Source organism: Burkholderia sp. Bp9143, from assembly GCF_003853645.1.
GTDB lineage: Bacteria > Pseudomonadota > Gammaproteobacteria > Burkholderiales > Burkholderiaceae > Burkholderia.
Genome location: NZ_QTPO01000046.1, coordinates 1 through 57,671 on the forward strand (window position 1 = coordinate 1; position 57,671 = coordinate 57,671).

Sequence of the window (57,671 nt, forward strand, 5' to 3'; positions counted from 1 at the left end):
ATACGAGATCGCGGAGTTGCCGAATCCGTGCGGGTCGAAGAGTTTCATGCGGCACCCAGCTGTTTCTGCACGAGCTGGTAATACATGCCCTTGAGGGCGACCAGCTCGTCGTGCGAGCCCTGTTCGACGATCGCGCCTTCGTACAGGACCAGGATCTTGTTCGCGCGCATGATCGTGCTGAGCCGGTGCGCGATGATCACCGCGGTGCGCCCTTGCAGGATTTCATGCATGTTCGCGAGGATGTTGCTCTCCGACTGCGTGTCGAGCGACGAGGTCGCCTCGTCGAACACGAGCAGGCGCGGGTCGTGATAGAGCGCGCGGGCGATGCAGAGCCGCTGGATCTGGCCGCCCGACAGGCCGACGCCGCGCTCGCCCACCACCTGCTCGTAGCCGAGCGGCAATTTGCTGATGAATGCGTGCGCGTCTGCCATCCGTGCGACCTCCTCCATGCGGCGCCAGTCGGGGCTCGCGTCGCCGCATGCGATGTTCTCGGCAATCGATCCGGAAAAGACCAGATTGGACTGCATCACGTAACCGATCTGCGCCCGGTAGTAAGCCTTGTCGATCGCGCTCATGTCGTAGCCGTCGACCACGATCTTGCCGTCCGTGGGCGCATAGAATCCGACGAGCAGCTTCGCCAGCGTGGTTTTCCCCGAACCGCTGCGCCCGACGATGGCCACCATCTCGCCGCGCTTGATCGTGCAGTTGATGTTCTCGAGCACGTAAGGCGTTTCGTTGCCGCCATAGCGGAAATACACGCTGTCGAAGCTGATGTCGCCCTGCAGGTCGGGCAGCAGCACGCGTGAGGCCAGTTCGGACGGCTGCTGCTCGGGCTCGATGTCGAGGACGTCGCCGAGCCGCTCCATCGCCACCGCCGCGTCGTTCATCAGGCTCCACATGCCGACGAGTCCCATCAGCGGCGCCAGCACGCTGCCCATGAACGCATTGAAGGCGATCAATTGCCCGATGCTGAGTTCATGCGCGAGCACGAGGTTCGCACCGACCCACAGGATCACGATGGTGGTTGCCGCATTCAGCAGCTGGCTGCACAGCGCCACGAGGATATTGAATGCCTGCGCACGGTACTGGACGTCGAGCGCCTTCGCATACTTGCGCTCCCACTTCAGTCGTACCGACCGCTCGATCCCCATGCCCTTCACGGTCTCGACGCCGCCGAGCGTCTCCATCAGCAGCGACTTCGCATCGGTGGACGCGGCAAACACCTCGCGCGCATAGCCTTTCAGCTTCGGGGTCGCGAGCGCCGTGAGCGCCATGATCGGGATCACGAACGCGATCAGCACCAGCGTCATCTTCACGTTGTAGAGAAACATGATCGTGAAGTAGATGAAGATCATCAGGAGATTGAGCGCGGTGGTCACGGTGGACTCCGTCAGGAACGCCCGGATCGTCTGGTTCTCCTGGAAGCGCGCGAACACGTCCCCGCTCTTGCGGCGCGCGAAGAACGAATACGGCAGCGACATCGTATGTTTATAGAACTGCGACATCATCGCGAAGTCGAGACTGCGCACCATGAAGTTGGAAAGGTGAGCGCGGATCGTCGTCATCAGCTGGGTAAACACGTGCGAAATGACGAGCCCGGCAATCAGCAGGTGCAGCAGGTTGACGTTCTGGTGCACGATCACCCCGTCCAGGATGCTCTGGATGATGATCGGCGGTACGACGCCCAGCACCTGGATCACGAATGTCGCCAGGAACAGATGCGCGAGAATCTTCTTGTAAGGGCGCAGATAGCCGATGAAGCGCACCCACGGCGAACGTGTCTCGGCCGGCGCCGCGGCCGGCCCGCTCGCGGTGAACAGCAGGCAGGTGCCGCTCCAGCCGCGCTCGAACGCCTCGACGCTCAGCTTCCTGAAGCCGAGCGCCGGATCGGCGATACGCACCCACGACTTCGACACACCGTATACGACGACGTAGTGGTAGCCCTCCCAGTGCACGATGAACGGCAGGTCGAACCCGAGCAGCGCCTCGTAGGTGCACTGCACGCCGCGCGTCGCGAAGCCGACCGCCTCGCCGGTGCGCGCGAGACTGTCGAGCGTCGCGCCCTGCGTCGTCACGTTCGCCAGATCGCGCAGCTTGCCGAGCGTCATCGCGACGCCGTAGTGACGGCAGATCATGGCAAGGCACGCTGCCCCGCAATCCATTTCCTCGGCCTGCTCGACCAGCACGAAGCGCTTGATCATGCGCTCGCCGAACGCGGCGTCGGCGCCGATATCGATCTGCAGCGGATGGCGGCGCCGTTCGGCGAGCTTCTTCTGCCGCTTCAGCTCCTGATCGACGAAGCGGATGCGCTCCTCGAGCACCTCGCGCAATTTCGGGTTGCGCTCGAGCATGAAGTGCACGGTCTTTTCCGGAATGACGAGCAGGCGCGTATCGGTGACGGCGGTGACGGTCGCCGCCTGCTCCTGCCGCAGCAGGCACGCGCGCTCGCCGAAGATCTCGCCCGCGCCGAGCGTCGCGAGCGGATAGTCGTTGCCGTCCTCGTGGCACGAGACGCTCACCTCGCCCTGGCGCACGACATACAGCCGGAGGTCGCCGCCCGGCCCCTGCCGGACGATCTCCTTGCCGGCCGCCACGCGCTTCACGCCGACGCTCGACACATACTCCTCGAGCTCGGCGCGCGTCAGCTTGCCGCGCAGGTCGAACAGCCGCGTCACGAACCCGCCGGCCGAGCTGATCGCGACATAGCTCGTCACGAACGACTGCGCGGCGGGATTGTCGCGCAGGATCGGCTCGATCGCGCTGCGCGGGATGCACAGTACCTCGGTCTTCGTCGACGCGCGCACCGACACCTCGTGCCAGTAGTCGCGCAGCATCGCCATTTCACCGAACACCTCGCGTTCCTTGCGCACGCCGACGCTGGTTTCCTTGCCGCGCTCGTCGGCGATCAGGCGCACGGACCCGAAGCGCAGCACATACAGGCCCTCGGCCGGTTCACCGCGATTGCAGACGGTGTCGCCGAACGCGTAGGTGCGCACCTGCGCCTGCGCGGCCATGCGCTCGAGTTCGTCGGGCGAGAAGAGCGACAGCGGCTCCACCGACGCGAGAAACGCCGCGAGCGACGGGGTGCTGCTGGCCGGGGCGGGGGCTTGTGCGTCCATCGCGGCGGTTCTCCGTGATCAGCGTGCGTCGATGACGTGTTCCTGCGCGCGCTCGGCGAGCCACTCCTCGCGCAGCAGGCGACGCACCTCCGACGCGACGTCGGCGTCGAGCGCGGCCGGGTGTTTCGCGGTCACCGAGAAGATCTCGAAGAACGCGCCGTCCGGCGCCGCGAACGGCCCGAGCAGGTCGCCCACCCGCGCGTTGAACACCTTGGCCTCGATATCCGTCTTCAACGAGCCGCGCAGCACCTTGCCGATCACGCCGCCACGCTCGCTCGTGTCGGCGATCGAATGCTCGCGCGCCATGTCGCCGAAGCAGCCCGGGTCGTCCTCCAGGATCGCCATCATTTCGCGCGCCTTGCCTTCCGAATCCAGCACGATGTGACTGACCTCGATGCTGTCGAACTTCGGCGAATTGAGCTTGAAGTACGCTTCGATGGCCGCATCGCTGCACACCGTGTCGAGCGTCTTTTCCTGGTACAGCGTGTCGGTGATGAATCGCTCGAACTCGTCGAGACTGACGCCGAACACGTCCAGGTAGCGGTTCATGTCCGCGGCGCGATGCAGGCCGCGCACGCGGCGAAACTGGTCGGCACGCTCCTGGATTTCCGCCGGGCTCACCTGCATGCCCATCTTCCGCGCCGCGATCACCGTCAGCCGGTCGCGAACCTGCTGCTCGACGAGGCCCTCGAACTGCCCGCTGAGCTTCAGCACGCGGATGAAGTCGTCGGTGCCGATCACCTCGTCGTCGATACGCACTATTGCCGTCATTTCGTTCCCCTTGATCCTGTACGCGGCGATTCGCCCTGATTCGCCGCCGGTGCCTCGCATCACCGCCTGCCCGGCGCCACTGCGCCGTGGCAGTCTCCGTCAACCCGCGATCTGCCTGAACGGGTCCAGCGCGAACCCGATCAGGCGGCGCTCGCGCACCACGATTTCCGCCGTGGCCGTCATCCCGTAGCGCAGCGGGTAGGTCGTGCCGGCAATCGTGTACGCGTTGCGCACTAGCGCCACGCGGCCTTCGTAGACGGGTTCCTTCGTCTGCGCCTGCGGCTTCGTCGCCGGCGAGATGTATTCGAGCGTGCCGTCGATCACGCCGTAGCGCTGATACGGAAACGCATTGAACTTGAGCTTCACGGGCAAGCCCTCGTGCAGGAACGCGCGGTCCTGCTCCGCGATCGCGACCTTCACCACCGGCCGCGCATCGGACGGCGCGATGCTGCCGAGCGGTGTGTTCGCGAGTATCTTGTCGCCGGGCTGCGTCGTGGTCACGTCGGTGATCACGCCGGAGACGGGCGCCAGCACGAGCAGGAAATTGTCCTTGTCGATGTTCTCGAAGCGGATCCGCGCGGCGGCATCCGCGGCGAGGCGCGCCGTCTGCACCTGCAGACGCAGCTTCTCTTCGGTGTTCGCGATGTCGCGCGCGGTCGCGTCGTACTGGATGCGCAGCCCGGTCAGCGTCTCGCCACTGCCCTCGAGTTGCGCCTTCGCCTGCGCGAACTCATGGCTCTGCTGCGCCTCGAGCTGCGAGAGCCGCGCCTGCGCGACGCGGTAACTGTCCTGGGCCTGCAGGTACGCGCTGCGCTTCTGTTCCACCTGGCTCTGCGACACGCCGCCGCCGCCCGGCAGCGCGAACAGGCGCGCGTACTTGTCCTGTTCGTCCTTCGCGAGATCGAGTGCGTGGCGCGCGTTGTCGATATTGCTGCGCGCTTCGTCGATCTGCGCGCGCTGCGATTGCGCGAGCTTGCTGGTGCCTTCGGCAATGCGGTTCTGGTGCAGGTGCTCCTCGACCTCGATCTGTTGCTTCAGTGCGTCGGCCTTGCGCTCCATCAGCTGCTTCTTGTCCGGAAACTGCTTCCATTCGCGCTCCGCGTCGTCGAGCTTGAGGCGTGCATCGAGCGCGTTGGTCGCCGCCTCGATCGCGCCGCGCGCGTTGATCCGGCCGATCACGTCGTTCTTTTCGACCGGCTGACCTTCGGCGATATAGATGTCCACCAGCTCGCCGTCGACGGGCGCGTAGATGCGGCGCACCTCGGACTCCGGCGCGAGCGCGCCCTGCGCGGTCACGATCACGTCGGCGCGGCCGACGAACGACCACAGCAGCGCACACACGACGAGCCCGACCATCGCGATGATGGTCGCCTGCGTGAGCCGCCACGGCCGCGCCGTCAGGATCGCGATGCCTTCGACGCTGTGATCCTCCAGCGCCTCGCCCAGCGAGCGCGGCGGCTCCGGCGGCGTTGCCTGCCGCGCGCGCTTAAGGAGACTGTCGAGCTTCACCGCGCCCTCCCGAAGAAGCGAGCCGTTCCAGCGTCGGGACATGTGCGGCGAATTGCGGCGTCGCGAAGCGGAACTGCTTGAGGCGATCCAGTACGGCCGGCCCGTGCCCGGCCCGCGCGTCGCTCTCGAACTGCAGGTACTGCTGCAGATCGGCCCGCACGGCGTCGAGGCCGCCGAGGCGCGGATAGCGCTGCTCGTCATCGGCGAGCAGCGCCGGCAGCGCGTCGAGCCGGTCGTCGTCGAGCGCCGACGCGATCGCGTGCTGCAACCGCTCGAGTGCGGCCACATAGACGGAGTTGTCGCTTTGCAGCTTGCGCAACTGACTGAGCGCGTCGGCATACAGCGCGCCGAACGCGGGAACGTATGACGAAATCCGGTCGAGCAGCCGCTGATGCGCACCCGGGTCGTCGTTCCAGCGGCCGGTCAATGCCTTGATCGGCGCTTCGTCGCGGTAGATGCGGATCGGTGCTTCCGCCCCGCCGCGACCGGCAACGAACGCCTGCAGCTCGCCGATCCACGCCACTTCGTCGACGAGCGGCCGTGCGTCGGCGTTATGGCGGGCAAGCGCGCGCATCTCCTGCACGACGGCGCGGGCGCGGTCGAACGCGCGCGCATTCATCGCGGCGATCCAGTCCGGTACTTTCGACCGAAGGAGTGCCTCGGTACCGAGCGCGAGGAACGCCGGGTCGTCCGGATCGCTCGCGAGATGGCGGTCGGCGAGTTGCGCCGCCTGCGCAGTGTCGCCGCGCGCCAGCAACGCGTGCATCTCGCGCAGCGGCGCATCGCGGAAATACAGCGTCGCGAACAGCAGGACGACCGCCGCGAGCAACCCGCCGCTCCACCAGCCGAGCCGGTGCAGGTTAACGCGCCCGCTACCGCCGAACGCCTCGCTCAGCTCCGACAGGAAGACTTCGACCCTGCCGCGCCGGTGGCGCGCGTCAGGCGCGGTTTCGGCGGCGCCATGCGCGGCGTGCGGGTTGACCTCGTCGTCCTGCTGAACGGCCGGCACCGTGCAGAAGATGTCGAGGAACGAATGCGCGGTATCGACGAAGGTTGTCCGGTCGGGGTCCGCGGCGACCGCATTCGCGGCGGCGCCGGGCACCGACGTGCCCGTCACGGTCGAGTCCGGCCCCGGCTCGCGCTGCACCGCGACGCGATAGACGAAATGATCGCCGCCGAACGCGAGCATCGCGCCGTCGCCGAGCGGCGCCGCATGCTCGTCGAGGCGCCGGCCGTCGACGAACGTGCCGTTCGTGCTGCCGAGGTCTTCCACGAAGACGTCGCCGTCCTGCACGTAGATGTGCGCATGACGTCGCGACAGATAGTTGACCTGATGCGGATACGCGTTCCGGTAGCAGGCAAACGTGTCGTCGGTCTTGCTCACGAGGAACGGGAAGGCGGTAATGATGACCGGTTGCAGGCCGAGATCGCCGCGCTCCGGCGACAGCGTGACGACGGCCGGCCGCGCCGGCTGATGCGTCGCGCGCGGCACGAACGCGACGCGATACGCCAGCGCGCCGGCGAAGCGCAGTTCGTCGCCGTCGCGCAGCAGGTGCGGCTTGTCGCCGACATCGACACCGTTGACGGCCGTACCGTTCTTGCTGCCGAGATCGGCGACATAGGCCGCGCTACCTTCAAAGAAAATGCGCGCATGCCGGCGCGACAGGTCGGCCACCAGCTCGGGCCGCGCGGACGCGAACGGCGTGTTGGTCCGCCCGACTGCGAACAGCGCCTTGTCGATCCGGATCTCGCTCAACTCCGGATGGGAAACCGGCTTGAGCACAATGTCGAACTGCCGGTCGAGCGCGGCTTGTTTCTCGGCAATCGAAGCGGCGTCTGGAACCATGATTCGGCCAACGATCGACATGCGCCCGCCAATGGGCATGCGGCGCAGGAAACGCGACGCGCTTTCGAACCACCCGTGTGAAGCCGCGCCGCCAAGGCACGTGGCGGCACGATCGTGAAAAAAGTTTAGGCGACGGATGGCGGTAGTCAATCGGCTGGCACCGATCGCGCGGCTGCGCAAGGCTGGCGTGTTCATTGCATCGCTTGCCGAACCGGCTCGCTGCTTGCATTCGAGACTTCGACCGCGCGCCAGCCGCCGCCGATTGCCTTGTAGAGCGTGACCGTGTCGCTCAGAATCTGCTGATGATTCGCGAGCAGCGCGAGTTCCGCGGATGCCACCGCGCGTTCCGATTCGAGCACCTCGAGCTGCGACACGAGCCCTTCCTTGAGCTGCGCCTCGACCTGCGCGGCGACGGTGCGCAGACGCGCACTCTGCTGCTGCAGCTGCTCGCGCTGCTGCTTGTGCGCGTCGAGATCGACGAGCGCGTTTTCCACTTCCTTGAACGCGGTGAACACGGTCTGCCGGTACTGTTGCTCGGCCACCCGGGTCTGCGCCTCGGTCGTCTTGATGTGCGCGTGCACGCTCGGGTCGAACATCGGCAGGTTGATGCTCGGCAGGAAGCTGAACGTGAATGCCTTGAAGAGATCCGAGAGCGCAAACGCCGCCGTGCCGCCGCGCCCCGTCAGGCTGATCGACGGCAATTGCGCCAGCTTCGCCGCACCCACTTCGTCATACGATTCGAGCACGCGATACTGCGCGGCCACGACATCCGGCCGGCGCGCGAGCAGTTGCGCGGGCAGTCCCATCGGCACGTCCGGCAGCTTGACGCGCTGCCGGAGATGACCGGCAGGCATCCTGAACTCGCCGGCCGGGACGCCCAGCAGCGTCGCGAGCGCGTTCTCGGCCGTGTCGCGCGATCGATGCAGTTCGATCAGCTGGTTCGCCAACCCGTTGATCTCCGCGCTCTGCCGCAGCACTTCCGTTTGCGGCGCGACGCCGTTCGCAAACATCGACTGGTAGATCGCGAGGATCTGCCGGTTCTTGTCGAGCGTGCGCTGTTCCTGCTCGATCTGGTCGTCGAACCGAAGGATCTCGAAATAGGTGCTCGACACGTCGGCGACGAGCGTCAGGTAGCCCGCGCGCCAGTCGGCCTCGGTCGCATGGTATTCGGCCTTCTGCGCCTGCACGCCTTTCTCGACCTTGCCCCAGATGTCGATCTCCCAGTTCACCTGGCCGCCGAGGTTGTAGGTCCTCGACGGCGCTTGATGCGTGTTCTTCTCGAAGTCCACGCCCGCGCCGAGATCGACACTCGGCAGCGCGCCCGCCTGGACTTCGCCGACCTGTGCACCGGCCACGCCGATGCGCGCCGCCAGCACCTTGATGTCGACGTTGCCCGCGATGGCCTTGTCGATGAGCGCGTCGAGCGTCGGATCGTCGAAGCGCTTCCACCATTCGGCATTGATCGCGTCCGATGCGGATACCGGCCCGTGCGCATGCGCCCACGTGGTCTTTGCCGGCATCTCCGGGCGCTGGTAGACGGGCATGTTCAGGTCCATGCAGCCGGACAGCAACGCCGCGCATGCGCCGGCGGAACCGGCGATGCGGGCCAGCGACCGCATGAAACCGAGGCGGTTGCGCGTGGCAGTCGGCGACAGGTGGATGTTCACGATCGACTCCTTGGGAGGAACGCGGCGACGATGCGGGATCGGGTGGATGTGTTGGTGTTGGTGCTGCAGCGTGGCACGCTCGCGTCTCATACCGCATGGGGCGTGCCAGCCGCTCGCGGGATCAGCGGGAATCTTGCCGGGCGGCTTGCCGGCGCGGGTCCGGGCGGCGAAGACGGGGGTGGAGCGACGTGTGCGTGGCGCTCGGATCAAGGATGCATGACGGGTCGTCGCCGACAGTTCCTGCGCATGATGTCGGGAATGCACAGACACCTGTGTCCGTGCGATGGGCGGCAGCGTTGCCGTCCGGAGCGCGCCCGCTCGCGCACGCGCACACCACGCGACCGTGGCTCGGCGTGCGCGACGTCACTTCACGTTGATCGTGATTTTCTTCGAGTAGATGGGGGGATTTTGCGGCACGTGGTTGGCGTCGCCCATCAGGAGCTGCAGCGTGTGCTTGCCCGGAGGAAGCTCCAGCGTGGTTTCGGTTTCGCCCGCGCCGAAATGCAGGTGATTCCGGTCGGACGGAATCGGCTGGTCCATCGGCGGCAGGTCCGTATCGACCAGCAGGTGATGGTGGCCCGTGTTCGGGAACTGTACATGCGACGGCGCGACACCCATGTCGCGCAAGCCGAACCACACCCGGAACGGACGTCCGGCCGGCAGTACCTGGCCATCGTTGGGCCATCCGATGTAGACGATGGCCTTCGGGGGATGCGTGCTGGTCTCCGCGGTCGTCGCCCCTGTCCATAGCAGCGTCAAGGCAACGGCGAAGAGGATGAGCTTGTTCATGGCGGCAATTCCCGGTTCGTGCGGCAGGCGCGGCATGGCGCGCTACTTGACCGTGATCGTGATCTTCTTCGAGTACACCGGCGGATCGTGCGGCACGTGGTCGTGGTCGCCCATCAGCAGTTGCAGCGTGTGCTTGCCGGGTGGAAGCTCGATGCGCGCCTCGGTTTGACCGGCGCCGTAATGGAGATGATTCCGGTCCGACGGTATCGGCTGGTCCAGCGGCGGGAGATCGGTATCGATGAGCAGATGATGATGGCCCACGTTGGGCCGCTCGATGCCTTTCGGGCAGATGCCCATGTTGCGCAGGCCCATGCGCACCCAGAACTTGCCGCCCGTGATCGTCGCTCCGTCCGACGGCCAGATGATGTATGCCTCGGCGCCGGGCGGCGAAGACGTACGCCCGGCGGCAAACGCGATCCTCGGCGCCAGGACGGTGGCGGCCAAAGCCAACAACGTAGCCCTTCTTCGCATCGTATTGCTCCTCGCGTTGGTGGCGGCGCGCGGCGTCGGACAGTGGAGCGTGTCTAACAGCTTAGGACGTAATCGACAGGAAGACACATAACGATGTCCCGGGGTGATGGGCCGACCGCGATGCGTGTACGCGTATGTCTGTTTTTTGCAAAACACGCGGGTGGATCCGGAGATCGCCGCTGAACGCACGTGCTATCTTGAATGTGTCCTGCCCGTGCCCGCCGCACGTCGGCATTGCGCTCGCCGCGACAGGACACCCGGCAACGGCTGTGCTCCGCCTTCGGCTCCTCGTCCGACGGCGCACCCTGGGGGGCCGAATATGTGGCGAATACTCTTGCCCGCATGCCTGTTTGCGTCGATCTCGGTGGCCTCGGGCCCCTGCTCCGGCGAGGACATGCATCCTTTTGCAGTACCGCCGGCAGCTTCCGCGCGCGCACCGTCAGTTGAACCGCATCGCGTCGCGCTCGTGATCGGCAACAGCGCATATCGCGACCATCCGCTCGCCAATCCCGTCCGTGACGCCGATGCGATGCGCGATGCGCTGCAGGCGCTCGGCTTCGACGTCATCACGTTGCGCAACGCGACCCGGCAGCAAATGCTCGACGGGCTTGCCACCTTCGAGCGCCGCATCGCGGCCAGCGGCACCGGGCTGGTCTATTTCGCGGGCCACGGCGCCAGCGCGGGCGGAACGACCTGGCTCGCGCCGGTCGACGCCGACGTCGGTTCTCCGGCCGGCCTGTCGCGAACGGGTATCGACCTGCAGACCGTGTTCGATGCGACGTCGCGGCCGCGCGGCGACCGCATTGATCTGATCATTCTGGATTCCTGCCTGATTGCGCCTCCCGGTGCCGGCAACGTGGCGGCCCGAAAGCCACCGCCACATACGCTCGTCGCCTATGCGGCAGCGCCTGGCGAAGGCGCGGCCGACGGTGCAACGCATGGCATCTATACGGCGGCGCTGCTGCAGGCGCTCGCGTTGCCGGGACTCGGTATCGAACAGGTCCTTGACCGTGCCGGCGCGATGGTCGCAAGCGCCACCGGGCATCGGCAGATGCCCTGGATCGCGTCGTCCCTTTCCGATACGGCAGCGACGTTTGCGTTCACCGGATCGCGCCGTGCAGGAACCGGCGTGTTGCATGCCGGCGGCGGCACGGCGCAACGATCCGACGTGTTGGCCGACGTCGGCGTCGTCACGCTCGATAGCCGGGGCGTGATGCCCAAAGACAGCTCCGAACAGTACGAAATTACGTTCTGGGAGTCGATCAAGGACAGCAAGGAGGCCGGCGATTACGAGGCGTATCTGAAGACTTACCCGAACGGTCGCTTCGCACAATTGGCGCAGGCTCGTCTCGCACGACTGCGTGCGGCCGCGCCCAAGGCGCCCGCGCAGACGGCGAGCCCCACGCCGGCCCCCACCCCTGTTCCGGCGCCGGCGCCAGCATCGACGGCGGCGCAGCCTGCGCACACGCCTGGCTCACCGCCGAAAGCACCGCCTCCCGCTGCAGTGGCGGCTCCATCGGCACCACCGCAGAAAAGTGGCGCGACAGCCGCCAATGAAATCCGGGATTGCCCCGCATGCCCCGCGATGCTGGCGGTCAGTCCAGGGACGTTCGCAATGGGTAGCAATTCTGGCGATCCGTCGGAAAAACCTGCGCATCGCGTGACGCTCGATCATTCCTTCGCGCTGGCGAAGTATGTGGTGACGGTCGCGCAATGGAACGCGTGCCGTGATGCGGGGGCCTGTCCGCGCCTGCCCAGCGACAGCAATACGGTAGCGAACGCGCCTGCGCGGGACCTGAGTTGGGACGATGCGCAACAGTACGTGAAATGGCTGTCGAAAATAAGCGGCAAGTCTTACCGGCTGCCGACCGAGGCCGAATGGGAATTCGCGGCCCGCGGCGGCACCGCGACGCGCTACTGGTGGGGCAACGAGATGCGCACGGGCAACGCAAACTGCAAGGACTGCGGTCCACCGTGGCGTGCCGATGCACCCGATAACGTCGGCACGTTCGCGGCCAATCCGCTCGGCTTCTACGACATGGCCGGCGGCGTGTGGGAATGGGTCAGCGATTGCTGGCACACCTCGTACAAGAATGCGCCTGCCGACGGCCGCTCGTGGGACGAGCCGAATTGCCAGGTACGCGTCATCCGCGGCGGCTCGTGGCGGGATGGTGCGGCCTACATGCCCGTCTCGACACGCTTCAAATACGACAGCAGCGTACGTTTTTCGGCAAACGGGTTTCGCGTGGCCCGGGACGTGAAGTAGGTCGATATTCGACCGCCCTCCCGAATGGAACCTACGCTGCGCCCTACGCGTCGACACGTGATTGCGGGCTTCGACCCCACCACATCTCGCTCCGTCCCCAAGGCCTGGTGCATGCTTGACACTTGTATGCAGGAATTAAGAGTCCTTAAACCCAAGGCGACTAAAATGCAGTCATGGTTGCGTTCCTCAAGGAGGCTGCCATGACTCAGTCGATGATTGGTTGGATAGTGGGCTTTATTGCGGTTGCAGTCGTTGCGGTGTCGTTGGCGCGCCGTTACCGGAGCGAACATCCGGGCATGGGAATGATTCAGTGGCTGGATTCCCATCACATGGGGTGGATGCATCGCAAACATTGAGCGCTGCGCGTAGTCGGAGAAAGCACCGCCTTGCCAGAATTTGCTGCAGGCGAATCTCGCAGGGATGGGAAGGCTTGCGCGGTCGATTGTGGAAAGTCCCACCCCGGGTCTTTGCAAGGAAAGTATTGTGGACGACGAAGTATGTAAAACTCTCACGCACGTGGCACGCCTTCGAGTGATGAAGACCATGTCCGGGCGCTTTCGCGGAATCGTCCACCTGCACCGCATCGGGGAAGAGCCAGGCACCTACGAGAAACACCATACGGAAAGGGATTTCGCAACGGACATCGAGGCACGCTACGCCGCTCGAGCACTCGCGCGCAAATTGTTTGCAGCGCAGACCCCAGACCACGAAAAGGCGTAAGGAGTCGATTGAATCTGCTTTGGCGGCTGGATCATGACGCATCGCCGATCGGCAAGAGGATTTCTGCGGACGAATCACCGTTTACTGTCGAATGGCTGGAATGGCCCAATCGTATGCGTCGCTCGTCTGCCAGGCTCCGGATGTAAAGCAGTCAATCCAATGGGGGTATCCCGCTTTCCAAACAGCGGTTCATGTCCGCCCGTTGCCTGTCGGTACCACCCGTTCGATCCAACGCAAAAAGCGCAGCGATTACGGTTCTCGTGTTCGCAATGGCGAGTACACTGAAAGCTCGGTAGAAGCAGGAGAATGTGATGAGTGACACTGGCCCCCAAAGCACTTTCCGAGGGCTGCCGCTGACCGTGGAGCAGGATGCGGAAGTGAGACACTACATAAAGGACCGAACCCGGCGTGGGCTGCCATGGGACACGCCGGAGTTGAGCGCGATGCTCAATGACATGCTGAATCCCCCGGGTGATGGTGACGGTGATGGTGACGATGACGGTGACGTCACATCCCCGCCGGACGAAACCAGAGCCGCCGCCGAGCGTGCAACGGCGTCGATTGACGAAGCGATGGACCCCATCGAGGCAAATGAGGAGTGGAATGCGGCCATGGAGTCGGAAGGCATGAAAGGACCCAGACGATAACCTGCCGACGTCACTCTAATGATGCAGCAGTACCTGCGCCCCATCTGGTAATGGCTCGGTGCGAAAACCGACGCCACGCCCTACGCTCACCCTTTTCCGGATTGGCAGTTATCGCCCCTCAACGGCCCTTCGAGTCAGTCCGAAGTCAACGACGGATTCCCAATTGACAGCGACCGTTCGCCCAGGTATGCCGAATGACGAGTCATCGGGTTCCATCACCGTCATTCACAAAAAGCGGTAGCCCCGACCCACTAGTCGAAGGTGAGGCTGGGGGACTCTCCAGCGGTTCTAGACGCGCTTGAAGGTGCGCATCCGACGAGGAAGCGTCTACAATTCGATTGCCGAACGTCGTGGCCGCTGATCATCACCGTTGGGGCTCATTTTTCGCCGCACTTTGATTGACCAGCGATCTTTTCGAGTCTCTCCCACCCAGTTTTGCTACCCACCTGAAGGAGAAGAGATGAAATCCATGAAGACCTGTGTTGCCGCAACGATCGCCGTCAGCGCCATTGTTGCGATCGTGCCCGTTGTTAATGCACAAGAGACGAATGCGGCAACTTCAGCAACAGTTCCCTCTCGTTCGTCGACTAGAGCGGCAAATAGGGAGTTGGCGAAACGAGTTCAGACGACGTTGTACAAGCAAAAGAGCTTGGAGTCGACTGATATTCACGCCGTCGCTCGTAGTGGCAAGATTACGCTTGTAGGAGTGGTTCCTGATCAGGCGCAGATAGATCTCGCAGGGAAAGTTGCCGAGGGTGTTCCTGGAGTTACGTCGGTCAAGAACAATTTGACGGTAGACGAAGTAGGACATTAATGGTTCAGTCCAACCGCATCCTTTGACTATACCGGCGCGCCTTGAGAACACGAATGTCATGTTCTCAACGGCGACGCCTTTGCCGGGGAAGTCACTTGAACGGCTGAGTGAAGACCGTGCTCTGCTCGATATTGACGCGGCATCGAATCGCGTGCAAACGGGCGGGCTCAATGACAAGCGGGTTGAATATACGCGATACCACCACGCGGAACGAAGCTATGGTAATGGCCGCTTCGTGATGCCGAACCGCCGCTCGAACGGCGACATCGCCGACGCAGCCAACGACAGCAACTGGTGGTGGATTCAACCGGTCGAGGACATCCGCGTCGGTCCCCCGCGCTGCCCATCTCAGCCGGGCTGAAGGTGCTGGCACTCCGTTTGGAACCAATAGTCGACCAGGCGCTGTGCCGCTTGTAGATCATCCGGGTAGTATGGATCGTCATACCACGGTGACGGGTCGTAGCCCGCTTTCCTCAGGGCAGAGAGTTCGCTATGGTGTTGCGCCATCGTAGGGGGTGCGTTTGTCCTGAGCGCCGCCAGGTCGCGGCACTCTATTGGAGTGAGGTGCGGCCCGGCATACGGCATGCCACCAGCGGCGCAGCCGGCAAGCAAGATCACCAGAGCGGGAAGTACTGACCGTGTTCCAGGCGGCTTGCTCATAGTACGTGTCCTTCTCTGCGACCACGCCAGCACGACCAGTGGCGTGCCGCCGCGGGCCAGCATCTCGTCGTCAAGTCATTGTCCGTCGCGTGAAGACGCCGTCTTCTTGCCGGTTTATACCTATTTGTCGCCGCCGCCTAGTTCGCTGTGCTTGTACGAGTGCGTCGCGTCGTGAACCAACTCGTTGCGCACCCTTGCCACTGCGCGTGGGCGGAAAATGCTCGCCGTCGATATACATCACGTCGAAGTCGAAGCCGTAGCCGCCCTAGCCTTCTTTCACCACCTTGCAGATGCCAGATGTCTGAACCTTCTCGCCAAGTTTGTGCTGTTCGGCCGCGTACGGCAAGTATTGTTCCGGCCCGGCTATGGCAACGGCAGGTCAGCGAAGCGCGCCGCGAATGGATCACGCGAGGTCCGCACCAGCGTGTCTCGGTCCTCGAAAGTCTCTCTTCGCTCCGAAGCGGCCGCCGGATCAAGCGCCATATCAATGACGGCTTCCAAGGTACAACGGCCATCCGAGCCTTCGTGCCGCGGTCTGCCCTGGACGCGTCAGGCGACGGCAATAGATTGCCCATCACGTGTGCTGGAGGACGGGATTGCGGTTGGCGGCACGGAGCATCATTTGGACGGCGCACGGCATCGCCCGGACAGAAACCACGTGTGTAGCATTCCTATACCTTTTGCATCGATGTCGCCGCGCTCTTCAAACTGGAACGGCTCACCCAGCCGGCGCCGTGTCGCATCCGTCACCTGCACCCGTCCCGCCACGCCGTGAGACTCCATCCGGCTTGCGGTGTTGACCGCATCGCCCCACAAGTCGTAGATGAACTTGTGCTTGCCGATGACGCCGGCCACTACGGCACCGCTGTTTACGCCGATGCGCATTTGCAGGTTGTAGCCGGTGCGCTGATTGAAGCGCACCAGCGCGTCTATCATGTCCAGCGCCATATGCGCGGCGCGCACCGCGTGATCCGCCGTCGGCTCCGGTAGCCCCGCGGCCGCCATGTAAGCATCGCCGATGGTCTTGATCTTCTCGAGGCCACGCTGCTCGGCAATGGTGTCGAATTCGGTGAAGATTTCATTGAGCACGCCCACCAGTCGCTCGGGGCTCAGGCCCGCCGAAAATCGGGTGAATGCCACGATATCCGCGAACAGTACCGTCGCTTCCGGAAAGCTGTCGGCGATGACCTCCGGAATGCTGTCGGCAATCCCTTCCGGACGTGCCTTCAGCCGCTCGGCGATCGGAGAGGGCAGCAGGTTGAGCAGCAGCCGCTCCGACACTTTCTGCTCCGCGACAAGCTTATCGTAGAGACCCTGGAGCTCGTCGCGCTGGCGACGGATCAGTTCCCGGCTTGCCTGCAATTCCTCGTTCTTCCGCGCAATCTCGGCCTCGGCACGCTTCTTTTCAGTGATATTGCGGCCTTCCGGCAGCAGAAATACGACCTTGCCATTCTGATCCTTGATAGGCAGAAGCGAGAAGTCGACGGTGATCGTCTCCTCGCCCGTTGCGTGGCCATAGATTTCGAAGTCGCAGCGGACGAACTCGCCGTGACCTGCGCGTCGGATCAGCTCTCGCAATAATGTCTGCGTTTGCGGTGAGACGAGCCACCAACGGGTCTCCCAGAACGGTTTCCCCTGAACGTCATCCATCCGGAGCCCAACCGCCTCGAGCGCTGCCCGGTTGGCCTCGAGGATCATGCCGTCCGGATCCAGCAGGCCCGCGAACTGGTACATCTCGTCCACAATGACGCGTGCGAACTTATCCCGCAGGGTCTGGATGTCATCCGTCGCGGAGAGCGTGACATCGCGCACACGAAGCATCGGAGCATCCGAAAACGGCTGGCGATTGATGATCGGCATGGTTCACCTCACGCATGAGCAGCATTGTCCGCCGGACCGTCTGGTCGACCTTCCTTGCGACATACAGATCTTGCACCAAGCCACGCAATTCCGGGCGATCAAGGTCGATCGAGCGGAGGAAACGGTCACCCATGTGCCGGCGAACGTCCGATCTGGTCGAACGCGAGTTCGAGGCGCGCGGGGAGAAGTCTCGGGAGGGTCGCGATACGGATCATTTCTTGGCAAACGAATTCGACCACTCGATCTTGCCATCCCTCAACCGCCGTTCGCTTCATCGCTTCTGGAGACATCGGTGATGCCGTTCGATTCGGCTACCATCCCGCGGCGTCGCCCACGCTATTCCGGCATTACGCGGCGGTGCGCATTTACCTGAACGTGAAACCGCACTACGGCACCGACGCAAATGCGATCGCCACGCCGGTGGCACACGACGACGACGCGTGCACCACTTTCGTCAGGTCTTGACGCGCGACGCCAGTTGCGTCAACAAGCGCGCGACCTCGTCCGGTTTCGGGAAATCGGCCGTGCGCAGCACCAGTCGCGCCTGCTCGTCGAAGAAAAACACCTGCCCCGTGTGGCGATCGGGACCGGCGGCCCGGCCGTTCAGAAAATCGAGCCATGGATCCAGCCGCGCAGCCTCGGGAATCGCGCCGGTCCAGACCGGGCCCGCGCCGAACTTCGCGAGCCACGCCTGCATCGCGCGAGGCGTGTCGCCGAGCGGGTCGATGCTCGCGGACACCAGCTGCAGCGGCAATCGCGACGTGTGCGCAAGCGCGGCCTGCACCTGCGCGAAGAGTGCGCCCTGAATCGGGCAGGTTGCACTGCAGCCGGTGAACATCAGTTGCAGCGCCGTCGCGCGGCCGGACAACAGCGCGCGCATCGTCGTCCGACGCGCGGACTGCGTGACCAGTTTCATGTCGGGCGCGCCGCGCGGCGGCGTCACCGCGCCGGCCTGATTGTGCGCGGCCGCGAGCCTGCCGACGCCCGCCAGCGTCATCCAGCAGGCCGCGCGCAGGGCCGCCCTGCGGGTCGGAGAATGGGTCATGCGGTCCCTCGGGGAAAGGCGGCATGCATCGGCCGGCGACGCCTGCCACGGTTGTCGGTGGTTGCTCGATGCCGGCAGCGCACCGCGGTCGTCATGGCGCGCGCGTCAGATAGCGCCACAGGTCCGCGCATTGATCCGACGCGAACGCATAACGCGGCATCGTCTCGTTGATCATCACGTCGCCGGGATCGATGCCGTCGCGCAGCACCCGGCAAAACGACGCTGCGTCATAGACGCTCACGGGCCCGCCGCGCCGCACGTGCGACGCTTGCAGGCGCGCGGCCGTCAACGCCGGTGCGAAGCTGTCCTGTCCCGTACTGCCGCGGCCGGCATGGCAGTTCACACAACGCGTCGCCACCGGCGGCAACGCGTCGTCGTGGCCCGCGAGCCTGGCCGCCGCCGGCGTTGCGCCGTCGAACAGGCGCCTGCCTTGCTCGAATGGCGCGTCCTGCGCCGGATTGCCGGAGCGCGCGCCATGCCACGCATACCCCATCGCGCCGAGTCCGGCGGCCAGCAGGATGGCCGGCGCCCAGCGTCGCGCCCGCCGGCGCATGTCGAGCCAAGCCGCTGCACACGCCCCCATCAGCGACCGTAGATCACGCCGATCGCGTTCAGATACGTGCCGCTCGCACCGGCGAATCCGTAGATCCGGTTGCCGGCCGGCACCGTGTAATCGAACGCGGTGATCGTTGTCTGCCCGGAGGCGCTGCCGTACGGGCCATAGGTCTGGCCCGTGTTCGAAACGAAACTGATCTTCCCGATCGTCTTGTCGCCGGCCACACCGTAGACGCGCACCAGGTATTGCCCCGCCGGCAGCCTGAAGCTGGCGGCGTTCCCGCCGCTGCCGCCGTGCAACGGCAACGCGCCCGCCGCGGTCACGCCCTGGATGCTGTCCAGCCACCAGCCGCCGCGTAGATTGACGCCGACGAGCGGCTGCCCCGGTTGCACGACGTCCAAGAACGCGGTGCCGGCCGACGGTACGCCGAAGATCGGGCCGGTCGTGAACGAACCCGGCGCATATGGCTCGTCGCCGCCGATCTGCAGCACGTATGCGCTGACGGACGCCAGATCCGCGGCGCTCAGGCTCAGGTTCGTATGCGCGGCGATCGCGGCGTTGACGGTCGGCGCCGAGCCGTCGTGCAGATACGGCGCGGTGGCCCACACGTCCCGCAGGGTCGGCGTATCGAAGCCCGGCAGCGGGCCGCCCAGCCGGTTGCCGCTGCCGGGATACAGCGTGCCGACGTCGTGCAGATCCGCGGTCGACGTGCCGGCGAACGTATAGCTGTCAGTGAAGTTCACGCCGCCATGGCAACTGGCGCAATTCGCCGCGAACACCGTCTTGCCGGCCAGGGCGGCACTCGTCAGCGTGCCGTCCTGATTCCGGAACGGGCTCGGCGCGAACACGTTGAGCGACGTCACGTATGCGGCGAGCGCATCCAGGTCCGCGCTCACGCCGGCCTTCGTGTCGCCGAGCGGCTGGCTGCGCGTGCCGGTGTTGAACTGCGCGTTGGTCATCAGCCCGGTGCCCTGCGAGAACGACCGGATCTGGCCTTCGAAGTCCTGGATCTCGTCGAAATTCGCGCTCCAGTGCTTGTTGCCGTGGCCGCCCGCGCGACCGAGCAGGCTGATCGTGTTGCGCAGCCCTTCGCCGAGGCTCGTGAAATCCCAGACGCGGCCATCGTCGGCGCCTTCGTTGTGACAGCTCGCGCAGCTCATCCAGCGGTCGCGCGCGAGGCGCGGGTCCTGCGCGTCGTAGAAAAACTGCTTGCCGAGCAACACATCGGCCGGCAGCTTCTCGACAGCGATGGCGCTCACCGTCGCGAGCTGCGGCAGGCGCAGGCTGCCGAACTGCAGCAGCGGGTTCAGGTCGTAGACCGACACGCTGCGGTCCATGAAGTTGCTCACGTACAGCTTCATGCCGTCCGACGACAGCGCGAGCCCGTCCGGCGCACGCCCCGCCGCGACGCGCAACAGTTCGCGCCGCCCCGCCGCGTCGAGCACGGCGATCTCGCGCGAGGTTTCGAGCGCGACGAACAGATACGCGCCGTTCGGATGGTAAGCGGCGGCGGTCGTGAATCCGCTGTTCAGATGGAACACTCGGCCGGGCAGATCCTCGAGATTCGTCGTCAGATCCAGATGCGACGTGATGGCGCGCACCGTCGTTTCGAAATCGAGCGGCTTGCCGTCGCGATACGCGCCGCGCTGGATGTTGTCCTGCTTCGACGGCACCCACGCCTGCGCGCCGTCCGGCGAAATGGCCGGCGCCCCGAGGTAGTTCGGTACGCCGCGCCCCGACACCACCGTATCGGGCAGCGTACTGAACTGCAGCACGATCTGACGCACCTTCGCGAGCGACGCGGGATCGAGCTCGGTCACCGCGCCGCCGGCTGGCTGGCCGTTGACGCTCGTCAGGACCGTTTTCGTGCTCTCGCCCGACTGCGGCGCGGTGATGAAGCGGCTCGCGAACAGGCGCGAACCGTCCGCGCTCATCGCGAGATGGCGCACGCCCGGCACGGCGGCGCTCGCGCTCCGCGCGAAACTCCCGTCGAGCTTGAGCACCTGCCCCGTCGCATCGAGGCCGACGTAGGCGCTGCCGTCCGGCCCGACGAGCACGCCGTACGGCTGCGACCCGCGCGGGAGCGCGACGGTATTCAGGACGGCCAGCGTATCGGTGCTGACGATGCTCAGGCTGGCGGCCCCCTTGTTCGTCACGATCGCGGTCGTGCCGCGGATCGCGACCGTGCGCGGCTGCAGCCCGACCGGAATTTCACGGACCAGCGTGTTGCCGGCCGTATCGATCACCGACACGCTGCCGTTGTCCGGATTGACGACCCACAGGCGGTCGCTCGCGCCCTTGCGCTTCTCCACCGCGATGTCGGACGAACGGGCCGCACTCGCGCCGGTATTGGCGCCGCTCGTCACCGCCTGCACGAAATTGCGCGTGACGACCGTGCCGCCGGAATTGATCGCGCTCACCGTCACGGTGTAGACGCCCGGCGTCGCATACGTATAGCTCGCCGTGTTGGCGGTGCTCGGCGGGGACGTCGGGCTGCCGTCGCCGAAATTCCACGTGTAGGTGAAGTTGCCGGCCCCGGCGTCGACGGTGTAGTTCGCGGTGCCGCCGCTGACGACCGGCGCGGCGCTCACCGGCTGAATCACCGGGATCGGCGGCTGAATGGTCCAGTCGAAGCGGGTGCTGGCCGTGCCGCCGCTGCCGTCGCTGACTGTCGCGCTCACGGTATACGTGCCGGCCGCGGTCGGGAATCCGCCGATCACGCCGGTCGACGCGTTGATCAGCAGGCCAGGCGGCAAGCCCGTCGCCGAATAGGTCAGCGCGCCGGCGCCCGGCTCGCTGGCCGACAGTGTGACCGACGTCTCGACGCCCACATAGGACGTGGGCGGCACCGGCGCCACGATGACCGGCGCCACCGGCGCGGCCACCACCGGCGCATACAGCACGCCGAGTGCGTTCAGATACTGGCCGGCGTTGCCGGTAAAGCCGACGATCTGCATGCCGGCCGGCACCGAGTAGTCGAACGGCGTGTTGCGCGTCTGCCCCTGGTTCTGCCCGTACGGCCCGAAGGTCTGCCCCGTGTTGGTGACGAAGCTGATCTTCGTGATCGTCGAATCGCCGGCCACGCCGAACATGCGCACCAGATACTGCCCGGCCGGCACCGTGAAACCGGCGGCGGTGCCGCCCGAGCCGCCGTGCTGCGCAAGCGCGCCGGACGCACGGATGCCCTGGATGCTGTCGAGCCACCAGCCGCCGCGCACGTTGACGCCCGTCAGCGCGCCGCCGCCGGCGTCGGTAAACGCCGTGCCCGCGCCCGGGGTGCCGTAGACGGGGCCCGCGGCCGGCGCGGCGGTCGCGGAATTGACGTCCCACTGCAGATACGAGCTGACGCGGCTGCCGCCGTTCGACGCGACGATCGTCGGATAGTACGTGCCTTGCGTCGTCGGCGTGCCCGAGACGACGCCCGTCGCCGCGTCGATAGCGAGCCCGGGCGGCAGGCCGGTCGCGGAATAGGAAACGGCCTGTCCGCCGTTCGCGCCCGCCTGCACGCCGAACGACACCGGATAGCCGACGAAGCTCGCCTGCGAATCGGGCGCCACGAGCGCGGGCGCGCCGTTGCCGCCGATCGTGATCATCTTCGCGATCGACGGCGTGCCGTTCGCATTCATCGCGAACAGCATGTACGTGCCCGGCACCGCCCAGCCCGGATTGCTCGGCACGTCGATCCGGTAGCTGTTCGCGCCGTTGCTGCCGAAGGTGAGCGGCAGGCGGCGCTGATCGTTATTCACCGTGTGCGTGGTGGCTGCGAGACGGACCAGCGAAAAACCGGTGACGGCCGAATCCGTCGACACGTTGATCGTGCTGCCGTAGCTCGCGTAGCCCGGCGCGCTCGTGATCGCGGGGCGCGGGGCGGGCGTGCCGTCGGCGTTGAGCAGATAGTTCGGCGTGAGGATCTGCAGATCCGGATGGTTCGCCGCGCAGCCGGCGCCGCACAGCCCACCGCCGGCGACGAGCACGCGCGCGTCCGCGAGCAGCACGGCCACGCTGTGATAGTTGCGCGGGACCGCCATCGGCGGCAACGCCGTGAACGTCTCGGTCACGGGATCGAAGACCTCCGGCCGCATGATCGAGTTGCTGTCGGTGAACTGGCCGCCGACGGTCATCCCGCCGAGAATCATCACCTGCCCGTTCGGCAGCACGACCGCATTCTGGTACGAGCGTGCGTAGTTCATCGGGTTGATCTTGCGCACGTTGACGCCGGCGTTCAGGTTGATCACGTAAGCCGCCGCGCTCGACGGCGCGTTCATGTTCTGCGGCGAGCCACCGACCTTCAGCACTTTCCCGGTGTCGTACATCACCGTATTGCCGTGAAACGCGAACGCGTCGTCGCCGCGCATGCCCGCACTCGTCACGCTGCCGTTGCCGCGCGTATCGATCCAGTGCATCGCCTCGCCCGGGCCCGCATGAAAGACCTTGCCGTTGCCGGCCGGAATCAGCCACAGGTGGCTGTCCGCCACATAAGGCTCGGCCCCTTGCCCGGGCTCCAGGAACGGCGCGACGGGCACACCGCCCAGCAGGCTCCAGGCGCCGGTCGACGGCGACCACAGTTCCGCGTTCTTCGGCGCCGTCCCGCCGAGCCAGGAGCCGCCCAGCGTCAGCACGGTGCCGTCGGCCAGCGTCGTGTTCGAGTTGTAGGCGCGCGGGATGTTCAGTTGTCCCGACGCGGACCAGACGTTCAGCGCGGGATCGTAGATGCTCGTCTTCGCATCGTCGCCGCCGGCCGCGATCAGCAGCCGGCCATCCGCCAGATTGCTCGTGCCGGAACAGAACATCTCGTGGCCGGTATTGCTGACGAGCATGTCCGACGACGTGTTGGTGCCCGGATCGTAGAGCGTCGAATACGTCATGCCGCCCGGGCCGACCGTGAAGCTGAACCGCGAATCGGCGGAGAACAGCAGCACCTTGCCGCTGGGCAGCGTGGCGGCGAACGACGGCACCAGCGACAGCGTCGTGATGCCCGACCATTGCGACTGCGATGGTACAGCCGTCGCCATGAGCCGGCTGCGCTGGCTCGCGAGTGCGGACACGAAGTCGTCACCATCGACGGCATTCTTCGATCCGCCACTGCATGCGCCCAGTACGCCGGCAGCGATCAGCATCAACGGGGCAAGGGATCGGTAGGCGACGCGTTTCATGTGCGATTCTTGTCGGTATTCTTGTCGGTATGTCAGGTATGGCCAAGCAGCACGTCACCGGTACGCCGGACGCGCGATGCAAGGGTCATTTTTTGTGTTCCGGTGAAAAGCCCATGCGTCGAAGTCTTTCTTTTTATTTGCAATGCCTATATCCAGCATGTGAGAGCGCAAGCGGATATCCCGATCGACCACTTGAACCGCGCAGATCGCTCGGCGTGCTCGAGCTGGCGCGATCGACTCTGTCAATCGCCACCGTCATACTGGACAAGCAGTGCGTTCGTCACGGATGAAGCGCTACCGACATCCGCATACACAGGACAATTGCTACTTCGCCGAGCATCGCCCTAGAGTAATGCGATCAGGGCACTTCGTTTTGTGGGTCTGATTACACAACGCGACAATCCTCGGCCAATGGTTTCCGGCCGGACGGCGAGTCAGCACAAGGAAGAGGTACCGTTTCCCATTTGGCAAGTGAGCTCTCTTTTATCCTAGAGACAAGGAGAACTCGATGAAGAAGCGATTTACCGACGAGCAGATCATCCGGATCTTGCGCGAGGCCGAGAGCCAGAGCGCACCGTAAAGGATCTGTGCAAGCGCCACGACATCCCGGAACAGACGTTCTATCGTTGGCGCAACAAGTTCGGGGGCATGGAGGTGGCCGATGCCCGTCCGCTCAAGGACCTGGAATCGGAGAACGAGCGGCTCAAGCGCTTGGTCGCCGAGCAACTGCTCGTCATCGACGGCCTGAAGGAATCGAGGTCGGTGCCAGCCTGCGTTCGCAGGATGTGTCCTGACGCTGTCGCGAATGATGCGGCTGTACGGCAAGCCAGCGTTCATTCGGTCCGACAACGGTGCCGAATTTACCGCTGCGTTACAGCAACGACAATTGGCCCGACATGCTTGCGCGACCGACTTGATCGCCCTCCTCGTCAGATCGGCCCGGCCGGACTGCGGACTGTGCATTCCCGGTTGGCGAAACATTCCCGCCGTCCGGCCGGTACTTTCGCATCCACGCGATGCCAAGCACGTCGGATGAGAACACGACACCCGGCGCAATCTGAACAAGTTCGCTCATCTGCGGTGCTTCCTAGGCGGATTGAACGTCGAAGTGCGCCGCGGCATAGCGCGCACTGCAATTCCACACTTCAACGCCATGACGGGTGAAGGTGGCCCATCCATCCACTACGGTCAATTCGGCGTCCGGAAATACCTCGCCGTGTCCCATTGCCTTGGCAGCAAAGATCGTCCGCTCACGACACGTCGCGTGGTATTTCCCATCGGGTAGCGTTGACGGCATCGGACTCAACCGTCGACTCCTTTCACTGCTCGATCAAAAACCGATTACGGTTCTTCGCGCCTGCAATCCATTGCGGGGCCCTGCCGCGCCCGCTCCACGTCGCACCCGTTTTCGGATCGCGATACTTCGGTGCGACCGGCGCGGCGGCGCTGCCCGATGGAGCGGAGCGGCGTCGCCCAAACAGTTGATCGGGCGTGATGTCATATTCGGCAATCTGTTCACGCATCGTCGCGATGATGCTTTCCAGTTCGGCGAGCCGCGCTTTTTCCGCTTGCTGCACCAGCGCTTCTGCCTGCGCTTTAAGTTCGAGGTAGGTAGCCATGGATATGAAAGGATTCCTTGAAAATGGGAAAATGGCCGAACAGCCGCGTATGTCGACGCGCAAGGCCGTCGACTACGCCATCGACATTATATGCGCGAAGGTGATGACAATCGATAGCGGCAGCTATGCGCATGCCGACCAGGAATGCGGCTCATCAGGTTTTGGCTTCCGTACTGCCGCGTGGATGGCATCTGCTGTTTCATCAATCGATGTCGGCAGCATGCGTTACCGTCTTTACATCGATCCAATTGTCGAATCTTTAAAGTGCAGTGGCCAGACAGAGATATCCGCTTTCGAGTCGATACCGTTGTCCGACGAACGCGAAGCCGCGCCAGGCTCGAGTAGAAAGCGGCTAATGCGCCGCTTCTCGACGTGCTAAACAGAATGGGCCTGCGCGTAGGATTAACCCTTAGAAATTGCGCGCCACGCCGACCATGAACATGTCCTGGTCCTTGTCGTTGCCGGTTGCGACTCGATTGAAGCGCAAGCTTGCCGCCCAATCGTTCGTGACCTGATAGGTCACCTGCGCGCTGAGCAACGCATTGAGTCTCGTGTTGCTGGAGGGCTCGTTCCGATCACGCGAGAGATACGGACCGACACCTGCCGAAAGCATCCATTTGCTCCTGATCGGCGCGACGTACCAGAGTTGCGCTGCCACACCTCTTCGGCCGGCGACGCCATTGTTGCCTTCGTAGATGAAACTCGCCGAATAAGCCCACGCATTGCCGAGCGGCCGCTTGACTTCGACCATATATCCCTTTTCGATCGGCACTTGAGGACGGTTCGTCTGCGACGTCCCTGCCCAAACGCCAACCTGCGTCTTGCCGTCCGAAAACGCCGGGCCAGGATCGCCGCCAAAATCCGAGCCGATGCCGAAAAGCACCGCGTCGGAATTGAATCCGCCAATCATCTGGACGTGGTTGTACTGCACCTTGAGGTAGAAGCGGTTGGGAACGACGTAATACCGCACCGCTGCCGAGGCACGCACACCCCATCGCTTTTCATTGCGCACCTGGTTGTCGACATGGGTCGTGTCCATGCTGAAATACGGTCCCGCCGACAATTCGAGCGCCAGGCGATTGCCGACCGGCCAACGAAACGAACCCAGGGCGGCGAAGCCATCACGGTGGTGATCCGCGGGATGCCCCTCGTTCACATACGCGAGGTAGACCGAGAGATAGTCATTCAAGACGTCGCCGAAGCCGACTTCGTACGCACGCCAATGCATATCGCCACCCTCGGTCGCGCGTCCGTCGCCATACACCGCATAGACGTCGATCGTTCTTTCCGATGGCTTGAACCCGGGCGTTACGCTCGAAGGGCTGTCCTCGGCGTGCGCGAGGCCTGGGCCGGCCAGCATTGCCAGACCGGCGATCGAGGTTGTGAGGACGAAGCGCGAATAGATGCGACGGCACTGCCCCATTTGGACACCCCCTCATCTTGGTAACCACGATTTTTCGGACAAGCTGACAGCGATTATAGGCGGCCTCGGACAATAGGGACCATAGGGATCAGCCCACTCGCTTCTCCGGCTGCCGCCTCCGCGAGAGGGCTCTCCCGATCAACCTGTCTCCATGTTTCATTGGCGCCGCTATTTGGCTTCTTGTGCCTCATTCTTGATCGCCTGGCCGCCCTTGGAAATATCCTGACCTGCGCCCGCCACCGTGTTGCAGCCGGCGAGACCGGCGATGCCGGCAATCAATATCCACGCAATTAATCGCTTCATTTTCCTTTCCCTCCTTCAAGTCACATGACCCATTCAATGTCAGGCGCTCTGCCGAGCGCTACAGAACCCGACCGACCGCCGATCGACGCCGGATGGAGATGCCCGAAGGCTATCTGAAAGAAACCTGCGCTCATCCATGCCCCGCTACCCGACGGGAGCGGGCGTTCATGACCACTACTTGTGTTCGGCACCAGCCGGCGCGGGAGCTGCGGAAGTTGCCGAAGCCGCAGAAGCACCCGACAGCGCGTTCATGTACGCCGGCGCAGCCTTCGTCTTCTGCCGGATTCCCGGTGGTGGCGCCGTCGGACGCTTCTCCATGTCGGTCAGCATCTGCTGGCACGGCAACGGGCGATTACGGCCCGGCTGCACCAGCGCGAGCAGACTTGCAACGGGATTCAGCAAGCCCAGCCCGATCGCGGCCCCGCCACGTGCGATCAGTGCGCCGGCCTTGACTCCAACGTGCGGTTGCTTGAAGGATCCGGTGACATACAGTGGCGAGCGCAACGATATCACCCGGAATCCCTTGGTATGAGGATGGATCGTGAGATTCATGGTCTCGTCTCGCAGGTTCACGTTACCGTCCATGCCGATCACCGCGTCATCGGTATCGAGCGCGAATACGCGCGAGTCGAGCACGCCATTGGTGACCACGAAATCGGCCACGCCGCAGTTGATCTTGACGTCCCGTGTGCCGAACAATTTCTCGTACACCACGTTTGCAACGTTCAGCCCGGCGGCTTCCATCAGCAAGAGACTCACCGTGCCGTCGGTGACCAATGTCTTCACTTCGCCGTTGGAAGTCGCGGCGAGTGCCGCCGGCGAATTGCCGGTGGCCGATAGCGCGGCATCGCCGTTGACCTCGCCGAGCGCTGTTTGCATCACCGTGAATGTCGGGAACAGTTGCTTGAGTTTCAGATGTCGCGCCTGCAGCGTGAACCGCCCTTTGAGCGGGACGCCGCTACCGTCCAGATGGATGTTCGACGCAAGCGTACCGCCCGCGACGCCAAAGTTCAGCGGATTGAGCGTCAGCACGCCGTCTTGCATGACGACATGGGTCGACAGGTCGGTGATCGGCAGGCTCGAGGTCTTGACGATGCGCCGCCCGGTAAACCGAACGTCGGCGTCGATCTTCTTCCAGCGGTCCGTGCGGAATGGCTCGACCGGCAACGCCTTGTTCGCGGGCTGCGCGACGGCGGCGCCCCGCCGCGCCTTGCTGGCATTCGTGTCGGCACCGATGAGCGGGGCAAGGTCGGAGAACTGCAGCAGCCTTGACAGCAACGTACCGGACAAGAGCGGCCTCGGTTCGCGCGAAACGTACACCAACGTGCCGTTGAGATCGCTGCCGCCGACGCGTCCCGTGAAGTCCTCGTACTTGAAGACGTTGCCGGACGCCCGGAGTTGGCCGACCAGACGGCCGTCGGTCGCATAAGGAGAGGTTTCGGGCAGTGTTATGCCCGTGACTTCATACAGGTGGGCCATGCTGGTGCCCGCGAGCCACAGTCGGAGATCGACCGCTGCCAGATGAGACGGATCCGTCACCGTGCCGACGAGCGCCAGGTGCGTATCGCCAAAGCGCAAATCGGCCTGAACCGGAAATGGGCGTTGCGTGCCCTGCACGTCCAGCAAATTGCCGATCTTGCCATTGCCGACAACCTCCCCCTTCTTGTAGGACCCCTTGACGGTCCAGCCGATCGTGTAAGTGCCGACGGTGGCAGATGCCGCGGGCGCCGCGCCCGCCGATGCGCTCGTTGTCGCCGAGGCCGTTGCACCCGGTGCGGCAGCTTTGGGTGCGCTCGACGCCGCCGGAGCCGGGGCTATCGTGTTGCTGGATTTCGTCGCCGCGGCATGCGAAGCGGCGACCACCGCTTGCGAGGCCGCTGCCGATGCGCGGGACGCCGCGTCGGCACCCGACGCGGGAACCACCGGCTGCGTCGCACCGGAGTGCGCCTGGGCCGCGAGCTTTTTTTGACCTGCCGGCCCGACGGCCTGTGCCGATTCCTGGTGCGCCAGCGCCTCCTGCTGCTTCACCACCGCGTCGAACGGAATCGGCCGGCCAAGCGTGTCGATCACGGCACTCAGGTCGAATTGCTTTTGCTGGTCGTAGTAGCCGAGATTGCCTTGGGCAAACGCGATCTCATGAAGGTCGAGCGTCCATCCGCCCCGATGCGCGGGCTCCTTGAGCTTGAACGTCCAGTTGACTCGCCCGTCCTTGAGGCGTTCGAGGTCGACGGACGGATTGACCAGATCGATGGCCGGAATCACGATGCGGCGTGCCGTCAGCGGCAGCGCCTCGACTTCGAAGCTGATCTCGTCCAGCGTGACGAAATACTTCGTGCGCGCCCAATCGGGATTGGTGATCGTGACATTGTGTGCGCTGAATCGTGGCCATGGCACCCATGCACGCCAGCCCTGCTCGCTCACCGGCCGACGCCACCCGATACGCAGGTCGCCGTTGATGGCGAACTGCCGTCCGATCGCGTCCGACACCTTGTCGTCGACCCAAGGCCGGGCTCTATTCCAGTCGAACGTCACCATGACGATCACCAGCACCGCAAGCGCCAGGGCGACGACAACGGAAAGCCACGCGGCCGCCTTGCCGACGGTGTGGCCGATATGCATTTCTCACTCCCCGAGTTTGCTACTCGGCATCGAGCAATTCGCGTTCCCGAATGCGCTTCGAATGGGCATGTCTGATGATATCGACGCACCATCACGTTCGACCTGCCGATCGCTTGCGCGAGCCGTGGGCGGATACCGCGAAATCGGATTTCCGGGCAATCCGCGATATGTGAAGGAATGTCGAGGGATTGCAGATAAGGTGCCCGCCGCCAGGTAGCGTGCGTGGGTTCGAAATGGGGTTCCCACGCCTTTTCAGGCGTTGATCTTCGCAGTAATGTTCCAGATCGACTGCGCCACCTGCTCGCGCCATGTGGCGGTGGCAAGCGTGTTGAGCGAGAGAAGCGGACGCCTGCCGCAGTGCTTCCCGCACCCACGGCATGTCGATCGGGAGGATCAATGGATCGTCGCCGTTTCCTCAAGTCGTCGGCGTTTTTTACCATTGCGGCTGCAACCGCCTCCGTCACGCACAACGCTCCACGGGCGGTCCTGCCGGCCGGCGCCGTGCGCACGAACCTCGATCGATTCCCGCAAGGTGTCGCAAGCGGCGATCCGCGCGATCGCTCCATCGTGTTCTGGACGCGATGCGTGCCGGTATCCCGCGGCGTCCAGCACCCCGCAAAAGGCGGTGGGCGCGCGGTACCGCTACGACTCGAAGTATCGACGCTGCCGGATTTCTCGACGCGCGTCGCCAGCGTCCCGCTGAGGGCACTGGCCATCTACGACTTCACCGTGCGCGCGAAGGTGACGGCGCTCTCGCCGAAGACGACCTACCACTACCGGTTCGTCGCCGGCGACCACGTGAGCATGACGGGAGTCGCGCGCACGGCGCCGGATGAAAACGAGGCCAACGAACAGGTTCGCTTCGCGTGGCTCACCTGCCAGGACTGGAGCGTCAACCACTGGCAGGCGATGACGCTGCTGGCCGCCGAACGCGATCTCGATTTCGTCGTCCACGTGGGCGACTACATCTATGAAACGGTCGGGACCTCTCCGCCCGGCCGTGCCGAGCCGGCGCATCCTCCGCTGCGCTTGCCCGACGGCAAGCGGCTCGCGGACGGCCGCGCGTATGCCGATTCGCTGGAGGACTACCGGACGCTCTATCGCACCTATCGTACCGATCCGCGCCTCCAGACGCTGCACCAGCGCCTGCCGATGATCGCGATCTGGGACGACCACGAATTTTCCGACGACTGCTGGCAGGATCATCAGGTCTACACCAACGAGGAGCGGCAGGAAACCCGGCGGCGCCGCAGCGCCAGTCGCGCGTGGGCGGAGTACATGCCGGTGGATTGGGGCGATGTGCGCTTCGAGCCGGACAATCCGTCGTTCACGAACATTCGCATCTACCGCGATTTTCGTTTCGGTATGCTAATGCACCTGGTGATGACGGACGAGCGGCTGTATCGCGACGACCATGTCGTGAGCGAGGCAGCCATCGCACGCGCGCACGGGCACGACCCGGTGCATGGGGACGACGCAGCCGGCTCGCGCTACTTCGTCAAGCAGGACGTGCTGCAACGTTACGAGGCGCGCGATTCCGAGCAGCTGGGCCGCCCGCCGTCGATGCTCGGTCCGGAACAGACGCAATGGTGGAAAGCCGCGATGAAGGGCTCGCCGGCAACCTGGAAGGTGTGGGGCAACGAGGTGATGTTGAACCGTCTGTGGCTCGTGATGCCGGGCGCACCCAAGACACCGGCGGCCCGCCTCGTGGTCGATTGCGACGCCTGGGACGGCTATCCCGCGCACAAGCACGAACTGCTCGCTTACTTGAGGGAGCACGGGGTCCGTAACGTCGTCGCGATCACCGGGGATCTGCATGCATTTCAGTGCGGTGTCGTGCGGGACGATCCCGATCCCGCGACCGGAGTGCCGGTGATCGTCGATTTCGTCTGCGCCGGCATCAGCAGCGCGTCCTTCTATTCCTACATGAAAGTCGCATGGAACGGTACACCGCTGGCGCCGATGGCAGCCACCCCGGCCAAACTCGACCGCTTCCTGATGGCGAACAACCCCGACCTGTGCCACGCCGACCACGACGCGCAGGGTTATGCGTCGGCCACCGTCACGCCGGAATACTTTTCCGTCACGTTCAACAAGGTGACGCCGTTGAACCCGGACGGAACCGCGCCCGCGGATGCACTGCTTGGCCGCACGCGATTGACCGTGCCCAAGGATTCAGCCGAGGTGCGCGTCGAACAGATCTAGATTCCGACGCGCCTGGGTTCGTTGCCGAAGACCGTATGGCCAGGCGACTCGTCAGTGGATATGTCCGGCGAAAAGCCCGAGCAACCCTATGACGATCAGATAGATTGCAACGATGTAATTCAGCAGGCGCGGGACCACCAGAATCAGAATTCCGGCGATCAGCGAGACCAATGGGCTCCAATTCGTAAATGCGTGCATGGCGTTGCCCCTTGACACCGTACGGCATCAACTTGTGCTTCGTCACCGCTCTTTTTCAACGCTGCACGCGATTCCCCGCGTGTGCGGGAGATTCTTACCGATGCAGGCGGCCTGAACCACGGACGTTTGTCTGTGCAGCGTTCATTTGCTGATCGGAGCGATTTCCGTGCCCGGCTCGGCGCATGCTGCGCCGCTTCTTCGAATTGGCGGTCCGCGCAATCGCCTGCGTTCGGTCTCCGCCATCATCGATGCGGAGCCGCGCAGGATCTCCGGCACTTTCTTCACGTTTTCCAGGCGGGATCGCGCATCGTCAGATCCCGCCTGTTCTCCGGCGACATCATGGCCGGCAACTCGCAGGCTGCCGGAGCAGTCGGGTGTCAAGCCAGCGTCGACGACCGCGGCAAGACGATCGCGCCCTGCGGGCCGCCGCCAGGGCCGCCTCCCCCACCGCCGTATCCGCCCGGACCGCCATGCCCGCCCGGGCCGCCCGGACCGCCATGCCCGCCCGGGCCGCCAGGACCACCGGGGCCGCCCGGACCGAAACAGTATGGCCACCAGCAGCATCCGCCGAGCATCAGCATCAGTGCGCTCAGACCAACGATTGCAAGCGTCTTTCTCATTGCCGTCTCCTGTGTCGGTCAGTGATGCGGGCCAAGCAGAACGCTCGCGATCACGCCGGTCGCGATCGCCGCCAGCACGAAGTCGCCATTGACCTGCAGCCACTGGTAACCCGAGGGTGGAGGTTGAAGATCATGTGCCCGCCAGTCGTCGAGCACGTACTGCTGCCCACGGTAGTCATTCGGCACGCGCCCGCCGCGATGCCAGTCGCTGTGCGGAACAGGGCCGGCCATGCGATGAGGCGGTCCATCGGGACGATCGGCATGCTCTCCCGGGGGCGGCCCATCGGGACGGCCTGCGTGGTTCCCGGGCGGCGGCCCGTCGGGACGGCCTGCATGGTTACCGGGCGGCGGTACGTCCGGGCGGCCCGGATTGTCATGCTGTTGATGGCCGGGGACTGCGTCGGGGCGATCGCTGTCCGTGCCTTGTTGCGCAAACGTGGCAAACGGCATGCTCGACATGCTCGCCGCGACGAGAAGAATCATTGCCTGCTTTTTCAAGATGTTTGTCCTCCCGGAAGCAAATACGACACGGCGTATGCTCCCAAAAGCAGGCACGGGGATGGTTACGGCGGATTACCCCTGACTTCCGCAGATGACCTCGCCGCAAACAAACCGGCAAGCGCTTCGGCCGATCCGGCGCGATCAGGGGGAATTCGACGAACAAACGGTTTCATGTGTCGGCGCTGAAGTACGCACGGCGCCGCGGCACGGAATCGCTGCCGCGCATGCGCCGGCCGCCCGGGCGCGATCGAACACGGACCACGCGCATCGCGAACGATCCGTCCGTCGGACGTCGTGGCTATCAGCTCCCGTCGCCGTCGAGTTCGAACCGGTACCCGACGCCGTAGATCGAACGGATGAAGTCGTGATCGGGACGCACGGCCTGCAGCTTGCGCCGCAGGTTCTTCACGTGGCTGTCGACGGTCCGGTCGGTCACGACCCGGTGATCGTCATACAGCCGGCGCAGCAACTGGTCGCGCGGATAGATCCGCCCCGGCGTCGATCGCAACAGCGACAGCAGCCGCAGCTCGACCGGCGTCAGGTTCAGATCCTTGCCGTCGAGCCGGGCGATGTGATGGTCCGGATCGACGACGAACGGAGAAGGTTCGCCCGCGCGTGCCGGGCGAATCGTGCCGTCAACGCGCCGCAGGATTGCCTTGACCCGCGCGACGACCTCGCGCGGGCTGAACGGCTTGCACACGTAATCGTCGGCGCCCAGTTCGAGACCGAGCAGGCGATCGATCTCGTCGACCCGCGCGGTCAGCATGACGATCGGCACCGCCGAAAACGTCCGCAGTTCGCGGCACACGTCGAGCCCGCCACGGCCAGGCAGCATCAGGTCGAGCAGCACCAGCGACGGCTCGTGCCGTTGCACGTGCGGCACCACCTCGCGTCCGTCCGCAAGGATGCGGGTCTCGTAGCCCTCCGCCTTCAGGTAGTCGGCGAGCAGCGCCGACAGTTTCGGCTCGTCTTCGACGATGAGGATATGGGCGGGTGTCGCGTCAGTGTTCATGGGGCAAACCGGCCAGAGGAAAGCGCATGCGAATCCATAGCCCGCCGTACGGCGAGCGCCTTGCGTCGATCGTACCGCCATGCGCATCGACGATGTGCTTGCACAGCGCAAGCCCGAGCCCCGAGCCGCCGCTCTGTCGGCTGCGCGACGCGTCGACGCGGAACAGGCGGTCGAACAGATGGGGTAGCAGCGGTTCGGGGACCGCAGGGAAGGAGTCCTGCACGTCGACATTCAACCAGCCGTCGCCGGACTCGGCCGCGACGCGCACCTTGCCTCCCGGATCGGTGTAGCGCAGCGCGTTTTCGAGCAGGTTCTGCATCAATTGCGTCAGACGGTACGGATCGCCGGAAATCCGTGTCGGCTCCGCCGGAATCTCCAGCTCGAGATCGAGCCGCTTCGACGCGAGCCGCTCGCGGAACGCCTCGGCCGCTCCCTCCGCGAGGTGCGCGAGATCGACAGGCAGGCGCTCGAACGTCAATGCACCGATGTCGGCGAGCGACAACTCGTGGAGATCGCTGATCAACTGGTTCAGCATCGAGATTTCCGCCTGCAGCGACGCGAACGTCGCGGCACTCGGCGGACGAACACCGTCTTCGAGCGCCTCGAGCTCACCGCGCAGGATCGCGAGCGGCGTGCGCAGTTCATGGGAAATATCGGCGATGAAATCGCGGCGCGCCCGCGCGGACGATTCGAGCGATGCCGCCAGCTGGTTGAAATCGCCGGCTAGCTGGCCAAACTCGTCGCCGCCCAGTTCGGGAATCCGCACCGTGTAGTCGCCGCTCGCGAGCAGGTGGCCCGCATCGACCATGCGCCTCACGGGGGCAAGGAACGCGCGCGTGAGCACGACCGCGAGCAGCGCCGCCAGCAAGGCCGCCGCGCCGACGATGATCCAGGTCATCCGCAGCTGCTCCGCCCGGAATTGCAGATCGGCGGCATGGAACGGACCCCGCCGGTCATCGGCAAACAGCCAGCCGACCGTCTTGCCGTCAACCTTCAGCGGACGCAGCTGCGCACCCGGCGGCGGCGGCGGCCCGAAGCCCGCGATGCGCCGCCGGTCCGCGTCGTACAGGATCGCCGGCGGCGTCCAGCGCAGGTCGGGCATCGCACCATCCGGCAACGCACGACGATCGGGCGGCGGCGGGAACAATCCCCCGGGCCCGTCGGCCGGCGCGTCCGCCATCTTCGGCGGCCCCGGCGGACCAGGTGGCGCATCGAACTGGCCGCCGTCGGTCGCATCGGTGAAGCCGCCCCATGCCCCTGGGCCGTCGGTCACGAACGTCCAGTTCCCGTGTGTCGCATAGGTGCGTTCGAGACGCTGCGCGAGCTGATCGCTGCGTGTCGCGTTGCGGCTCGTCACGTAGTCGCGGAAGTTGTTCTCGAAACTGATCCGCTGCGCCACGCCCATTGCGACGGCCGCAACGGCGCACGGCACGAGGATGGCGAGGAACAGTTTCGATGCGATGCCGAGTTTCATATGCGATTCAGCGCGCCTGACGCGCGTCGTGCCGGGATTGTCCCCAAATTGTTCCAGCGCGTGGCGCCCCGCACACGATTTCCACAATTTCTCCTCAATTTACCCATTCTCATTCCGCAATTGGTTCCTAAGCTGCAACGCATCCGGCATTACAGCATTTCAGCACGCCCGGCCACCGGTCGCGATGCGCCGCGCCCTCCTTTCGACCACCCCGATCGTCGAATCGCCATGACTACCCATATCCTCGTCGTCGAACCCGACCATACCGTGCGCGACATGCTTCGCGCCTGTTTTCACAAGTACCAGATCGAGATGTCCGTCCTGTACGACGCATCGTTGCTGCTGGCCCGCATGGAGAAGGAGATACCGTCCGCCATCGTACTGCGGGCCGACCAGCCGGTCAGCGACGCGCACGGGACGATCGGCCGCCTGCGCCAGGCCGGCCACGACATGCCGGTGATCGTGCTCAGCCGTTCGCCGGACATCGCGGACAAGGTCCTCGCGCTCGAGTTCGGGGCGGACGATTATCTGGTCGACCCGATCAACCCGACCGAGTTGGCCGCGCGGATTCGCAGCGTGCTGCGACGCTTCAACGCGAGCCCGCAGGCCACACCCGAAATACGCGAGTGCTACCGGTTCGGCGATATCGAAGTGGATTTTCTCGCACGGCGCGTTTACCGGGCAGGCCAGGATCTCGGCCTGCGCGAGAGCGAATTCGCGCTGCTCAAGGTATTCGTCCTGCATCCGATGCGCGCGCTGACCAGGACGAACATGCTGTCGCTGCTCGGCAAGACCGCACTCGAGCAATCGGAACGCGGGCTCGACGTGCTGGTGTTCCGGCTGCGCGCGCTGATCGAGCAGGCCTCGGACAGCCATCGCTACATACAGACGATGCGCGGCAAGGGCTACATTTTCGTGCCGCACCCGGCGTCGTTGCGATTCACGCGATGATCTCCGCCGGATCCGACGCCTCCCTCGATACCTGAACCGTCGAACCCGCTGCCGGCACCCGCCGGACCCAGCGGGCGCCTTCGCGGCCTGCTTCAGAACGACGTGCCGATCTGAAACTGGAACTTCTGGTATTGGTCGTCGCTGTGGCGCACGATCGGAAAACCGAGACTCAACTTCAACGGCCCGATCGGCGAGATCCACGACAGCCCCGCGCCATACGAATATCGCAGTCCGTTCGCACCCGTGCTGCTGCCTTCGTTGCCCCAGACGTTGCCGCCGTCGACGAACGTAAACACGCGCAACGTGCGATCGTAACCCGATCCCGGCAGCGGAATCGACAGCTCGATGTTGCCCACGACGAGCTTCGATCCGCCGATCGAATCGCCGGTCTTCGTGTCGCGCGGGCCGAGCGAACTCGTCTCGTAGCCGCGCACGGAGCCGATCCCGCCCGCGTAGTAGTTCTCGAAGATCGGGTACGGCTTGCCGCCCAGTCCGGCACCGTAGCCGCCCTGCACGTTGAAGCCGAGCACGTAGCCACGCGCGAACGAATAGTAATACTGGGCGTTGACGTCGGCCTTGTAGTATTGCGTCTTCGTGACCGGCGTCCCGTATTCGGACGACGCCTGCATGTAATAGCCGTGGCTCGGTGTCAGCGCACTGTCGCGCGCATCGCGTGACCAGCTGACCGATACCGGCACGGTGGTCGACACGTTGCCGAACGAATTGACGTAGTCGAGATAGCTCTGCGGCGTGCTCGAGTCGGTCCTCAACCGGTGCTGCTCGATCCCCGTGCCGAAATAGACCCTGTCCGCCTCGGAGAACGGAATCCCGAACTTCATGTTCGCGCCGGCCGTGACGATCCGGAAGCTGGTGTCGCTCGACGACGAGTAATAGAGCGGAAACGTCGTCCGGTAATAGACGCTCGTGATCCGCTGGATGCCGTCGATCGTGAAGTACGGGTCGGTCTGCGTGACCGTCAGCGTCCGGTAGCTCTTCGCGGTATTCACGGTCACCCCGAGGCTCGTGCCCGAGCCGAATACGTTGTCCTGCGTCACGCCGGCCGTCAGCACGACCTTGTCCGACGACGACAGCCCGCCGCCGAGCGTGATCGATCCGGTCGGTTTCTCGGCGACCTTCACCTGCAGGTCGACCTGATCCGCCGTTCCTTCGACCGGCGCGGTCGTCACGTCGACGTCGGTGAAGTAGCCGAGCCGGTTGACCCGGTCCTTCGACAGCGTGATCCGGTTCGAGTCGAACCACGCGTCCTCGAACTGGCGCATCTCGCGGCGGATCACCTCGTCGCGCGTACGCGAGTTGCCGACGATGTTCACGTGGCGCACGTAGACGCGCTTGCCCGGATCCACCGCGAGCGTCAGGCCGACCCTGTGTGCCGCCCGATCGATATCGGGCTGCGCGTTCACCTTCGCGAACGCATAGCCGTACTCGCCGAGCTTGTCGACGATCGCCTTCGTCGTCTGCTGCAGCTTGTCCGCCGAGAAGCGGTCGCCCGCCTTCACGGTCACCAGCCCGCGCAGTTCGGCGTCGCGACCGAGGAGATCGCCTGACAGCCGGATGTCCGATACGGTGTACGGCTCGCCTTCGTGAACGGAGAGCGTCAGGTACATGTCCTTCCGGTCCGGCGAAATCGAGACTTGCGTCGAATCGATGGCGAACTCGAGATAGCCGCGGTTCAGGTAGTACGCACGGACGTTTTCGAGGTCGCCCGTCAGCTTTTCCTTCGAGTACAGGTCGTTCTTCGTGTACCAGCTCGACCAAGTCGGCGTCGACAGCTGCATTTCTCCGAGCAGCGTGCTCGTGGAAAACGCCTTGTTGCCGATGAAGTTCACCTGGCGAATCTTCGCGCTCGGGCCTTCCGCGACCGAGAACAGCAGCGCGACGCGGTACGCATCGAGCGGCGTGACCGTGGTCTTCACCTCGGCCGCGTAGTAGCCGCGCGTCAGGTACTGGCGCTTCAGTTCCTGCTCGGCCCGCTGCAGCAGCGCGCGGTCGTAGGGCATGCCCGGCGCCAGTCCGACGGCCTTCATCGCCTTGTTCAGATTGTCCTTGTCGAATTCGCGGGTGCCGTCGAAATCGACCTCGGCGATCGTCGGCCGCTCGATCACGTCGATCACGAGCACACCATCGCCGATCGACATCTTGACGTCGCTGAAGAAGCCCGTCGCATACAACGCGCGAATGAGTGCCGTCCCCCGTTCTTCCGTGAACGTATCGCCGATCCTGACCGGCAGGTACGCGCCGATCGTGCGCGCTTCGATGCGCTTCAGCCCGTTGATACGGATATCGCGAATCGTCGCCGGCTGCGCGCCATGCGCGTAACCGGACGCGATTGCGCCGGACAGCAGCACACCCGGTGCGGCAAATCGCTTCAGTGCTTGATTGAACATGCGGATCATCGATGAAAGTCGAGCGGCCAAGTGTAGGAGCCGGCCGTGCCGCTTCGGTTACACCGCGATTGGACGCGCGTTTCATTCGATTTCCCCATGTTTCCCGCGTGAAGACCTGCGCGGTGCAATGCCGACGCCGCACGGGTGCGTGCAGCGGGTCGCGACGCATGTCCGAGACGGGCGAGGCCGCGACGGCGCTGCGCCGCGGTTGCGTCGATAACCGATCGCCGACGTAACGTGCCGAAACATCTATGCACGACTGTGTAAATCCACTGCACCGCGCGTTGCGCTCTAATGCGCTTCGACCGGGATCGCCGATGCCGGTCTCACGGCGAGCCGGGCACCGCGAGGACGGCACCTGCTCGTTCGCTTCCCATTGCTTCGGAGAATTAAATGACTAGAACACTGCTGGCCGCCGGCGTTTTCGGCCTGTTCGCCGCAAACACGTACGCACAAAGTTCGGTAACGCTGTACGGGATCATCGATGCGGGCGTGACCTACACCAGCAACGCGGGAGGAAAAAGCAGCGTGGCGGCCACGAGCGGCGTGCTGAGCGGCAGCCGCTTCGGCCTGAAGGGCAGCGAGGATCTCGGCGGCGGCCTGAAGGCGATCTTCACGCTCGAGAACGGCTTTGACGTGATGAACGGCAAGCTCGGCCAGAGCGGCCGCCTGTTCGGCCGCCAGGCGTTCGTCGGCCTGTCGAGCGACCGGTTCGGCACGCTGACGCTCGGCCGTCAATACGATTCCGTCGTCGATACGCTTGGCGCACTGGAAATGTCGGGAATTTCCCATCCGTACGATAACGACAACGTCCAGGATTCGTTCCGCGTGAACAACTCGGTCAAGTACCAGAGCGTGAACTATGGCGGCCTGACGTTCAGCGGCCTGTATGGCTTCTCGAATTCGACCGGCTTCTCGAACAATCGCGCATACAGCTTCGGCGCGACCTATCACTACGGCGGCCTCGACGTCGGTGCGGGATACCTGAATCTCGGCCGCGCCGGCTCGACCACCAACACGAGCGGCGCGGTGTCCGACGACACGACGTTTACGGCCAGCGGACAACGGACCTGGGGGTTGGGCGCGAACTACGCGTTCGGCGCGGCGACCGTCGGCGCGCTCTTCACGCAGACGCGCCTGAACGGGCTGACCGGCATCGGCGCCTCCGCCTCGGGTACGTCGGACGGCCTGTCGTTCAGCAGCGGCGGCGCACGCTTCAACAACTACGAGGTGCAGGCGCGCTACAACTTCACGCCCGCGTTCAGCGTGACGGGGGCCTATACCTATACCGACGGTCAAATCGACGGCGTGCGGCCGAAATGGAACCAGGCCGGCCTGACGGCCGACTACGCGCTGTCGAAACGCACCGATGTGTATCTGCGGGGCGTGTATCAGCACGTGCATGGCGCCGGCGACAGCGGCATTACCGCGTCGATCGACGGGCTGAGCGCATCGAGCTCGAATCATCAGGCCATCGTCACGGTCGGCCTGCGGCACAGCTTCTGATCGGCCGGTGCATTCGCCGCGCTTCGACACGGCGGTCGATCGCCCCCGTTGCCCCCTTCATGCCGAATCGGGCAACGGAACGGTCACGCCTTCGCGACACGCGAAGGCAGCTTCCCCACTTTCAGACATGCGAGACGAGGTCGATCATGACGCTGTATCTTTCCGCGAGCATCCTTGCCGCAGTGCTCAAAAGCAGTTCGTCGCCGGCGGCATTCGTGCTGCTGCAGCAAACCGGCAGCATCGCGCGGACTGCCACGCCTGCGCGGCGCCTGGCGATGCCGGCTGCATGCGTCGCGTGGCCGGGAGAGACGCCCCGTGCCTGATTTCGCGACGCTCAAGCTGTGCTCGGTCAGCGCCATGGAAATGTCGGAGGACGGCGAATTCCTGCTGGTGCGCGGCGCGCATTCGGCGCTCTCGCTGCATCGCTCGACGTTCAATGCGTTGCTGGTCGCGCTGCCGAACGCCATCGAGCACTCGGCGCGGCTCGCCGACAGGCATGACGACGCGCGCGTCGTGCTGCCGACGACCGGCTGGGAAATCGGCCGGATCGACGACACGCCGCACGTATTCGTCCGCTTTCATCTGCAAGGCGGCCCCGCCCTCGGCTTCTCCGTTCCCGGCGGACAAGTCCCGGCCATGCTCGACGCGCTCTGCAAGGCGGCCGGCATCGCCTCCATTCTGGCGCCGCCACCCGGCGCGACCTTCCAGTGATGCCGACCGGCGCGGGCGTCAGTCGCCCCCTCGTCGCCTCCGCCCTCTCGCCGGACCGTTTCTCTTGATTTCACGTTCACTGCCGGGCCGCCTGCGGCTGAAACCGCTCGCATGCCTGCTGCTCCACCTGCCGTGGTGCATCGTGCACGCGCAAACGGACGCATGGTCAGCCTGGACCCTGCGCTCCGCCGACACACTCGCCGAGCATCCCGCTTCGACCGGGCAACGCCCCGCGACGATCGCGCTCGGCGACACAGCGAGCACGAGCGCCGACACCGACGTCGCCCTCAAGGGCCATGCCGAGCTGCGCCGCGATCGTTCGGTCGTCAAGGGCAACGCGATTCACTACGCGTTCGACACCGACGTCGCCGATGCCTATGGCGACGTCGTGCTCGCGGACAGCGGACGCCTCTTCTTCGGACCGGAAGCCCATTTCCGCATCGAAGCGAACAAGGGTTACATCGTCGCGCCCACCTACCGCTTCACATTGAACGGCGGCCGCGGCAGCGCGGCGCGCATCGACGTCGTCGACGCCGAGCACACGTCCGTCGAGCACGGCACCTACACGACCTGTGCGTGCGAAGACCGGCCGGGCTGGTACCTGAAGGCGTCGCGCTTCGACATCGACAGCGGCGGCGATACCGGCGTCGCGCGCAATGGCGTGCTGTTCTTTCAGGGGATGCCGATCTTCGCGAGCCCGTGGCTGTCGTTTCCGCTGTCGAGCGCACGGCGCACCGGGCTGCTGCCGCCGACCGTCTCGTACGACTCGACCGACGGCGTCGAGCTGACCCAGCCGATCTACGTGAATCTCGCGCCGAACTACGACCTGACGCTGACGCCGCGCACCATGCAGCGGCGCGGCACGATGCTCGGCACCGACTATCGTTATCTGTCGCCCACCTACAGCGGCGAGCTGGCGATCGCCTACCTGCCCGACGACCGGCTGACCCGCACGAACCGCTATTCGCTGCACGTCAAGCATGACTGGAACATCGGCAACGGCTTCGGGTTCTATCTGTATGGCGACCGCGTGTCGGATGCGTCGGCGGCGTCGACGCTGGCATCGTCCGGCACGGCCGCCTCGTCGACGCTGTACCGCCAGGAAGCCGGGCTGACCTATTCGCACGCGCCGTGGTCCGTGCTGTTCAGGGTCCAGCACTGGCAATCGTTCGACAGCACGACGATCTACGCCAGCGAGCCGCAATTGAACGTGCGCTACGCACGATATAACGCCGGCGGTTTCGACTTCGGCATGGAGGCCGATGCGACACGCTTCAGGTCGACCGTCTCCGGCGCGACGCAGGGCAATCGCTTCGTGTTCGATCCATACGTCGCGTATTCGGTCGAGCGCCCCGGCTGGTTCTTCACGCCGAAACTGAAGTGGCATTTCGCGAGCTACAGCCTCACGTCGATCGGCAGCGACGCGCCGAGCGGTCAGCCGAAGCAGTTCGACATGAACGTGCCGACCGTGACGGTCGATACGGGGTTGCGCTTCGAGCGCGGCGTGCGCCTGTTCGGGCATGCCTATCTTCAGACGCTCGAACCGCGCGTCTTTTACGTCTATACGCCGTATCGCAACCAGTACCATGCACCGCTGTTCGATACGGCCGTGACGGACTTCGGGATCGGCGAACTATTCTCCGACAACACGTTCGTCGGGCACGATCGCATTGCGGACGCGAACCGGATCACCGCGGCGCTCACGTCGCGCCTGATCGAGCCGGCCACGGGCGACGAGCGTGCCCGCTTCGTCCTCGCGCAACAGTACGATTTCAAAGCGCCCAAGGTCACGCTGACGTCGAGCGATTCGACGTCGACGATCTCGCGCACGGGGCTCGTGGCCGGCGCATCGTACAAGCTCGGCGCCGGCTTCAACGCCGAGCAGGCCGCGCAGTACGACGAGATCAACGATTATCTGCGGCGTGCCTCGATCGGCTTCGGCTGGTCGCCCGGCGAGCAGCGGGTACTGAACATGTCGTATCGCTACAACCGCGCGGTCGACTATTCGTATGCGAGCGAAGACGTCGAGCCGGTCAGCCAGGCGGTGCTGGCCGCGCAGTGGCCGCTGACGACCCATCTCTCGGCCGTCGCCCGGCTCGACTACGATCTGCATGCGCGCCGCCTGCGAACCGGGCTGGTCGGCATCCAGTACGACGCGTCATGCTGGAGCCTCGGCGTCGCCGGCGAAAAGTACCTGTACGCGACGAGTTCGACCACTGCCACGTCCGGCACGCGGATCATGGTTCAACTGCAATTGAAGGGACTCGGGGCGGCCGACAGCGGATTGCAGAAGCAATTTTCGGCCGCGGTGCCGGGTTACTCGGCGCCCCGCACGCAACAGGAAGGCGGCGATCGGTTCACCGATCTTCCCTGAGGCCCCCAAGGCCCGGCGAGCTGGATCGGCCCGGCCGGCGAGCATCGAAGCGGCAACCGCTCGCCGGTTGCGTTTTCCGCATCGGTGTGCCGGGTGACTCCCTGGAAGTCGGACGAGTCGACGATCAGACCGCCATGCACAGGTACTTGATGACGAGGTAATCGTCGATGCCGTAATGCGAGCCTTCGCGGCCGAGCCCCGACTGCTTCACGCCGCCGAACGGTGCGACCTCGTTCGAAATGAGGCCCGTATTGATGCCGACCATGCCGTATTCGAGCTGCTCGGCCACCCGCCAGACGCGCCCGATGTCACGGCTGTAGAAGTACGCGGCAAGCCCGAACTCGGTATCGTTGGCGAGCTTCACCACCTCGTCGTCGCTCGAGAAGCGGAACAGCGGCGCGAGCGGCCCGAACGTCTCCTCTCTCGCGACGTCCATCTGCGCGGTGACGTTCAGGAGCACCGTGGGTTCGAAGAAGCCATGCCCGAGCGCATGCCGCTTGCCGCCGGCGGCGAGCGTCGCGCCCTTGCCGAGTGCGTCCGCGATATGCGCTTCGACCTTGCCGACCGCCGCGTCGTTGATCAGCGGCCCCAGCGTCACGCCGCCTTCGGTGCCGTGCCCCACCTTCAGGCCCTTCACGGCCGCCACCAGCTTCGCCGCGAACGCGTCGTAAACCCGGTCGTGCACGTAGAAGCGATTGGTGCACACGCACGTCTGCCCGTTGTTGCGGTACTTCGACGCGATCGCCCCTTCTACGGCGGCATCGAGATCGGCATCGTCGAACACGATGAACGGCGCGTTCCCGCCGAGCTCGAGCGTCACCTTCTTCACGGTGGGCGCGCTTTGCGCCATCAGCAGCCGCCCCACGCCGGTCGATCCGGTAAACGACAGCTTGCGCACCACGGGGCTGCTCGTCAGCGCGCCGCCGATCGCCTTCGGGTCGCCGGTGACGATGTTGAGCACGCCGTTCGGCACCCCCGCGCGCTCGGCAAGCACCGCCAGCGCAAGCGCCGAGAACGGCGTCGCTTCGGCCGGCTTCACGACGATCGGGCAGCCGGCCGCGAGCGCCGGCCCCACCTTGCGGGTGATCATCGCGTTCGGGAAATTCCACGGCGTGATCGCCGCGCACACGCCCACCGGCTCCTTGACGACCACGAGCCGCTTGTCCGACGCGGGCGTCGCGAGCGTGTCGCCGACCACGCGCTTGCCCTCTTCGGCGAACCATTCGATGAACGACGCCCCGTAGACGATTTCACCCTTCGCTTCGGCAAGCGGCTTGCCCTGCTCGGCCGTGAGGATCAGCGCGAGATCGTCGGCGTGCTCGATCATGAGCTCGTACCAGCGGCGCAGGATGCGCGCGCGCTCCTTCGCCGTCTTTGCGCGCCACGCCGGCCATGCCGCATTCGCGGCGTCGATCGCGCGCGACGTCTCTGCCGCGCCCATCGACGGAACGCCGCCAAGCGTCGCGCCCGTCGCCGGATCGAGCACGTCGAAGCGCTCGCCCGAGTCGGCCTCGCACCATTGCCCGTCGATATAAGCCTGATGACGCAAGAGCGCCGGATCCTTCAACAGCGTGTTCAATTCCACGTTCGTTCCTTCCGGAATAAGAATGCATTGGGCGGCCCGAGCACGACTCGGGCCGCAAATTCGGCAAATTTCAAATGATGGTCGGCAGCGACGCAACGACGCGAAGACATTTCTTCGCACCCTTCGCAGTGCAAAGTAGCGGTGACAAGAACGGCGTCACGCAGCAAAACGCACTATCCGGCCTGACGCCACGAAGCACTTTCGTGACCATGGGCCAGCAGCTTGCGCGCGATCTCGGCCACCCGGTGCACGTGCGCGATGGCGGCTTCGCGCGCCGCCACCCCGTTGCCCGTCTCGATGCCCGCGAGGATCGCGCGCATCTCCTCGACCGCCTGGTGTCCGCGATCGTCGGAGGCGATCGTCAGCGCACGCAACCGGTTGATCCGCGCGATCAGCGTCTGCACGATCTCCCACGCGACATGCTTTTCCCCGGCGATGAACATGCGCTCATAGAATGCCGACGTGAGCGCCTTCACCGCCTGATGATCCTGCGCGTCGAACGCTTGCCGGATCTGGTCGATGCACGCCGCCAGGTCGGCGACCAGGGGTGCGTCGGCATGCTGTGCGCAGGCCATCGCCGCCTCGCCTTCCAGCAACGCGCGTATCTCGTAGATCTCGGCCGCCGTGTCGAAGTCGAGGATGGCGACGATCGGCCCCTGGTTCGGAATCGAGGCGACCAGCCCTTCCGTTTCCAGATGCCGCAGGACCTCGCGCACGACGGTCCGGCTCACGCCCAGGATCTCGCACAACGCGCGCTCGACCAGCCGCTCGCCCGGCTGGAAGTGCGCATCCAGGATCGCGTTGCGCATTTTCTCGAGCGCGAGCTCGCGCAGCGTGGCGGTGGGCCGCTGCACTTTCAGGGACGGCAGTGCGGGACACATGACTGCCGCCGTCAGGCTTGCGCGAACAGGCGCACGTCGCGCGCGTCCCAGTCGACGAGCGCCTGCGCACCGATCACGATGCCGTTGTCGTGCCGATGCGCGGCCGGCATGCGGATCGAGATCTCCTGCTGCCACGGCGTCGCCACCGCGTAGTGCATCGCATCGCCGAGATAGGTGACGTCGCGCACGGTCACGGGCAGGCCCGCCGTGCCGCTCGAACCCTGCGAACCGCCGGCGCGTTGCAGCGAGCTGATGCGCATCTGTTCCGGGCGGATCATCAGCGCGCCTTCGTCGCCGGCGGCGAGCGTCGGATGGAACATGTCGGACACCATCTCGAGTCCATTGGGGAACACGCCGCCCATGCGGCCGTCGCCGTGCTTCGTTACCTTGACCGGCAGGAAATTCGAATTGCCGATGAAGCTCGCGACGAAGCGCGAAGCCGGGTTCGCGTACAGCTCCTCGCCGGTGCCGACCTGCTCGATGCGCCCCTGGTTGAACACGGCGATGCGGTCCGACAGGCGCAGCGCTTCCTCCTGGTCGTGCGTGACGTACAGGATCGTCACGCCCGTTTCCTGGTGAATGCGGCGCAGCTCCAGCTGGATTTCCTCGCGCAGCTTCTTGTCGAGCGCGGAGAGCGGCTCGTCCATCAGCAGCACCGGCGGATCGTAGGCGAGCGCACGCGCAATCGCGACGCGCTGCTGCTGCCCGCCGGAGAGCTGCGCGGGCATCCGGTCGCGGCACTCGGACAGATGCACGAGCTTCAGCATCTGCTCCACCTTCGCGCGGATTTCGGCTTCAGGCCGGCGGCGCACCCGCAGCGGGAACGCGACGTTCTCGCCCACGGTGAGATGCGGGAACAGCGTATAGCGCTGAAACACCATCCCGATGTTGCGCTGGTTCGGCGCGACCGACAGCAGCGACTTGCCCTCGAGCAGCACGCGGCCGTCGGTCGGCTCCTGAAAGCCCGCGACGATATAGAGCGTGGTGCTCTTGCCCGAACCCGACGGCCCGAGGAAGGTCATGAATTCGCCCTTGCGTACGTCGAGCGACACCTGGTCGATCGCGACGACGTCGTCGTAGGTCTTGCGCAGGCGCTGGATTTGCAGGAATGCAGTCATGGCGTGTTACCTCAGTTAGCGCGTGCGCGGCGCACGACGGCGCCCGCCAGCATCAATACGGTCGTCAGTGCGACGAGCAGCGACGACGCGGCCGCGACGACGGGTGTCAGGTCCTGCCGCAACGTCGCCCAGATCCGCACCGGCAGCGTCTGCAGCGTCGGGCTCGACATGAAGATCGACACCACGACTTCGTCCCACGATGCGAGGAACGCGAAGATCGCGGCGGCAAAGAGGCCGAGCCGGATCGCGGGAAGCGTGACGCGCAGCTTCACCGTGAGCGGCGACGCGCCGCAGATCAGCGCGGCGTCTTCCAGCGCCGTGTCGAAGCTCACGAGCGAGTTGCTGATCGAGATGATCGAGAACGGCAGCGCGATGATCAGGTGGCCGATCACGAAGCCGGTCATCGTGCCGTTCAGGCCGATGCGCAGGAAGAATGCATAGAGCGCGACGGCGAGCACGACGACGGGCAACACCATCGGCGTGAGGAAGAAGCCCCGCACGGCCTCGCGGCCGCGGAACTTGCCGCGCACGAGCGCCAGCGACGCGAGGAACCCGATCGCGACGGACAGCACCGTGACGATCACCGCCAGCTTCGCGCTGGTCAGCAGCGAGTCGATCCAGCCCGCATCGGTGAACAGCTGCCGGTACCATTCGAGCGTCCAGCCCGGCGGCGGAAAGATGAGCCACTGCGAATCGCCGAACGACAGCGCGACGATGAAGAAGATCGGCAACAGCAGGAACAGCGCGACGGCCGCGCCCACGGCCACGAGAACCCAGCGCAGTGCGCCCAGGCGATCGAAATCGAGCAACATGTCAGCGACCTCCCGTAGTCGCGGCGCTGCCGGTGAAGCGCAGCTGCAACGCATAGAGCGCGAGCGTCACGGCGAGCAGCACGAATGCCGCGGCACCGGCGAGGCCCCAGTTCAGCAGTTCCTGCACGAGCTGCGCGATCAGTTCCGCGAGCATCATGTAGGACGGGCCGCCCAGCAGCGCGGGCGTGACGAAGTAGCCGAGCGCCATCACGAACACCATCAGCGCGCCGGAGGCCACGCCCGGCATCGCGAGCGGCACGAGGATGCGCCAGAACGCCTGCCAGCGGCTCGCGCCGCATACCGCGGCGGCACGCAGCGTCGACGGGTCGATGCTGCGCAGCGTGGCGTGCAGCGGCATCACGAGGAACGGCAGCATGATGTAGGTCATGCCGATCGTCACGCCCGTCAGGTTGTTTACGAGCGACAGCGGCTCGCGAATCACGCCGATCGCCATCAGCGCGCGGTTGATCGGCCCGGTCCCCTGCAGCAGCACCATCCACGCGAACGTCCGCGCGAGCAGGTTGGTCCACATCGACAGCAGCAGGATCGCGAACAGCACGGCACTGAGCCGGCGCGGCGCGATGGCGAGCAGCCACGCCATCGGAAAGCCCACCAGCAACGTGACGAGCGTCACGACCGTCGCCACGAGAAACGTATTGCCGAACACGCGCACGTACGTCGTCGAGCCGAGCAGTTGCTCGTAGTTGTGCAGCCCGGGCGTCGGCTCGAGCACGCTGCGCAACAGCAGCGACAGCACCGGCAACAGGAAGAAAATCACGAGCAGCAGCATCGCGGGCGTCAGCAGCCGCATGCTGCGCCAGTCGCGCCGCTTGCGCGCTTTCGCCGCGGGCGGATGCGCGACGGTACTCAATACGTTTGGCATGGTTTCTCCTTTGTCGGCCAGGGCCGGCGCTTCAGCGCCCGTTACCCCTGGCCCCATGCAGATGCGTTGCTCGGCCGGTCCGGTTCGATCCGGTTCGTCATCCTGACCGGAACGCGTGCCGATTCCCTGTTTCCAGGCCTGCTTACTTCGACTGCCACGCGTACCAGCGCTTCGCGATCGCGTCGCGGTTCTCGGCCCAGTACTTCATGTCGAGATTGATCTGCGAGGTCTTGTACTGGTCGGGCAGCGTCTTCGCGATCGCCGGCGGCATCAGCCCGGCCGACTTCACGTTGATCGGCGCATAACCCGTGTCGGCCGCGAATTTCGCCTGGGCCTGCGCGCTCGTCGCGGCGGCCAGAAACTTCATCGCCGCGTCGCGATGCTTCGCGCCCTTCGGGATCACGAGCATGTCGGCGGCGGTCAGGTTCTGGTTCCACGACATGCCGACCGGCACGCCGGTCTGCGCGAGCGCATGCAGGCGGCCGTTCCAGAACATGCCGACCGGCGCTTCGCCCGATGCGAGCAGCTGCTGCGACTGCGCGCCGCCGCTCCACCAGACGATGTCGCCCTTGATCGAGTCGAGCTTCTTGAACGCGCGGTCGAGGTCGAGCGGATACAGCTTGTTGGGCGCGACGCCGTCGGCGAGCAGCGCGATCTCGAGCACGCCCGGCGCCGACCACTTGTAGAACGTGCGCTTGCCCGGGAAGCGCTTGGTATCGAACAGGTCCGCCCAGTTTTGCGGCTGCGCGCCCGTGTACTTCGACTTGTTGTAGCCGAGCACGAACGAGTAATAGAAGCTGCCCACCGCGGAAGTCGTCGCGAAGCGCGGGTCGAGCTCGGCCTTCTTCACCACCGAATAGTCGATCGGCTCGATCAGCCCGGCCTTTTCGGCTGCGTAGGCAAAGTCGCCTTCGACGTCGACCACGTCCCAGCTCACGTTGCCGCTGTCGACCATCGCCTTGAGCTTGCCGTAGTCGGTCGGCCCGTCCATCAGCACGTTGATGCCGCTCGCCTGCGTGAACGGCTGCGCCCAGTCCTTCTGTTGCGACGACTGGGTCGTGCCGCCCCAGCTCGTGAACACGATCGGGTCCGCGGCCAGCGCGGGCGCGGCGCACAGCGCGACCAACGGGGCGATACAGGCGAGGCGCGATGCTGCGAAACGCGGGTTGCTTCTGCTGCTCATGGTCTCTCTCCAGGGGGAAACGGTTGCGGCTCGCGGCCACCGGAACGGCAGCCATTCGAATACACGTGTTCAGGCCGGCAGCGCCAGCCGCGCCGGCTTCTCGATCTTGTCGTTCATTACCGTGCCGCGGCGCGGCGACCCTCGGGCCACCCGCGCGCGGCGCGCCGGTTCCGGCCGGCGCCGTCAGTGCGCGAGCGCGAGCGGCTGCACCGTGCCGGCTTCCGTGTCGCCGACATAGATGCCGTACGCGTCCTGCCGGCGTTCGCGCACGTAGCGTTCGAGCATCGCGCGCACGGCGGTGTCGGCGATCTCGTCCCACGGCACCTGCCAGAGCGGCACGATGCGGATGCTGCTGTCGAACCAGGGCGAACCGGTGGGAATCACGCGGCCGCGGTAATAGATATGGACGCCCGGCTCGCGCGCGCCGGCCGATTCGAATACGGCGAACAGGAAGTCGAGATGCGTGTTGAGGCCGAGTTTCGCGAGCACGCCGCGCAGGCTCGCCGCGTCGCTGGCCGGTTCGAGCCGGATGCCGGTCGGCAAGCGCAGGCCTTCGGGCGTATCGACAAGCACCAGCCCGTCGCGATGTTCGAGAATCGCGCCCACCTGCGCGCGGCGGAATCCGAGCGTGTCGAATACCTGTTGCTGCGCGATTGGTCCGGTCATCGACTCAGTCATGGCGTGCTCCCGTGGTCACTGCGTTACTCGATGAGATTATGGTATGCCATCTTATGGACTACAACAATGAACATCGTATTATGGAATACCATGAGTCGCACCGGCCGAATCGACAGACAAAACAAAAGGCCGCCGGCATGATGCCGGCGGCCTTTGCACTTCAAGCGCGCGCTTCGATCCCGCGCCCGGGATTTCGTCAGTTGTCGGTGAGTGCCTCGTCCTGCTGCTGCGCGAGCGCCGACAGCGCGAGTTCGGAAACCCGCTTGATGTGCGCGGCGGACGCCGCCGAAGCCGCCTCGCCGTCACGCCGCTCGATCGCGTCGAGCAGGCGGTTCATCTCGGTGTTCGAGTCGCCGCCGCGTCCCGGCATCGCGATGGTCAGCGCACGCAACCGGTTGATGCGCGCGTTGAGCGTCTTGACGACCGTCAGCGACACCTGCTTCCCCGCGGCCTCGAACAGCGTTTCGTAGAAGCGCTCGGTGTACTCGAGCACACGCGGCAGATCCTGCTTCTCGAATGCATCCTCGATCACGGCGCGGACCTCGCGCAGTTGCCGCACGACCTCGGGTGTCGCGCCCTCGGCGCACGCGCGCGCGGCATTCGCTTCGAGCAGGCCGCGCAACTCGTAGATCTCGCCGACTTGCGCCGGATCGAGCCGCGCGACCACCGGCCCTTGCCGCGAAACGGTCTCGACCAGCCCTTCGGTCTCCAGATGCCGCAGCACTTCACGCACCACCGTGCGGCTCACGCCGAGTTCGTCGCACAGCGTGCGTTCGACGAGCCGCGCGCCGGGCCGGAAATAACCCTGCACGATCGCACCGCGCAGTTTGTCGAGCGTCAGTTCGCGCAAGGTCTTGGCATTGCGGTCGATTTTGAGGTCTTGCATGAGCGGTACTCTGGAAACGGGGGGTGGCCTGCAGCCGGCAGGAAGCCGGGCGCAGGCATGGAATGCCATATTATGACCTAACTGTCAGAGCTTTCCATCCCGCGCCGCGAGCGCACCGTCAGCCACGCGATCAGCCCTCGAGCCCCTCGACGATCGCGATCTGGGCGCGGCAATGTCCATCCCGCTTCGCCTTCGCCGCCTGGTATTCGGGCGAGTGATAGCACGCGAGTGCCGTCTGCATATCCGGGAAGCGGATCACGACGTGGCGCTCGAACGAGTCCCCCTCCAGCACCTGCGATGCGCCGCCGCGCGCCAGGAACACCGCGCCGAACTTCTTGAACGCCTGCGGCGCGAGGTCCGTGTAGTCCTTGTATTTCACGGGGTCCAGCACCTGCACGTGGGCAATCCAGTACGCACTCATTTCTCGCCTCCAGTTTCGGGAAATTCCCAGACACGGGTTAACACTCATGGCATGCCGTAACATGGTATACCACAATGAATCCCACAATCAACGCACGAAAGGAAGGTGCCATGAGCCTGATTCGGAAATCCGTCCTCCATGTCGAGACGCTCTACGTGGACGGCGACAAGGTCGCCGCCAAGCCGCTGAAGATGATCGGGGCGGCCGCCGTGATCAAGAACCCGTGGGCAGGCCGCGGGTACGTCGAGGACCTGTCGCCGGAGATCCGCGCGCTGGCGCCGCAGCTCAGCGAACACCTGACGAAGATGATCCTCGACGAAGCCGGTTCGGGCGACGCGGTCGAGGCGTTCGGCAAGAGCGCGATCGTCGGCCTCGACGGTGAAATCGAGCATGCGTCCGCGCTGATCCACACGCTGCACTTCGGCAACACCTATCGCACGGCCGTCGGCGCCAAGTCGTACCTCGCGTTCAACAACACGCGCGGCCCGGCCAATGCGCCGCTGTTGATCCCGATGATGGACAAGAACGACGAAGGCCGTCGCTCGCACTACCTGACGCTCCAGTTCTCGATTCCGGACGCACCGGCCGCCGACGAACTGGTCATCGCCATCGGCGCCGCCACCGCCGGCCGTCCGCATCACCGCATCGGCGACCGCTACAAAGATCTCGCAGAGCTCGGAAATGACGTCAAGAACCCTGCCGCTGTCAAATAAGCGCATCGCCCACTACCTCGACCAGGGTGCCGGCGAACCGCTGGTGCTGATTCACGGCGTGGGCATGCAGGCGAGCGCGTGGTATCCGCAGATCGACGACCTGTCGCGCGATTTCCGCGTGATCTCCGTCGACATGCCGGGCCACGGCGCGAGCGATGCGCTCGACACCGACGCCGACCTGCGGCAGTTCGTGCAGTGGGCGATCGAGTTCATCGAGGCGCTGCATGTCGGCCCCGTCAACCTGGCCGGCCACTCGATGGGCTCGCTGATCGCCGCCGGCGTCGCGGTGACGCGGCCCGATCTGGTCAAGCGCGTGGCAGTCCTGAACGGTGTGTACCGCCGCACCGAGCAGGCGCGTGAAGCCGTCCTGCAACGCGCCGCCGAACTGCGCTCGGGCACCATCGACGTCGATACGCCGCTGCGGCGCTGGTTCAACGCGGAGGAAGCGCAGCAGGCCGCCGCGCACAAGGTGGAAGCGTGGCTGCAGTCCGTCGACCTGGCGGGCTACGCCACCGCGTACACCGCGTTCGCGAAGGGCGACGAGGTGTATGCCGACGGCTGGCACCGGATCGCCTGCCCTGCCCTCGTGCTGACGGGATCGGACGACCCGAATTCGACGCCCGAGATGGCCCGGCAGATGGCGCAGGCCGCGCACGACGGCAAGGCCGTCGTGATCGAGAACGAGCGCCACATGGTGAACCTGACCGCGCCCGAGCAAGTCAATCGCGCGCTGCGTGCCTGGTTGCATACCGTGCCGCACGCGGAAACCCTGAAATCGGAAGTGTGACATGAGCCAAGCAACCAGCCAGGAAGCCCCGACGATCAACACCCGGGAGCTGCGCGATGCATTCGGCGCGTTCATGACCGGCGTGACGATCGTCACCACCGCGCGCGACGACGGCCAGCCGCTCGGCTTCACCGCGAACTCGTTCTCGTCCGTGTCGCTGGACCCCGCGCTGCTGCTCGTCAGCATCGCGAAGACGTCGAGCAATTTCCAGACGTTCTCCACCACGGGCCACTTCGCGATCAACATCCTCGCGGAAGGGCAAAAGGACCTGTCGAACACCTTCGCGCGGCCGAGCGACGATCGCTTCGCGCAGGTCGGCTGGCACCTGAGCGCGCATCGCAACCCGCTGATCGACGACGTCAGCGCGTGGTTCGACTGCACGACGCACGCGGTGATCGATGCGGGCGATCACGCGCTCATCGTCGGCAAGGTCGAGGCGTTCCATTCCGCCGGCTACGCGGGGCTCGGCTATTACCGCGGCGGCTATTTCACGCCGGCGAAGCTGTCGGCCGAAGTGATCGCCGGCCCGAAGGTCATCGTGAGCGCGATCATCACGCGCGACGACAAGGTGCTCATGGTGAAGACGGCCGACGGCAAGTGGGCGCTGCCCACCAGGGAAATCGGCAACGAAGGCGCCGACAAGGCGCTCGCCGAACTCTTCCGGCACTACCAGCCGGACGCATCGGCAAGCTTCATCTATTCGGTCTACAACAATACCGAGACGCACTACCAGTACATCTCGTTCCTCTGCAGCGCACCGGACGAAGTGGCGGTCGCCGGTGAATTCGTAAGCCTCGACGACATCGAGACCGGCGCGTTCCAGGACAGCGCCGTCGCCAGCATGCTCGAGCGCTATCGCAGGGAGAGCCAGTTGAAGAGCTACGGCCTCTATTTCGGCGATCACAGCACCGGCACCGTCCGCCCGCTTCTTTCCTGAAAGGTCACATCATGCGTTTTTCGCTTTTCGTTCACATGGAGCGCGTCTCCGACCAGACCAGCCAAAAGCAGCTGTACGACGAGATGGTCGAGCTGTGCCAGATCGCCGATCGCGGCGGCATGCACGCCGTCTGGACCGGCGAGCACCACGGCATGGATTTCACGATCGCGCCGAACCCGTTCATCAACCTCGCCGATCTGGCCAACAAGACGAAGCGTGTGCGGCTGGGCACGGGCACGGTCGTCGCGCCGTTCTGGCACCCGATCAAGCTCGCCGGCGAAGCCGCGATGACGGACATCATCTCGGGCGGCCGCCTGGAACTCGGCATCGCGCGCGGCGCATACTCGTTCGAATACGAGCGCCTGATGCCGGGCCTCGACGCATGGGGCGCGGGCCAGCGCATGCGCGAACTCATTCCCGCCGTGAAGAAGCTGTGGGAAGGCGATTACGCGCATGACGGCGAGTTCTGGAAATTCCCGTCGACGACGTCGTCGCCGCTGCCGCTGCAGCAACCGCATCCGCCGATCTGGGTGGCCGCGCGCGATCCGAACAGCCATGAGTTCGCGGTGGCCAACGGCTGCAACGTGCAGGTCACGCCGCTGCACCTCGGCGACGAGGAAGTCGAGAAGCTGGTCGGCCACTTCAACGCCGCGTGCGAGAAGTTCAGCGACCTGCCGCGCCCGAAGATCATGCTGCTGCGTCACACCTATGTGGCGAGCAGCGAGGACGACGCGCAAGTGGCCGCCGACGAAGTCAACGTTTTCTATAACTACTTCGGCGCGTGGTTCAAGAACGAGCGTCCGATCAGCCGCGGGATGATCAAGCCGCTGAGCCGCGAGGAAATCGCCGCGCACCCGTTCTACACGCCGGAAGCCATGCGCAAGAACAACGTGATCGGCACGCCCGCCGAAGTCATCGCGCGCCTGAAGGCTTACGAAGCGCTCGGCTTCGACGAGTACTCGTTCTGGATCGATACCGGCATGAGCTTCGAGCGCAAGAAGGCTTCGCTCGAGCGGATGATCCGGGACGTGATGCCTGCGTTCCAGTAAGGGGACGATGCCATGAACGTGCATTTTCAGCTGTATATCGACGGGCAGTTCGAGCCCGGTGCCGCGACTTTCGGCAGCATCAATCCGGCAACCGGCGCCGTATGGGCGCAGATGCCCGAAGCGCGCACCGACGAGGTCAACCGCGCGGTCACGGCGGCCGGCCGCGCATTGACCGATCCTGCCTGGGCGGGATTGTCCGCATCCGCGCGCGGCAAGCTGCTGTACAGGCTCGCCGATCTCGTCGAACGGGCCGCGCCGCGACTCGCTGAAATCGAAACGAACGACACCGGCAAGATCATCCGGGAAACGTCGAGCCAGATCGCGTACGTCGCCGAGTATTACCGCTACTACGCCGGCATCGCCGACAAGCTCGAAGGCAGCAGCATCCCCGTCGACAAGCCCGACATGCAGGTGTGGCTCGAGCGTCAACCCGTCGGCGTGGTCGCCGCGATCGTGCCCTGGAACAGCCAGCTGTTCCTGTCCGCGGTCAAGGTCGGCCCGGCCCTCGCCGCCGGCTGCACGGTCGTGCTCAAGGCGTCCGAGGAAGCGCCGGGGCCGTTGCTGGAGTTCGCGCGCCTCGTGCACGAAGCCGGGTTTCCGCCGGGCGTCGTCAACGTCATCACCGGCTTCGGCCCGGAATGCGGCGCGGTGCTGAGCGGCCATCCGGGCGTGGACAAGGTCGCGTTCACCGGCGGCCCCGAGACCGCGCGCCACATCGTGCGGAATACGGCCAACAATCTCGCGAAGGTGTCGCTTGAGCTCGGCGGCAAGTCGCCGTTCATCGTGTTCGCCGATACCGACATCCAGAGCGCGGTCAATGCGCAGGTCGCCGCGATCTTCGCGGCGAGCGGCCAGAGTTGCGTCGCGGGTTCGCGTCTGCTGATCGAGGCTTCCGTCAAGGAGCAATTCCTTGCGTTGCTGGTCGAGCGCGTGTCGCGCATTCGCGTGGGGTCGCCCAACGAGCGGGAAACGGAGTACGGGCCGCTGTGCACCGAGCGCCAGCTTCGCAACATCGAGGCGGTCGTCGCGAGTTCGGTGCGCCAGGGCGCGAAAGTGCTCGCCGGCGGGAAGCAGCTGGAGCGCGACGGGTACTACTACGCGCCGACGATCCTCGACTGCACCGGCGTCGAACATGCCGACAGCATCACGACGGAGCTGTTCGGCCCGGTGCTGTCGGTCGACACGTTCGAATCCGAGCAGGAAGCGATCGAGAAAGCGAACAGCACGGCCTACGGTCTCGCCGCCGGCATCTTCACGACCAACCTCACGCGTGCTCACCGCGTGTCGAAGCGCGTGCGTTCGGGCATCGTGTGGATCAACACCTATCGGGCGGTGTCGCCGCTCGTGCCGTTCGGCGGCTTCGGCCTGTCCGGGCACGGCCGTGAAGGCGGCCTGAGCGCCGCGCTCGAATATACGACGACGAAATCCGTGTGGCTGCGCACGTCGGACGATCCGATCAGCGACCCGTTCGTGATGCGTTGAGCGGAACGCATTCGCCCGCAGTATCGAATCAAAGCCGCAGAAGCCATGTCGTGCCATGCCGCGCCGCGCCAGCGAGCACGTGCGGCGCGGCATGGCCCCGGCAATAAAAATGGAGACGGCATGACACAGCAGGAAAGCGACGGCAGCGTTCTCGCCATCGAAAGCAACTCGATCGAATATGTTCCCCCCGAGGCGCGGCACGGCAAGCCGGCCGACCTCTTCACCCTGTGGTTCTGCACGAACGTCGCGCCGCTGGCCGTGATCTCGGGCGCCACGTCGGTGCTGGTGTTCCACCTCGACCTGGTCAGCGCGATTCTCGCGATCGCGGCCGGGCAATGCTTCGGCGCGATCTTCCACGCGCTCACCTCCGCGCAGGGGCCGCTCGTCGGCGTGCCGCAGATGATCCAGAGCCGCGCGCAGTTCGGCCGGTACGGGTCGCTGC

General features: G+C 65.2%; 50 protein-coding genes and 3 pseudogenes (1 of these 53 running past the window's edge). 21 read left to right on the plus strand and 32 right to left on the minus strand.

The window, feature by feature from the left end:
* Window positions 1-44: 44 nt before the first annotated feature.
* The 7 genes from DIE23_RS29015 to DIE23_RS29045 form a co-directional block, all read right to left on the minus strand.
* A complete protein-coding gene (locus DIE23_RS29015; RefSeq protein ID WP_124615253.1) occupies window positions 45-3,119 on the minus strand; it encodes a peptidase domain-containing ABC transporter in 3,075 nt (1,024 codons plus the stop codon).
* An 18-nt stretch (window positions 3,120-3,137) separates the two neighbouring features.
* Complete coding sequence (locus DIE23_RS29020) at window positions 3,138-3,890, minus strand: peptidylprolyl isomerase (RefSeq protein ID WP_124615298.1); 753 nt, start codon at window positions 3,888-3,890, stop codon at window positions 3,138-3,140.
* Between the two features lie 99 nt (window positions 3,891-3,989).
* Entirely contained in the window at window positions 3,990-5,399 is a 1,410-nt protein-coding gene (locus tag DIE23_RS29025) for an HlyD family efflux transporter periplasmic adaptor subunit (RefSeq protein ID WP_124615299.1), read from the minus strand.
* Window positions 5,377-7,245: an FHA domain-containing protein gene (locus tag DIE23_RS29030; RefSeq protein WP_124615254.1), complete on the minus strand. Its 1,869-nt coding sequence runs from the start codon at window positions 7,243-7,245 to the stop codon at window positions 5,377-5,379. The genes DIE23_RS29025 and DIE23_RS29030 overlap by 23 nt, the downstream gene beginning before the upstream one ends.
* A gap of 191 nt (window positions 7,246-7,436) precedes the next feature.
* The gene (locus DIE23_RS29035) at window positions 7,437-8,864 is read right to left on the minus strand and encodes an efflux transporter outer membrane subunit (RefSeq protein WP_124615300.1); all 1,428 of its coding nucleotides are present in this window, start codon (window positions 8,862-8,864) and stop codon (window positions 7,437-7,439) included.
* 411 nt (window positions 8,865-9,275) lie between these two features.
* The gene (locus DIE23_RS29040; protein ID WP_124615255.1) at window positions 9,276-9,701 is read right to left on the minus strand and encodes a DUF4399 domain-containing protein; all 426 of its coding nucleotides are present in this window, start codon (window positions 9,699-9,701) and stop codon (window positions 9,276-9,278) included.
* A 42-nt stretch (window positions 9,702-9,743) separates the two neighbouring features.
* Window positions 9,744-10,172: a DUF4399 domain-containing protein gene (locus tag DIE23_RS29045; RefSeq protein WP_124615301.1), complete on the minus strand. Its 429-nt coding sequence runs from the start codon at window positions 10,170-10,172 to the stop codon at window positions 9,744-9,746.
* A gap of 394 nt (window positions 10,173-10,566) precedes the next feature.
* Between DIE23_RS29045 and DIE23_RS40875 the strand changes: the two are divergent.
* The 7 genes and pseudogenes from DIE23_RS40875 to DIE23_RS29070 all read left to right on the plus strand — a co-directional run.
* Window positions 10,567-11,193 (plus strand): annotated as a pseudogene (locus DIE23_RS40875) (caspase domain-containing protein); the annotation flags it as partial.
* Window positions 11,194-11,223: 30 nt separating this feature from the next.
* A complete protein-coding gene (locus DIE23_RS40880; RefSeq protein ID WP_409364262.1) occupies window positions 11,224-12,438 on the plus strand; it encodes a formylglycine-generating enzyme family protein in 1,215 nt (404 codons plus the stop codon).
* Between the two features lie 200 nt (window positions 12,439-12,638).
* Window positions 12,639-12,794, plus strand: a complete 156-nt coding sequence (locus tag DIE23_RS39725; RefSeq protein ID WP_185646553.1) for a hypothetical protein — start codon at window positions 12,639-12,641, stop codon at window positions 12,792-12,794.
* 127 nt (window positions 12,795-12,921) lie between these two features.
* Window positions 12,922-13,158 (plus strand): hypothetical protein, encoded by a 237-nt coding sequence (locus DIE23_RS29055; RefSeq protein WP_260436196.1) that lies wholly within the window; start codon window positions 12,922-12,924, stop codon window positions 13,156-13,158.
* A gap of 311 nt (window positions 13,159-13,469) precedes the next feature.
* Window positions 13,470-13,805 (plus strand): hypothetical protein, encoded by a 336-nt coding sequence (locus tag DIE23_RS29060; RefSeq protein WP_124615256.1) that lies wholly within the window; start codon window positions 13,470-13,472, stop codon window positions 13,803-13,805.
* A gap of 460 nt (window positions 13,806-14,265) precedes the next feature.
* A complete protein-coding gene (locus DIE23_RS29065) occupies window positions 14,266-14,619 on the plus strand; it encodes a BON domain-containing protein (RefSeq protein WP_124615257.1) in 354 nt (117 codons plus the stop codon).
* Between the two features lie 58 nt (window positions 14,620-14,677).
* Window positions 14,678-14,980, plus strand: coding sequence for a hypothetical protein (locus tag DIE23_RS29070; RefSeq protein WP_124615258.1), 303 nt, complete (start codon window positions 14,678-14,680; stop codon window positions 14,978-14,980).
* Here DIE23_RS29070 and DIE23_RS29075 read toward each other — a convergent pair.
* The 5 genes from DIE23_RS29075 to DIE23_RS29105 form a co-directional block, all read right to left on the minus strand.
* The gene (locus tag DIE23_RS29075) at window positions 14,968-15,279 is read right to left on the minus strand and encodes a DUF4148 domain-containing protein (protein ID WP_124615259.1); all 312 of its coding nucleotides are present in this window, start codon (window positions 15,277-15,279) and stop codon (window positions 14,968-14,970) included. The two genes, DIE23_RS29070 and DIE23_RS29075, sit on opposite strands and share 13 nt — an antisense overlap.
* A 618-nt stretch (window positions 15,280-15,897) precedes the next feature.
* Window positions 15,898-17,139: an adenylate/guanylate cyclase domain-containing protein gene (locus tag DIE23_RS29085; protein WP_124615260.1), complete on the minus strand. Its 1,242-nt coding sequence runs from the start codon at window positions 17,137-17,139 to the stop codon at window positions 15,898-15,900.
* Window positions 17,140-17,593: 454 nt separating this feature from the next.
* The gene (locus DIE23_RS29095; protein ID WP_124615262.1) at window positions 17,594-18,184 is read right to left on the minus strand and encodes an SCO family protein; all 591 of its coding nucleotides are present in this window, start codon (window positions 18,182-18,184) and stop codon (window positions 17,594-17,596) included.
* A gap of 91 nt (window positions 18,185-18,275) precedes the next feature.
* The gene (locus DIE23_RS29100) at window positions 18,276-18,737 is read right to left on the minus strand and encodes a hypothetical protein (protein ID WP_124615263.1); all 462 of its coding nucleotides are present in this window, start codon (window positions 18,735-18,737) and stop codon (window positions 18,276-18,278) included.
* Between the two features lie 29 nt (window positions 18,738-18,766).
* Window positions 18,767-23,893, minus strand: coding sequence for a jacalin-like lectin (locus tag DIE23_RS29105; protein ID WP_124615264.1), 5,127 nt, complete (start codon window positions 23,891-23,893; stop codon window positions 18,767-18,769).
* Window positions 23,894-24,401: 508 nt separating this feature from the next.
* Between DIE23_RS29105 and DIE23_RS29110 the strand changes: the two are divergent.
* Window positions 24,402-24,646 (plus strand): annotated as a pseudogene (locus DIE23_RS29110) (transposase); the annotation flags it as partial.
* Window positions 24,647-24,764: 118 nt separating this feature from the next.
* Here DIE23_RS29110 and DIE23_RS29115 read toward each other — a convergent pair.
* Window positions 24,765-24,968: a hypothetical protein gene (locus DIE23_RS29115; protein ID WP_124615265.1), complete on the minus strand. Its 204-nt coding sequence runs from the start codon at window positions 24,966-24,968 to the stop codon at window positions 24,765-24,767.
* A 244-nt stretch (window positions 24,969-25,212) separates the two neighbouring features.
* A complete protein-coding gene (locus DIE23_RS29125) occupies window positions 25,213-25,512 on the minus strand; it encodes an H-NS family nucleoid-associated regulatory protein (protein WP_124615266.1) in 300 nt (99 codons plus the stop codon).
* Between DIE23_RS29125 and DIE23_RS29130 the strand changes: the two genes are divergently transcribed.
* Window positions 25,511-25,891, plus strand: coding sequence for a hypothetical protein (locus DIE23_RS29130; RefSeq protein WP_124615267.1), 381 nt, complete (start codon window positions 25,511-25,513; stop codon window positions 25,889-25,891). The genes DIE23_RS29125 and DIE23_RS29130 overlap by 2 nt on opposite strands.
* Before the next feature lie 30 nt (window positions 25,892-25,921).
* Here DIE23_RS29130 and DIE23_RS29135 read toward each other — a convergent pair whose 3' ends face one another.
* The 3 genes from DIE23_RS29135 to DIE23_RS29145 form a co-directional block, all read right to left on the minus strand.
* Window positions 25,922-26,935 (minus strand): hypothetical protein, encoded by a 1,014-nt coding sequence (locus DIE23_RS29135; protein WP_124615268.1) that lies wholly within the window; start codon window positions 26,933-26,935, stop codon window positions 25,922-25,924.
* Between the two features lie 168 nt (window positions 26,936-27,103).
* Window positions 27,104-27,238 carry an entericidin A/B family lipoprotein gene (locus DIE23_RS29140; protein ID WP_124615269.1) on the minus strand — a complete coding sequence of 45 codons (135 nt, stop codon included), beginning with the start codon at window positions 27,236-27,238 and terminating at the stop codon, window positions 27,104-27,106.
* Window positions 27,239-27,412: 174 nt separating this feature from the next.
* Window positions 27,413-29,857 carry an AsmA family protein gene (locus DIE23_RS29145; RefSeq protein WP_124615270.1) on the minus strand — a complete coding sequence of 815 codons (2,445 nt, stop codon included), beginning with the start codon at window positions 29,855-29,857 and terminating at the stop codon, window positions 27,413-27,415.
* A gap of 396 nt (window positions 29,858-30,253) precedes the next feature.
* On the opposite strand from DIE23_RS29145, the gene DIE23_RS29150 reads away from it, so the two are divergent.
* Window positions 30,254-32,062 (plus strand): alkaline phosphatase, encoded by a 1,809-nt coding sequence (locus DIE23_RS29150; protein ID WP_124615305.1) that lies wholly within the window; start codon window positions 30,254-30,256, stop codon window positions 32,060-32,062.
* 51 nt (window positions 32,063-32,113) lie between these two features.
* Here the strand turns inward: DIE23_RS29150 and DIE23_RS29155 are convergent, their stop codons facing one another.
* The 5 genes from DIE23_RS29155 to DIE23_RS29180 all read right to left on the minus strand — a co-directional run bounded on the left by DIE23_RS29155 (window position 32,114) and on the right by DIE23_RS29180 (window position 35,867).
* Window positions 32,114-32,260 (minus strand): DUF3096 domain-containing protein, encoded by a 147-nt coding sequence (locus DIE23_RS29155; protein ID WP_124615271.1) that lies wholly within the window; start codon window positions 32,258-32,260, stop codon window positions 32,114-32,116.
* 141 nt (window positions 32,261-32,401) lie between these two features.
* Entirely contained in the window at window positions 32,402-32,641 is a 240-nt protein-coding gene (locus tag DIE23_RS29160) for a hypothetical protein (RefSeq protein ID WP_124615272.1), read from the minus strand.
* Window positions 32,642-32,898: 257 nt separating this feature from the next.
* Window positions 32,899-33,378 (minus strand): RcnB family protein, encoded by a 480-nt coding sequence (locus DIE23_RS29170; RefSeq protein ID WP_260436197.1) that lies wholly within the window; start codon window positions 33,376-33,378, stop codon window positions 32,899-32,901.
* Window positions 33,379-33,682: 304 nt separating this feature from the next.
* Window positions 33,683-34,393, minus strand: coding sequence for a response regulator (locus DIE23_RS29175; RefSeq protein WP_124615274.1), 711 nt, complete (start codon window positions 34,391-34,393; stop codon window positions 33,683-33,685).
* The gene (locus DIE23_RS29180) at window positions 34,383-35,867 is read right to left on the minus strand and encodes an ATP-binding protein (protein WP_124615275.1); all 1,485 of its coding nucleotides are present in this window, start codon (window positions 35,865-35,867) and stop codon (window positions 34,383-34,385) included. The genes DIE23_RS29175 and DIE23_RS29180 overlap by 11 nt, the downstream gene beginning before the upstream one ends.
* Between DIE23_RS29180 and DIE23_RS29185 the strand changes: the two genes are divergently transcribed.
* Window positions 35,868-36,818, plus strand: coding sequence for a winged helix-turn-helix domain-containing protein (locus DIE23_RS29185; protein ID WP_260436198.1), 951 nt, complete (start codon window positions 35,868-35,870; stop codon window positions 36,816-36,818).
* A gap of 92 nt (window positions 36,819-36,910) precedes the next feature.
* Here the strand turns inward: DIE23_RS29185 and bamA are convergent, their stop codons facing one another.
* The gene (gene bamA / locus DIE23_RS29190) at window positions 36,911-39,232 is read right to left on the minus strand and encodes an outer membrane protein assembly factor BamA (RefSeq protein ID WP_409364261.1); all 2,322 of its coding nucleotides are present in this window, start codon (window positions 39,230-39,232) and stop codon (window positions 36,911-36,913) included.
* A gap of 384 nt (window positions 39,233-39,616) precedes the next feature.
* Here bamA and DIE23_RS29195 point away from each other — a divergent pair, with 384 nt between their 5' ends.
* The 4 genes from DIE23_RS29195 to DIE23_RS29200 all read left to right on the plus strand — a co-directional run bounded on the left by DIE23_RS29195 (window position 39,617) and on the right by DIE23_RS29200 (window position 43,814).
* Window positions 39,617-40,729 (plus strand): porin, encoded by a 1,113-nt coding sequence (locus DIE23_RS29195; RefSeq protein ID WP_124615277.1) that lies wholly within the window; start codon window positions 39,617-39,619, stop codon window positions 40,727-40,729.
* Between the two features lie 146 nt (window positions 40,730-40,875).
* The gene (locus tag DIE23_RS39730; protein WP_185646554.1) at window positions 40,876-41,052 is read left to right on the plus strand and encodes a hypothetical protein; all 177 of its coding nucleotides are present in this window, start codon (window positions 40,876-40,878) and stop codon (window positions 41,050-41,052) included.
* Complete coding sequence (locus tag DIE23_RS40435) at window positions 41,045-41,440, plus strand: hypothetical protein (protein WP_260436199.1); 396 nt, start codon at window positions 41,045-41,047, stop codon at window positions 41,438-41,440. Before DIE23_RS39730 ends, DIE23_RS40435 begins: the two co-directional genes overlap by 8 nt.
* 64 nt (window positions 41,441-41,504) lie before the next feature.
* Window positions 41,505-43,814: an LPS-assembly protein LptD gene (locus tag DIE23_RS29200; RefSeq protein WP_260436200.1), complete on the plus strand. Its 2,310-nt coding sequence runs from the start codon at window positions 41,505-41,507 to the stop codon at window positions 43,812-43,814.
* Between the two features lie 124 nt (window positions 43,815-43,938).
* On the opposite strand, the gene DIE23_RS29205 is transcribed toward DIE23_RS29200, so the two are convergent.
* From DIE23_RS29205 to DIE23_RS29245, 9 genes and pseudogenes are all read right to left on the minus strand, one after another.
* Entirely contained in the window at window positions 43,939-45,399 is a 1,461-nt protein-coding gene (locus DIE23_RS29205) for an NAD-dependent succinate-semialdehyde dehydrogenase (protein WP_124615279.1), read from the minus strand.
* Between the two features lie 173 nt (window positions 45,400-45,572).
* Entirely contained in the window at window positions 45,573-46,280 is a 708-nt protein-coding gene (locus DIE23_RS29210; protein WP_124615280.1) for a GntR family transcriptional regulator, read from the minus strand.
* 11 nt (window positions 46,281-46,291) lie between these two features.
* Window positions 46,292-47,398, minus strand: a complete 1,107-nt coding sequence (locus DIE23_RS29215; protein ID WP_124615281.1) for an ABC transporter ATP-binding protein — start codon at window positions 47,396-47,398, stop codon at window positions 46,292-46,294.
* An 11-nt stretch (window positions 47,399-47,409) separates the two neighbouring features.
* Window positions 47,410-48,210: an ABC transporter permease gene (locus tag DIE23_RS29220; RefSeq protein ID WP_124615282.1), complete on the minus strand. Its 801-nt coding sequence runs from the start codon at window positions 48,208-48,210 to the stop codon at window positions 47,410-47,412.
* Between the two features lies 1 nt (window position 48,211).
* Complete coding sequence (locus tag DIE23_RS29225) at window positions 48,212-49,093, minus strand: ABC transporter permease (RefSeq protein ID WP_124615283.1); 882 nt, start codon at window positions 49,091-49,093, stop codon at window positions 48,212-48,214.
* Window positions 49,094-49,235: 142 nt separating this feature from the next.
* Window positions 49,236-50,276 carry an ABC transporter substrate-binding protein gene (locus DIE23_RS29230; protein WP_124615284.1) on the minus strand — a complete coding sequence of 347 codons (1,041 nt, stop codon included), beginning with the start codon at window positions 50,274-50,276 and terminating at the stop codon, window positions 49,236-49,238.
* Between the two features lie 183 nt (window positions 50,277-50,459).
* Window positions 50,460-50,891 (minus strand): annotated as a pseudogene (locus DIE23_RS29235) (flavin reductase); the annotation flags it as partial.
* A gap of 259 nt (window positions 50,892-51,150) precedes the next feature.
* Entirely contained in the window at window positions 51,151-51,840 is a 690-nt protein-coding gene (locus DIE23_RS29240; RefSeq protein ID WP_124615285.1) for a GntR family transcriptional regulator, read from the minus strand.
* A gap of 130 nt (window positions 51,841-51,970) precedes the next feature.
* Window positions 51,971-52,261: a DUF1330 domain-containing protein gene (locus DIE23_RS29245; protein ID WP_124615286.1), complete on the minus strand. Its 291-nt coding sequence runs from the start codon at window positions 52,259-52,261 to the stop codon at window positions 51,971-51,973.
* Window positions 52,262-52,371: 110 nt separating this feature from the next.
* On the opposite strand from DIE23_RS29245, the gene DIE23_RS29250 reads away from it, so the two are divergent.
* From DIE23_RS29250 to DIE23_RS29275, 6 genes are all read left to right on the plus strand, one after another.
* A complete protein-coding gene (locus DIE23_RS29250; RefSeq protein ID WP_124615287.1) occupies window positions 52,372-52,974 on the plus strand; it encodes an amino acid synthesis family protein in 603 nt (200 codons plus the stop codon).
* Window positions 52,943-53,761 carry an alpha/beta fold hydrolase gene (locus tag DIE23_RS29255; RefSeq protein WP_124615288.1) on the plus strand — a complete coding sequence of 273 codons (819 nt, stop codon included), beginning with the start codon at window positions 52,943-52,945 and terminating at the stop codon, window positions 53,759-53,761. Before DIE23_RS29250 ends, DIE23_RS29255 begins: the two co-directional genes overlap by 32 nt.
* A 1-nt stretch (window position 53,762) precedes the next feature.
* Window positions 53,763-54,698, plus strand: coding sequence for a flavin reductase (locus DIE23_RS29260; protein WP_124615289.1), 936 nt, complete (start codon window positions 53,763-53,765; stop codon window positions 54,696-54,698).
* Window positions 54,699-54,709: 11 nt separating this feature from the next.
* Window positions 54,710-55,747, plus strand: coding sequence for an LLM class flavin-dependent oxidoreductase (locus DIE23_RS29265; protein ID WP_124615290.1), 1,038 nt, complete (start codon window positions 54,710-54,712; stop codon window positions 55,745-55,747).
* 12 nt (window positions 55,748-55,759) lie between these two features.
* The gene (locus DIE23_RS29270) at window positions 55,760-57,229 is read left to right on the plus strand and encodes an aldehyde dehydrogenase (RefSeq protein ID WP_124615291.1); all 1,470 of its coding nucleotides are present in this window, start codon (window positions 55,760-55,762) and stop codon (window positions 57,227-57,229) included.
* Window positions 57,230-57,349: 120 nt separating this feature from the next.
* Window positions 57,350-57,671, plus strand: partial view of a cytosine permease gene (locus tag DIE23_RS29275; protein ID WP_124615292.1) — the 5' end (the start) only. Its footprint extends 1,091 nt past the window's final position; the window shows 322 of its 1,413 coding nt (coding positions 1-322); it begins with the start codon at window positions 57,350-57,352; its stop codon lies off the right edge, out of view.

Coding starts and splice junctions, on each gene's coding strand:
- DIE23_RS29015 (WP_124615253.1), bottom strand. CDS start 3,119: ATGGACGCACAAGCCCCCGCCCCGGCCAGCAGCACCCCGTCGCTCGCG.
- DIE23_RS29020 (WP_124615298.1), bottom strand. CDS start 3,890: ATGACGGCAATAGTGCGTATCGACGACGAGGTGATCGGCACCGACGAC.
- DIE23_RS29030 (WP_124615254.1), bottom strand. CDS start 7,245: ATGGTTCCAGACGCCGCTTCGATTGCCGAGAAACAAGCCGCGCTCGAC.
- DIE23_RS29035 (WP_124615300.1), bottom strand. CDS start 8,864: ATGCGGTCGCTGGCCCGCATCGCCGGTTCCGCCGGCGCATGCGCGGCG.
- DIE23_RS29040 (WP_124615255.1), bottom strand. CDS start 9,701: ATGAACAAGCTCATCCTCTTCGCCGTTGCCTTGACGCTGCTATGGACA.
- DIE23_RS29045 (WP_124615301.1), bottom strand. CDS start 10,172: ATGCGAAGAAGGGCTACGTTGTTGGCTTTGGCCGCCACCGTCCTGGCG.
- DIE23_RS40880 (WP_409364262.1), top strand. CDS start 11,224: ATGCCCTGGATCGCGTCGTCCCTTTCCGATACGGCAGCGACGTTTGCG.
- DIE23_RS39725 (WP_185646553.1), top strand. CDS start 12,639: ATGACTCAGTCGATGATTGGTTGGATAGTGGGCTTTATTGCGGTTGCA.
- DIE23_RS29060 (WP_124615256.1), top strand. CDS start 13,470: ATGAGTGACACTGGCCCCCAAAGCACTTTCCGAGGGCTGCCGCTGACC.
- DIE23_RS29065 (WP_124615257.1), top strand. CDS start 14,266: ATGAAATCCATGAAGACCTGTGTTGCCGCAACGATCGCCGTCAGCGCC.
- DIE23_RS29070 (WP_124615258.1), top strand. CDS start 14,678: ATGTTCTCAACGGCGACGCCTTTGCCGGGGAAGTCACTTGAACGGCTG.
- DIE23_RS29075 (WP_124615259.1), bottom strand. CDS start 15,279: ATGAGCAAGCCGCCTGGAACACGGTCAGTACTTCCCGCTCTGGTGATC.
- DIE23_RS29085 (WP_124615260.1), bottom strand. CDS start 17,139: ATGCCGATCATCAATCGCCAGCCGTTTTCGGATGCTCCGATGCTTCGT.
- DIE23_RS29095 (WP_124615262.1), bottom strand. CDS start 18,184: ATGACCCATTCTCCGACCCGCAGGGCGGCCCTGCGCGCGGCCTGCTGG.
- DIE23_RS29100 (WP_124615263.1), bottom strand. CDS start 18,737: ATGCGCCGGCGGGCGCGACGCTGGGCGCCGGCCATCCTGCTGGCCGCC.
- DIE23_RS29105 (WP_124615264.1), bottom strand. CDS start 23,893: ATGAAACGCGTCGCCTACCGATCCCTTGCCCCGTTGATGCTGATCGCT.
- DIE23_RS29115 (WP_124615265.1), bottom strand. CDS start 24,968: ATGAGCGAACTTGTTCAGATTGCGCCGGGTGTCGTGTTCTCATCCGAC.
- DIE23_RS29130 (WP_124615267.1), top strand. CDS start 25,511: ATGGATATGAAAGGATTCCTTGAAAATGGGAAAATGGCCGAACAGCCG.
- DIE23_RS29125 (WP_124615266.1), bottom strand. CDS start 25,512: ATGGCTACCTACCTCGAACTTAAAGCGCAGGCAGAAGCGCTGGTGCAG.
- DIE23_RS29135 (WP_124615268.1), bottom strand. CDS start 26,935: ATGGGGCAGTGCCGTCGCATCTATTCGCGCTTCGTCCTCACAACCTCG.
- DIE23_RS29140 (WP_124615269.1), bottom strand. CDS start 27,238: ATGAAGCGATTAATTGCGTGGATATTGATTGCCGGCATCGCCGGTCTC.
- DIE23_RS29145 (WP_124615270.1), bottom strand. CDS start 29,857: ATGCATATCGGCCACACCGTCGGCAAGGCGGCCGCGTGGCTTTCCGTT.
- DIE23_RS29150 (WP_124615305.1), top strand. CDS start 30,254: ATGGATCGTCGCCGTTTCCTCAAGTCGTCGGCGTTTTTTACCATTGCG.
- DIE23_RS29155 (WP_124615271.1), bottom strand. CDS start 32,260: ATGCACGCATTTACGAATTGGAGCCCATTGGTCTCGCTGATCGCCGGA.
- DIE23_RS29175 (WP_124615274.1), bottom strand. CDS start 34,393: ATGAACACTGACGCGACACCCGCCCATATCCTCATCGTCGAAGACGAG.
- DIE23_RS29180 (WP_124615275.1), bottom strand. CDS start 35,867: ATGAAACTCGGCATCGCATCGAAACTGTTCCTCGCCATCCTCGTGCCG.
- DIE23_RS29185 (WP_260436198.1), top strand. CDS start 35,868: ATGCGATTCAGCGCGCCTGACGCGCGTCGTGCCGGGATTGTCCCCAAA.
- bamA (WP_409364261.1), bottom strand. CDS start 39,232: ATGATCCGCATGTTCAATCAAGCACTGAAGCGATTTGCCGCACCGGGT.
- DIE23_RS29195 (WP_124615277.1), top strand. CDS start 39,617: ATGACTAGAACACTGCTGGCCGCCGGCGTTTTCGGCCTGTTCGCCGCA.
- DIE23_RS39730 (WP_185646554.1), top strand. CDS start 40,876: ATGACGCTGTATCTTTCCGCGAGCATCCTTGCCGCAGTGCTCAAAAGC.
- DIE23_RS29210 (WP_124615280.1), bottom strand. CDS start 46,280: ATGTGTCCCGCACTGCCGTCCCTGAAAGTGCAGCGGCCCACCGCCACG.
- DIE23_RS29215 (WP_124615281.1), bottom strand. CDS start 47,398: ATGACTGCATTCCTGCAAATCCAGCGCCTGCGCAAGACCTACGACGAC.
- DIE23_RS29220 (WP_124615282.1), bottom strand. CDS start 48,210: ATGTTGCTCGATTTCGATCGCCTGGGCGCACTGCGCTGGGTTCTCGTG.
- DIE23_RS29225 (WP_124615283.1), bottom strand. CDS start 49,093: ATGCCAAACGTATTGAGTACCGTCGCGCATCCGCCCGCGGCGAAAGCG.
- DIE23_RS29230 (WP_124615284.1), bottom strand. CDS start 50,276: ATGAGCAGCAGAAGCAACCCGCGTTTCGCAGCATCGCGCCTCGCCTGT.
- DIE23_RS29240 (WP_124615285.1), bottom strand. CDS start 51,840: ATGCAAGACCTCAAAATCGACCGCAATGCCAAGACCTTGCGCGAACTG.
- DIE23_RS29245 (WP_124615286.1), bottom strand. CDS start 52,261: ATGAGTGCGTACTGGATTGCCCACGTGCAGGTGCTGGACCCCGTGAAA.
- DIE23_RS29250 (WP_124615287.1), top strand. CDS start 52,372: ATGAGCCTGATTCGGAAATCCGTCCTCCATGTCGAGACGCTCTACGTG.
- DIE23_RS29255 (WP_124615288.1), top strand. CDS start 52,943: ATGACGTCAAGAACCCTGCCGCTGTCAAATAAGCGCATCGCCCACTAC.
- DIE23_RS29260 (WP_124615289.1), top strand. CDS start 53,763: ATGAGCCAAGCAACCAGCCAGGAAGCCCCGACGATCAACACCCGGGAG.
- DIE23_RS29265 (WP_124615290.1), top strand. CDS start 54,710: ATGCGTTTTTCGCTTTTCGTTCACATGGAGCGCGTCTCCGACCAGACC.
- DIE23_RS29270 (WP_124615291.1), top strand. CDS start 55,760: ATGAACGTGCATTTTCAGCTGTATATCGACGGGCAGTTCGAGCCCGGT.